56 protein-coding genes and 1 pseudogene (1 of these 57 running past the window's edge) are annotated in these 56,768 nt (G+C 58.1%); 54 read left to right on the top strand and 3 right to left on the bottom strand.

Annotated elements, in window-relative coordinates; genetic code table 11:
* The 4 genes from OKC40_RS10920 to OKC40_RS10905 form a co-directional block, all read left to right on the top strand.
* Positions 1–2,660: the 3' portion of a formate dehydrogenase subunit alpha gene (locus OKC40_RS10920; RefSeq protein ID WP_270795205.1), read on the top strand. 217 nt of this gene lie to the left of the window's left edge; the window shows 2,660 of its 2,877 coding nt (coding positions 218–2,877); its start codon lies off the left edge, out of view; its stop codon occupies positions 2,658–2,660.
* Positions 2,661–2,664: 4 nt separating this feature from the next.
* Entirely contained in the window at positions 2,665–3,324 is a 660-nt protein-coding gene (gene fdh3B, locus OKC40_RS10915; protein ID WP_182963486.1) for a formate dehydrogenase FDH3 subunit beta, read from the top strand.
* On the top strand, positions 3,321–4,289 hold the full coding sequence (locus OKC40_RS10910) for a formate dehydrogenase subunit gamma (RefSeq protein ID WP_270795204.1): 969 nt from the start codon (positions 3,321–3,323) through the stop codon (positions 4,287–4,289). The genes fdh3B and OKC40_RS10910 overlap by 4 nt, the downstream gene beginning before the upstream one ends.
* Before the next feature lie 159 nt (positions 4,290–4,448).
* Positions 4,449–4,859 (top strand): DNA breaking-rejoining protein, encoded by a 411-nt coding sequence (locus OKC40_RS10905; protein WP_270795203.1) that lies wholly within the window; start codon positions 4,449–4,451, stop codon positions 4,857–4,859.
* Between the two features lie 87 nt (positions 4,860–4,946).
* On the opposite strand, the gene OKC40_RS10900 is transcribed toward OKC40_RS10905, so the two are convergent.
* Complete coding sequence (locus OKC40_RS10900) at positions 4,947–5,711, bottom strand: substrate-binding periplasmic protein (RefSeq protein ID WP_234603617.1); 765 nt, start codon at positions 5,709–5,711, stop codon at positions 4,947–4,949.
* Between the two features lie 275 nt (positions 5,712–5,986).
* On the opposite strand from OKC40_RS10900, the gene OKC40_RS10895 reads away from it, so the two are divergent.
* The 6 genes from OKC40_RS10895 to OKC40_RS10870 all read left to right on the top strand — a co-directional run bounded on the left by OKC40_RS10895 (position 5,987) and on the right by OKC40_RS10870 (position 13,927).
* Positions 5,987–7,702, top strand: coding sequence for an NAD-dependent malic enzyme (locus OKC40_RS10895; protein ID WP_042060575.1), 1,716 nt, complete (start codon positions 5,987–5,989; stop codon positions 7,700–7,702).
* Between the two features lie 418 nt (positions 7,703–8,120).
* Positions 8,121–9,359, top strand: coding sequence for a uracil-xanthine permease family protein (locus tag OKC40_RS10890; protein WP_270795200.1), 1,239 nt, complete (start codon positions 8,121–8,123; stop codon positions 9,357–9,359).
* Between the two features lie 546 nt (positions 9,360–9,905).
* Positions 9,906–10,637 carry a substrate-binding periplasmic protein gene (locus tag OKC40_RS10885; protein WP_270795198.1) on the top strand — a complete coding sequence of 244 codons (732 nt, stop codon included), beginning with the start codon at positions 9,906–9,908 and terminating at the stop codon, positions 10,635–10,637.
* A 65-nt stretch (positions 10,638–10,702) separates the two neighbouring features.
* The gene (locus tag OKC40_RS10880; RefSeq protein WP_270795196.1) at positions 10,703–12,229 is read left to right on the top strand and encodes a methyl-accepting chemotaxis protein; all 1,527 of its coding nucleotides are present in this window, start codon (positions 10,703–10,705) and stop codon (positions 12,227–12,229) included.
* A 392-nt stretch (positions 12,230–12,621) separates the two neighbouring features.
* Complete coding sequence (locus tag OKC40_RS10875) at positions 12,622–13,413, top strand: winged helix-turn-helix domain-containing protein (protein WP_270795195.1); 792 nt, start codon at positions 12,622–12,624, stop codon at positions 13,411–13,413.
* A gap of 10 nt (positions 13,414–13,423) precedes the next feature.
* A complete protein-coding gene (locus OKC40_RS10870; protein ID WP_270795193.1) occupies positions 13,424–13,927 on the top strand; it encodes a hypothetical protein in 504 nt (167 codons plus the stop codon).
* 4 nt (positions 13,928–13,931) lie between these two features.
* On the opposite strand, the gene OKC40_RS10865 is transcribed toward OKC40_RS10870, so the two are convergent.
* A complete protein-coding gene (locus OKC40_RS10865) occupies positions 13,932–14,351 on the bottom strand; it encodes a GNAT family N-acetyltransferase (RefSeq protein WP_042060563.1) in 420 nt (139 codons plus the stop codon).
* 161 nt (positions 14,352–14,512) lie between these two features.
* Between OKC40_RS10865 and OKC40_RS10860 the strand changes: the two genes are divergently transcribed.
* Positions 14,513–15,013: an SRPBCC family protein gene (locus OKC40_RS10860; RefSeq protein ID WP_270795190.1), complete on the top strand. Its 501-nt coding sequence runs from the start codon at positions 14,513–14,515 to the stop codon at positions 15,011–15,013.
* A 206-nt stretch (positions 15,014–15,219) separates the two neighbouring features.
* Here the strand turns inward: OKC40_RS10860 and glk are convergent.
* A pseudogene (gene glk / locus OKC40_RS10855) lies at positions 15,220–16,191 on the bottom strand (glucokinase); the annotation flags it as partial.
* Positions 16,192–16,538: 347 nt separating this feature from the next.
* Here glk and OKC40_RS10850 point away from each other — a divergent pair.
* The 43 genes from OKC40_RS10850 to OKC40_RS10640 all read left to right on the top strand — a co-directional run bounded on the left by OKC40_RS10850 (position 16,539) and on the right by OKC40_RS10640 (position 56,464).
* The gene (locus tag OKC40_RS10850; protein ID WP_005334759.1) at positions 16,539–17,393 is read left to right on the top strand and encodes a MurR/RpiR family transcriptional regulator; all 855 of its coding nucleotides are present in this window, start codon (positions 16,539–16,541) and stop codon (positions 17,391–17,393) included.
* A gap of 163 nt (positions 17,394–17,556) precedes the next feature.
* Complete coding sequence (gene pyk / locus OKC40_RS10845; RefSeq protein ID WP_270795189.1) at positions 17,557–18,996, top strand: pyruvate kinase; 1,440 nt, start codon at positions 17,557–17,559, stop codon at positions 18,994–18,996.
* 213 nt (positions 18,997–19,209) lie between these two features.
* The gene (befA, locus tag OKC40_RS10840) at positions 19,210–19,986 is read left to right on the top strand and encodes a beta cell expansion factor BefA (protein WP_270795188.1); all 777 of its coding nucleotides are present in this window, start codon (positions 19,210–19,212) and stop codon (positions 19,984–19,986) included.
* A 148-nt stretch (positions 19,987–20,134) separates the two neighbouring features.
* The gene (locus OKC40_RS10835; RefSeq protein WP_270795187.1) at positions 20,135–20,524 is read left to right on the top strand and encodes a hypothetical protein; all 390 of its coding nucleotides are present in this window, start codon (positions 20,135–20,137) and stop codon (positions 20,522–20,524) included.
* A 125-nt stretch (positions 20,525–20,649) separates the two neighbouring features.
* Positions 20,650–20,967: a flagellar hook-basal body complex protein FliE gene (gene fliE, locus OKC40_RS10830; protein ID WP_270795186.1), complete on the top strand. Its 318-nt coding sequence runs from the start codon at positions 20,650–20,652 to the stop codon at positions 20,965–20,967.
* Positions 20,968–21,029: 62 nt separating this feature from the next.
* Positions 21,030–22,739 carry a flagellar basal-body MS-ring/collar protein FliF gene (gene fliF, locus OKC40_RS10825; protein ID WP_005334750.1) on the top strand — a complete coding sequence of 570 codons (1,710 nt, stop codon included), beginning with the start codon at positions 21,030–21,032 and terminating at the stop codon, positions 22,737–22,739.
* On the top strand, positions 22,732–23,793 hold the full coding sequence (gene fliG, locus OKC40_RS10820) for a flagellar motor switch protein FliG (RefSeq protein ID WP_005334749.1): 1,062 nt from the start codon (positions 22,732–22,734) through the stop codon (positions 23,791–23,793). The genes fliF and fliG overlap by 8 nt, the downstream gene beginning before the upstream one ends.
* Before the next feature lie 68 nt (positions 23,794–23,861).
* Positions 23,862–24,686 carry a flagellar assembly protein FliH gene (gene fliH, locus OKC40_RS10815; protein WP_270795185.1) on the top strand — a complete coding sequence of 275 codons (825 nt, stop codon included), beginning with the start codon at positions 23,862–23,864 and terminating at the stop codon, positions 24,684–24,686.
* 52 nt (positions 24,687–24,738) lie between these two features.
* Positions 24,739–26,070 (top strand): flagellar protein export ATPase FliI, encoded by a 1,332-nt coding sequence (gene fliI, locus OKC40_RS10810; protein ID WP_042060547.1) that lies wholly within the window; start codon positions 24,739–24,741, stop codon positions 26,068–26,070.
* A 27-nt stretch (positions 26,071–26,097) separates the two neighbouring features.
* Complete coding sequence (gene fliJ / locus OKC40_RS10805; RefSeq protein WP_270795183.1) at positions 26,098–26,538, top strand: flagellar export protein FliJ; 441 nt, start codon at positions 26,098–26,100, stop codon at positions 26,536–26,538.
* Positions 26,539–26,605: 67 nt separating this feature from the next.
* Complete coding sequence (locus OKC40_RS10800) at positions 26,606–28,540, top strand: flagellar hook-length control protein FliK (RefSeq protein WP_270795181.1); 1,935 nt, start codon at positions 26,606–26,608, stop codon at positions 28,538–28,540.
* A gap of 57 nt (positions 28,541–28,597) precedes the next feature.
* The gene (gene fliL, locus OKC40_RS10795; RefSeq protein WP_234663191.1) at positions 28,598–29,113 is read left to right on the top strand and encodes a flagellar basal body-associated protein FliL; all 516 of its coding nucleotides are present in this window, start codon (positions 28,598–28,600) and stop codon (positions 29,111–29,113) included.
* Between the two features lie 8 nt (positions 29,114–29,121).
* Positions 29,122–30,192 (top strand): flagellar motor switch protein FliM, encoded by a 1,071-nt coding sequence (gene fliM / locus OKC40_RS10790; protein ID WP_111807799.1) that lies wholly within the window; start codon positions 29,122–29,124, stop codon positions 30,190–30,192.
* A 49-nt stretch (positions 30,193–30,241) separates the two neighbouring features.
* On the top strand, positions 30,242–30,634 hold the full coding sequence (gene fliN / locus OKC40_RS10785) for a flagellar motor switch protein FliN (protein WP_042011648.1): 393 nt from the start codon (positions 30,242–30,244) through the stop codon (positions 30,632–30,634).
* Entirely contained in the window at positions 30,631–31,011 is a 381-nt protein-coding gene (gene fliO / locus OKC40_RS10780) for a flagellar biosynthetic protein FliO (RefSeq protein ID WP_197931083.1), read from the top strand. Before fliN ends, fliO begins: the two co-directional genes overlap by 4 nt.
* Positions 30,998–31,771, top strand: coding sequence for a flagellar type III secretion system pore protein FliP (gene fliP, locus OKC40_RS10775; RefSeq protein ID WP_270795178.1), 774 nt, complete (start codon positions 30,998–31,000; stop codon positions 31,769–31,771). The genes fliO and fliP overlap by 14 nt, the downstream gene beginning before the upstream one ends.
* A 25-nt stretch (positions 31,772–31,796) precedes the next feature.
* The gene (gene fliQ, locus OKC40_RS10770; protein ID WP_042011652.1) at positions 31,797–32,066 is read left to right on the top strand and encodes a flagellar biosynthesis protein FliQ; all 270 of its coding nucleotides are present in this window, start codon (positions 31,797–31,799) and stop codon (positions 32,064–32,066) included.
* A complete protein-coding gene (gene fliR / locus OKC40_RS10765; RefSeq protein WP_270795176.1) occupies positions 32,063–32,860 on the top strand; it encodes a flagellar biosynthetic protein FliR in 798 nt (265 codons plus the stop codon). Before fliQ ends, fliR begins: the two co-directional genes overlap by 4 nt.
* The gene (gene flhB / locus OKC40_RS10760; protein WP_270795175.1) at positions 32,853–33,983 is read left to right on the top strand and encodes a flagellar biosynthesis protein FlhB; all 1,131 of its coding nucleotides are present in this window, start codon (positions 32,853–32,855) and stop codon (positions 33,981–33,983) included. The genes fliR and flhB overlap by 8 nt, the downstream gene beginning before the upstream one ends.
* A gap of 107 nt (positions 33,984–34,090) precedes the next feature.
* Positions 34,091–36,193 carry a flagellar biosynthesis protein FlhA gene (gene flhA, locus OKC40_RS10755; RefSeq protein ID WP_270795174.1) on the top strand — a complete coding sequence of 701 codons (2,103 nt, stop codon included), beginning with the start codon at positions 34,091–34,093 and terminating at the stop codon, positions 36,191–36,193.
* A gap of 16 nt (positions 36,194–36,209) precedes the next feature.
* Positions 36,210–37,634, top strand: coding sequence for a flagellar biosynthesis protein FlhF (flhF, locus tag OKC40_RS10750; protein WP_075111979.1), 1,425 nt, complete (start codon positions 36,210–36,212; stop codon positions 37,632–37,634).
* Between the two features lies 1 nt (position 37,635).
* Complete coding sequence (locus OKC40_RS10745) at positions 37,636–38,511, top strand: MinD/ParA family protein (protein ID WP_042011658.1); 876 nt, start codon at positions 37,636–37,638, stop codon at positions 38,509–38,511.
* A complete protein-coding gene (locus OKC40_RS10740) occupies positions 38,504–39,223 on the top strand; it encodes an RNA polymerase sigma factor FliA (RefSeq protein WP_270795170.1) in 720 nt (239 codons plus the stop codon). Before OKC40_RS10745 ends, OKC40_RS10740 begins: the two co-directional genes overlap by 8 nt.
* 123 nt (positions 39,224–39,346) lie before the next feature.
* Positions 39,347–39,718 (top strand): chemotaxis response regulator CheY, encoded by a 372-nt coding sequence (gene cheY, locus OKC40_RS10735; RefSeq protein WP_005298814.1) that lies wholly within the window; start codon positions 39,347–39,349, stop codon positions 39,716–39,718.
* A 12-nt stretch (positions 39,719–39,730) separates the two neighbouring features.
* The gene (locus tag OKC40_RS10730) at positions 39,731–40,471 is read left to right on the top strand and encodes a protein phosphatase CheZ (protein ID WP_139408475.1); all 741 of its coding nucleotides are present in this window, start codon (positions 39,731–39,733) and stop codon (positions 40,469–40,471) included.
* Between the two features lie 11 nt (positions 40,472–40,482).
* Positions 40,483–42,678 carry a chemotaxis protein CheA gene (locus OKC40_RS10725; protein ID WP_270795168.1) on the top strand — a complete coding sequence of 732 codons (2,196 nt, stop codon included), beginning with the start codon at positions 40,483–40,485 and terminating at the stop codon, positions 42,676–42,678.
* 32 nt (positions 42,679–42,710) lie between these two features.
* Positions 42,711–43,826: a protein-glutamate methylesterase/protein-glutamine glutaminase gene (locus OKC40_RS10720; protein ID WP_270795167.1), complete on the top strand. Its 1,116-nt coding sequence runs from the start codon at positions 42,711–42,713 to the stop codon at positions 43,824–43,826.
* 2 nt (positions 43,827–43,828) lie between these two features.
* A complete protein-coding gene (locus OKC40_RS10715) occupies positions 43,829–44,566 on the top strand; it encodes a flagellar motor protein (protein ID WP_270795166.1) in 738 nt (245 codons plus the stop codon).
* A 2-nt stretch (positions 44,567–44,568) separates the two neighbouring features.
* Positions 44,569–45,489 carry a flagellar motor protein MotB gene (locus OKC40_RS10710; protein ID WP_042658717.1) on the top strand — a complete coding sequence of 307 codons (921 nt, stop codon included), beginning with the start codon at positions 44,569–44,571 and terminating at the stop codon, positions 45,487–45,489.
* 4 nt (positions 45,490–45,493) lie between these two features.
* Positions 45,494–46,288 carry a ParA family protein gene (locus OKC40_RS10705; RefSeq protein ID WP_042060512.1) on the top strand — a complete coding sequence of 265 codons (795 nt, stop codon included), beginning with the start codon at positions 45,494–45,496 and terminating at the stop codon, positions 46,286–46,288.
* Entirely contained in the window at positions 46,285–47,157 is an 873-nt protein-coding gene (locus OKC40_RS10700; protein WP_270795164.1) for a chemotaxis protein CheW, read from the top strand. Before OKC40_RS10705 ends, OKC40_RS10700 begins: the two co-directional genes overlap by 4 nt.
* Before the next feature lie 69 nt (positions 47,158–47,226).
* A complete protein-coding gene (locus OKC40_RS10695) occupies positions 47,227–47,715 on the top strand; it encodes a chemotaxis protein CheW (protein WP_005298836.1) in 489 nt (162 codons plus the stop codon).
* A gap of 28 nt (positions 47,716–47,743) precedes the next feature.
* Positions 47,744–48,121 (top strand): DUF2802 domain-containing protein, encoded by a 378-nt coding sequence (locus tag OKC40_RS10690; RefSeq protein WP_042011720.1) that lies wholly within the window; start codon positions 47,744–47,746, stop codon positions 48,119–48,121.
* 198 nt (positions 48,122–48,319) lie between these two features.
* Positions 48,320–48,964: a cytochrome c biogenesis heme-transporting ATPase CcmA gene (ccmA, locus tag OKC40_RS10685; protein ID WP_270795162.1), complete on the top strand. Its 645-nt coding sequence runs from the start codon at positions 48,320–48,322 to the stop codon at positions 48,962–48,964.
* A 4-nt stretch (positions 48,965–48,968) separates the two neighbouring features.
* Positions 48,969–49,637 (top strand): heme exporter protein CcmB, encoded by a 669-nt coding sequence (ccmB, locus tag OKC40_RS10680; RefSeq protein WP_005353658.1) that lies wholly within the window; start codon positions 48,969–48,971, stop codon positions 49,635–49,637.
* 170 nt (positions 49,638–49,807) lie between these two features.
* Complete coding sequence (locus OKC40_RS10675; protein ID WP_270795160.1) at positions 49,808–50,548, top strand: heme ABC transporter permease; 741 nt, start codon at positions 49,808–49,810, stop codon at positions 50,546–50,548.
* A 2-nt stretch (positions 50,549–50,550) separates the two neighbouring features.
* Positions 50,551–50,757 (top strand): heme exporter protein CcmD, encoded by a 207-nt coding sequence (gene ccmD / locus OKC40_RS10670; protein WP_042658720.1) that lies wholly within the window; start codon positions 50,551–50,553, stop codon positions 50,755–50,757.
* On the top strand, positions 50,754–51,245 hold the full coding sequence (gene ccmE / locus OKC40_RS10665) for a cytochrome c maturation protein CcmE (protein WP_270795158.1): 492 nt from the start codon (positions 50,754–50,756) through the stop codon (positions 51,243–51,245). The genes ccmD and ccmE overlap by 4 nt, the downstream gene beginning before the upstream one ends.
* Before the next feature lie 82 nt (positions 51,246–51,327).
* The gene (locus tag OKC40_RS10660) at positions 51,328–53,283 is read left to right on the top strand and encodes a heme lyase CcmF/NrfE family subunit (protein WP_270795156.1); all 1,956 of its coding nucleotides are present in this window, start codon (positions 51,328–51,330) and stop codon (positions 53,281–53,283) included.
* The gene (locus OKC40_RS10655) at positions 53,280–53,810 is read left to right on the top strand and encodes a DsbE family thiol:disulfide interchange protein (protein ID WP_197931066.1); all 531 of its coding nucleotides are present in this window, start codon (positions 53,280–53,282) and stop codon (positions 53,808–53,810) included. Before OKC40_RS10660 ends, OKC40_RS10655 begins: the two co-directional genes overlap by 4 nt.
* 11 nt (positions 53,811–53,821) lie before the next feature.
* Entirely contained in the window at positions 53,822–54,301 is a 480-nt protein-coding gene (locus OKC40_RS10650) for a cytochrome c-type biogenesis protein (RefSeq protein ID WP_017788562.1), read from the top strand.
* Complete coding sequence (ccmI, locus tag OKC40_RS10645; RefSeq protein ID WP_270795153.1) at positions 54,298–55,566, top strand: c-type cytochrome biogenesis protein CcmI; 1,269 nt, start codon at positions 54,298–54,300, stop codon at positions 55,564–55,566. Before OKC40_RS10650 ends, ccmI begins: the two co-directional genes overlap by 4 nt.
* Before the next feature lie 85 nt (positions 55,567–55,651).
* Positions 55,652–56,464, top strand: a complete 813-nt coding sequence (locus OKC40_RS10640) for an MlaA family lipoprotein (RefSeq protein WP_213392403.1) — start codon at positions 55,652–55,654, stop codon at positions 56,462–56,464.
* Positions 56,465–56,768 lie beyond the last annotated feature (304 nt).

Below are 56,768 nucleotides of genomic sequence, written 5' to 3'. Positions count from 1 at the left end.
GTTCCCACTGCTCGGTGGGTTGCGGCGTCTATGCCGAGGTGCAGAACGGCGTCTGGACCGGTCAGGAACCGGCCTTTGATCACCCCTTCAACCTTGGCGGTCATTGTGCCAAGGGGGCGGCCCTGCGCGAGCATGGCCACGGTGAGCGTCGCCTCAAGTACCCGATGAAGCTGGTGGGCGGCAAGTGGCAGCGCATCAGCTGGGATCAGGCCATCGAAGAGGTGGGCAACGAGGTGCTGCGCCTTCGCAAGGAGTCCGGCCCCGACAGCGTCTACTGGCTCGGCTCCGCCAAGCACTCCAACGAGCAGGCCTACCTGTTTCGCAAGATGGCGTCGCTTTGGGGCACCAACAACGTGGATCACCAGGCGCGGATCTGCCACTCCACCACGGTCGCTGGCGTCGCCAACACCTGGGGCTACGGCGCCATGACCAACAGCCTGAACGACATGCACAACAGCAAGTCGATCATGTTTATCGGCTCCAACCCGGCGGAGGCCCACCCGGTCGCCATGCAGCACATCCTGCTGGCGAAAGAGCGCAACGGCTGCAAGATTTTGGTGGTCGACCCGCGCCGCACCCGCACCGCCGCCAAGGCGGACATGTACCTCTCCCTGCGCCCGGGCACCGACGTCGCCTTTATCTGGGGCATGCTCTGGCACATCTTCAAGAACGGCTGGGAAGATAAAGAGTTCATCCGCACCCGCGTCTATGGCATGGACGAGGTGCAAAAAGAGGTGGCGCGCTGGACTCCGGCCGAAGTGGAGCGGGTGACCGGCCTCAACGAGCAGCAGGTCTATGGCGCCGCCAAGCTGCTGGCCGACAACCGCCCCGGCTGCGTGGTCTGGTGCATGGGGGGCACCCAGCACACCACCGGCAACAACAATACCCGCGCTTACTGCATCCTCGAACTGGCTCTCGGCAACGTGGGCAAGAGTGGGGCGGGCACCAACATCTTCCGCGGACACGATAACGTGCAGGGAGCCACCGACTTTGGCGTCACCTCCGATTCCCTGCCCGGTTACTACGGGTTGGAAGAGGGCTCCTGGAAGCACTGGGCCCGGGTGTGGAATGTGGATTACGAGTGGATCAAGGCACGTTTCGACAACAAGGCCTACAACGGCAAGTTGCCGATGAACAATAACGGCATTCCGGTCTCCCGCTGGGTGGATGGTGTGCTGGAGAACGCCGATCTGATCGAGCAGGGTTCCAACATCCGCGCCATGTTCTACTGGGGCCATGCGGTCAACTCCCAGACTCGCGGCCCGGAAATGAAGAAGGCGATGCAAAAGCTCGACATGATGGTGATTGTCGACCCGTATCCCACCGTCGCTGCCGTCATGAACGATCGTACCGACGGCGTCTACCTGCTGCCGGCCACCACCCAGTTCGAGACCTATGGTTCCGTCACCGCCACCAACCGCTCCATGCAGTGGCGCGATAAGGTGATTGAGCCTCTGTTCGAATCCAAGGTCGATCACGAGATCATGTATCTGCTAAGCAAGAAGCTTGGCTTTGCCGACCAGCTGTTCAAGCACATCAAGGTGGAGAATAACCAGCCGCTGTTGGAAGACATCACCCGCGAATACAACCGCGGCATGTGGAGTGTGGGTTACACCGGCCAGAGCCCGGAGCGGCTCAAGGCGCACCAGCAGAACTGGCACACCTTCCACAAGACCAACCTCAAGGCCGAGGGTGGCCCGGTCAGTGGCGAAGTGTACGGTCTGCCCTGGCCCTGCTGGGGCACCCCGGAGATGAAGCACCCAGGCAGCCACATCCTCTACGACACCAGCATTCCGGTCTCGCAAGGGGGCGGTGGTTTCCGCGCACGTTTCGGCATCGAGTATCAGGGCGTCTCGCTGCTCGCCGAAGACTCCTGGCCGAAAGGGAGTGAGGTGGAAGACGGCTATCCCGAGATCACTGCCGACCTGATGAAACAGCTTGGCTGGTGGGATGAGCTGACCGAGGCCGAGAAGAAAGAGGCCGAGGGCAAGAACTGGAAGACCGATCTCTCCGGCGGTATCCAGCGGGTCGCCATCAAGCACGGCTTCGTCCCCTACGGTAACGCCAAGGCGCGCTGCGTGGTGTGGACCTTCCCGGATCAGGTGCCCAAGCACCGCGAGCCGCTCTACACCCCGCGCCGCGACTTGCTGGCCGACTACGCCACCTGGCCTGATTCGAAGAGTCTGTGGCGCCTGCCGACCCAGTACGCCTCTGTGCAGGAGAAGGACGTCAGCAAGGAGTTCCCGATCATCCTCACCTCCGGCCGTCTGGTGGAGTATGAGGGAGGCGGCGACGAGACCCGCTCCAACCCCTGGCTCGCCGAGCTGCAGCAGGAGATGTTCGTCGAGATCAACCCGGCGGATGCCAACGATGTTGGCGTGCAAGATGGTCAGGATGTGTGGGTCGAGGGGCCGGAAGGGGGCCGGGTCAAGGTCAAGGCGCTGGTGACCCCGCGGGTCAAGCCGGGGCTCGCCTTTATGCCGTTCCACTTCGGCGGCCACTTCGAGGGCAAGGATCTGCGATCCAAATATCCGGAAGGGTCTGACCCTTATGTGCTGGGGGAGTCGGTCAACATAGTCACCACCTATGGTTATGACCCTGTCACCCAGATGCAGGAGACCAAGGTCACCCTGTGCCGTTTTCGCAAAGTAGGAGCCTGACCCCATGGCCAGAATGAAATTCATGTGTGACACCAAGCGCTGCATCGAGTGCAACGGCTGTGTGACGGCGTGCAAGAACGAGAACGACGATGCCCTCGAGTGGGGCATCCAGCGCCGCCGGGTGGTGACCCTCAACGACGGCCTGCCGGGGGAGACCTCCATCTCGGTCGCCTGCATGCACTGCACCGATGCCCCCTGCATGGCGGTCTGCCCGGCCGACTGCTTCTATCACACCGACGACGGCATAGTGCTGCACAACAAGGATCTCTGCATCGGTTGCGGCTACTGCCTGTTTGCCTGCCCGTTCGGGGCGCCCCAGTTCCCGAAAACCGCCGCCTTTGGCGATCGGGGCAAGATGGACAAGTGTACCTTCTGCGCCGGTGGCCCGGAAGAGGATCACAGCGAGGCGGAGCGCCAGAAGTACGGTGCCAACCGCATCGCCGAGGGCAAGCTGCCCATGTGTGCCGAGCTCTGCTCCACCAAGGCACTGCTGGCGGGTGATGCGCAGGTCATCTCCGACATCTTCCGCGAGCGGGTTGCCTATCGCGGTGCCCCTCATGCTGGTTGGGGGGCTGATGAACAGGCGCTCTATCGCGACGCCAGCAAACCTCACGATGGCAGAGGCAAGGGGCTCAAGCTTGGCAAGCAGGAGGATGGCCAATGAGACACTGGCTGACAGCGCTGCTGACGGCCTTGCTGCTGTTCAGCGCGCCCGGCTTCGCTGATGTGCAGAAAGAGGCAGTCGGCTTTGCCGGCGCCGATTACTGGCGGGCGGTTAAGGATGGGCAGGAGGGGTATACCACCTCCCGCTCACCGGAGCACGGGGTACTTATCTCGGTGCCGGGCCAGCTTTGGTTCGAGGTGAAGACCAAGTGGGTGTCGCCGCTCGGTGCCATCGCCATCTTCGGATCGCTTGCCATGTGCGGCCTGATGTACCTGGTGGTGGGGCAGACCAAGCTATCCAAACCCCGCACCGGGCGCAAGCTCAAGCGCTGGAGCAGGCTGGATCGGGCGCTGCACTGGACCACGGCAGCCATGTTCCTGACCCTTTCCGGGTCGGGGCTGGCCATCATCTATGGCAAGTACTTCATCAAGCCGGTAGTGAGCCTCGGGGTGTGGGAGAACTGGATCTGGTTTGCCAAGGTGTTCCACAACTACGTGGGGCCGCTCTTCTTCCTCTGCCTGATGGGGGTACTTATCAAGTGGTTCCGCCACAACATCGTCAACATGGTGGATGTGCGCTGGTTCATGAAGGCGGGTGGCATGCTGGGCCCCCACAAGGGCAGTCATCCCTCGGCGGGCTTCTCCAACGGAGGCGAGAAGGCCATTTTCTGGTTGCTGATCTGGTTTGGCGGCATCGTCGTGGCGACCGGGCTGTTCCTCGATTTCCCCATCTTCGGCCAGCTGCGCCGCCAGATGGAGTGGGCCAGCTTTATCCACATCGTCGGGGCCCTCATCCTCATCTGCGGCTTCATCTTCCATATCTATATGGGCCTGTTCCAGCTGGAAGGGGCGCTGGAGGGGATGGTGACCGGCGAGGTGGACGAGACCTGGGCCAAGGAGCACCACGACCTCTGGTATGAAGAGGTGAAGCACACCCTCGATGAGCCCAAGGCGGGTAAATCATGATGGTCGACAAAGAGTAAAGGGAAGGGGCGCTGCGGCGCCCCTTTTGATGGCGGGTCGATCGTGATGGCAAATTGATTGAGCGATGCCGCAAACGGCGATGGTTTTTTGGGCCACCTTGAGCAACAGTAACAGGGGTTCCATTCACACAAGGGATGACAAATGATGAGAAAAGCATGGCTGGCAGCGGTATGTGCATCTGCGCTCTTCGGTGGTATTGCGGGCGTGGCGCAGGCGGCTGACGGGATCAAGACCCAGCAGGTGCAGTTCAAGAAGGGGGAGTCCGGGGCAACCATCAACGGCACCATTCAGGGCAGCCAGACCCTCGATTACAAGCTGACGGCCAACAAGGGCCAGAGCATGGTGGTGATCCTGACCGGCAAGCCCTACTTCAATATTCTGCCGCCAGGCAGCACGGGGGAGGCGATCTTTATCGGCTCCACCGAAGGGAACAACTTTGAGGCGACCCTGCCAGCCAAGGGCACTTATATCATTCGGGTCTACCAGATGGGGGCGGCCGAGAGCAGCAAGGCCAAGACGCCGTTCAAGCTGGAGGTGGGCATCAGCGGTTAATGCCAGCAGCTGACAAGCATCACGACGGTGGCGGCCACAAAGAGCCGCCACCGTTGTTTTATCCCCTCAGTTTTTGCCTCGCCAAGGTCAATATTCGCCCCGGGCCAGCCGCTCGAAGTAGCTCTGATAACGCCCGCTGGCGATGGCCTGCTGCAACTGCTGATTGAACAGATCCCGCAGTTTGGCCGAATCCGGCATCTTGCGCGGGAACATCACGAAGCTGTCGTTGCGCAGAAAAGGGGTCTGGCTGTGGGTGATGAGCGCGGCGCTGGCGGGATCGAGCTGGCTCTGCAGTTCGGCCAGACCGACCCGCAGTTCTTGCGGATAGAGGTCGATCCGCCCGCGCAGCAGCTTGCCGAAGTTCTGTTTCACGTCGGTGACTTTCTGTTGGGTCACCTTGCCATCGGCCACCATCTTGTCCAGCTCGGGCCCGTAGCTGTAGGCGATATCGCCCCCCAACCGCATGCCGATGATCTGCTCAAGGCGCTCGGCCTGCAATTTCCGTGCTTTGAGGGAGAAGAAGACAAACTGCTCCTGCAACACCGCCTCGCTGAACAGAAAATCCTGTTCCCGATCCGGCTTGTACATCCAGACCGCGGTGGCGTCGTAGAGCTGGCTGTTGGCCGCCAGCGAATAGACCCGACCCCAGGGGGCGAAGTGGAACTTCACCTCATAGCCCGCCTCCTTGAACAGATCGCGGATGAGGTGGGCCACCGGCCCGTGCTGTTTCGACTGCTCCGCGACAAAGGGGGGCCACTCGCCGACGATGATGTTGAGCACCCGCCCCGGTGCGGCGAGAGCCGACTGGCAGGTCAGACACAACCACAGAGCAAGCAGCGGGATCAGGCGCATGGCAACAAGAAGGGGGCGCAGGCTGGCTGAGTCGAGGGCATCAGGGTCACTCCCGGCTGGAATGCGGTTAAGGGGGTTGGGTTGTCCGCAATGCTAACATGAGTCTCATTCCTTGCCGTGGATATTTGTCTCGCCGAGGGCGCCGGGCACCTATTTTGGCCGCAGGGTATGCCCACGCTCACAAAACCGATCGATTAAACGTCATATGATTGATTTCATTATGAGTCTTACTCTCCTGCCGAACGGCAATTTCACGTAAATCAAAGAGAATGACTATGGCTACCGGACAATATCTGCTGTGGAAAGATGCTCAGGGACAGGCTTTTCGCCCCGTTGCACTGACCGGCACCGATCTGCTCAACAATCGATACCTCAACAAGGGCACAGCCTTCACCGAACAGGAGCGGGCCGATTTCGATCTCGACGGCCTGTTGCCCCCTCAGGTGCAAACCTTTGAAGCCCAGCTCGAACGGGTTTATGAAGGGTTCAAGAGTGCTTGCAGCGACATCGAGAAGTACCAGAACCTGCGGGCGCTGCAGGATCGCAACGAAACCCTCTTCTACGCTCTGTTGTCGCGCCATGTGGAGGAGATGACTCCCTACATCTATACCCCGACCGTCGGCAAGGCGTGTCAGGAGTTCAGCCACCGCTTCCAGAAGCCGCGTGGTCTCTATATCACTCCCGACAACGTGGATGACATGGGGATCCAGGCCCGCCACTTCGATGCCAAATCGATCCGCATTATCGTTGTCACCGACAGCCAGGGCATTCTGGGGATCGGCGACCAGGGGGTCGGCGGCATGGGGATCCCCATCGGCAAGCTGGCGCTCTATACCCTGGGTGCCGGCATTCACCCCGCCTGCTGCATGCCCATCGCGCTGGATGTGGGCACCGACAACCAGAAACTGCTCGATGACCCCATGTATCTTGGCCGCCCGCACAAGCGCATTCGTGGCAAGGAATATGAAGATTTCATCGACAAGTTCGTGCAGGGGGTCAAGCGTCACTTCCCCAATGCCGTGCTGCAGTGGGAAGACTTCAGCAAATCCAACGCCTTCAACAATCTGGCTCGCTACCAGCAGGCGCTGCCGTCATTCAACGATGACATTCAGGGCACCGGCGCCGTGGTGCTGGCCGGTATCATCGGCGCGGTCAAGGTCAAGGGTGAGACCCTGGGCCAGCAGAACTATCTGGTCTATGGCGCCGGTGCAGGTGGGGTCGGTGTGGCAGATCAGATCTGCGCGGGGATGATCCGCGAGGGGATGGATCCGCAAGCTGCGCGGGATCGCATCTACATTCTGGATACTCAGGGGTTGGTGTGCGACAACCGTGAGGGGCTCGACGAATACAAACGCCGCTATGCCAAGCCAGGTCTGCTGCTGGCGGGCTGGGATACCGAGGTGGCGGGCAAGGCCAATCTGGCCGATGTGCTGCGCCACGTGCCCATCACTGTGCTGCTGGGGACCAGCGGCTCGGGTGGTGCCTTCAAGGAAGAGCATATCCAGTTGCTGCAAAAGCACTGCGAGCGCCCCATGGTGTTCCCGCTCTCCAACCCGACCGCCAACTGTGAAGCGCTGCCGGAGGATATCTATCGCTGGAGCAACGGCAAGGCTATCGTCGCCACCGGCAGCCCGTTCAAGGATGTCGCTTTTGAGGGCAAGGATTACCGTATCGGTCAGGGCAACAACGTCTTTATCTTCCCCGGTGTGGGGCTGGCGGCGATTGTTAGCCAGATCCGCGAGATCACCCCGGATATCTTCACCACCGCCGCCTTTGCGCTGGCCGAGTGCGTGAGCGAGGAGGATCTGGCACAGGGCTCTGTCTATCCGCGTATTCGCGAACTGCGCAGCATTTCGGTGCATGTGGCGACCGCGGTGCTGAAAGATATCGTGCGCCGGGATCCCTCCCATTCGCTGATCGGGCAGGATCTGCAGCAGCATATCCTCCACCACATGTGGGAGCCGGTTTACCTGCCCTATCGTCGGGTATAGGTCACGTACGGGTTTTACTAACATATTGATAGTTAAGGGGGATGGCATGGCCATCCCTCTTTTTTACCGCTGTGTTCCGGTTTTGGTTGCCAGAGCGGGTAGCCAGATAGTGAGTTTGTCAGCATCGGGGTCAAGTTCCCGTGGTTTTCTCCACTTGGCGTACAAAACATCACCCTGTTGAATTCAATCTCAATAAACCGGGCAGAAAAACGATTGGCGTTCGCCACAATAATGCGTAAAATCGCATACTCGATGCTTGTAGCAACGAATCCCGCCTAAAAAGCCAGTTTCATGCCATCCCCAAGCAGTAAAAGGTAACAAGTGACGCGTTTGTGTTCATTTTGTGCCTTGAAAAAGTCTTGTGATAACTGAAAAGTGATAAATATCCCCATCAGTTATCAAAAAATTAAGGACATCCATGTTTTCCTTAGTCAAGCAAAGTATCGCCGGGCTGCAAATCCTGTTTGTCGCCTTCGGTGCCATGGTTCTGGTGCCCCTGCTCACCGGATTGAATCCCTCCATGGCCCTGCTTGGCGCTGGTGTAGGCACCCTGTTGTTCCAGCTCTGCACCCGCCGTCAGGTCCCGATTTTCCTCGGTTCCAGCTTTGCCTTCATCGCCCCCATCATCTACGCCACCCAGACCTGGGGATTGCCGTCCACCATGTTTGGCCTGTTTGCCGCCGGTTTTATGTACTTCATCCTGGCCGCGCTGATTCGCGTGCGGGGCATGGGCTTTGTGCACAAATTGTTGCCGCCCGTGGTGATTGGCCCGGTGATCATGGTGATCGGCCTCTCCGTGGCGCAGGTTGCCTGCAACATGGCGATGGGCCGTGCCGGTGGTGAGCAGGTGGTGCCTGCGGGAACTGCGCTGACGCTGGCCGGTATCTCGCTGGCGGTCACCCTGATTGCAGCGGTGTTCTGCAAGGGCTGGATCAAGCTGATCCCCATCCTGTGCGGTGTGATTGCCGGTTATGTCTCTGCCGTGCTGATGGGCCAGGTGAACTTCGACGGCCTGATCAACACCCCCTGGTTGGCGCTGCCTCACTTCGAAACGCCGGAGATAAACTGGGCCGCCGCCCTGTTCATGCTGCCGGTAGCGATTGCCCCCTGTATCGAGCATATCGGTGGCGTGCTGGCCATCGGTGGGGTAACCGGGCAGGATTACACCAAGAACCCGGGCCTGCATCGTACGCTGGCCGGTGACGGCATTGGTGTCTGCTTCGCCGGTTTCATCGGTGGCCCACCCGTGACCACCTACGCCGAAGTGACCGGGGCCGTGATGATCACCCGCAACTTCAATCCGGTCACCATGACTTGGGCCGCCGTATTTGCCATCATTCTGGCCTTCTTCGGCAAGTTCAATGCGCTGCTCACCTCCATCCCGATGCCGGTGATGGGCGGTATCATGCTGCTGCTGTTCGGATCCATCGCCGCCATCGGTCTCAAGACGCTGGTGGAATCTAAGGTGGATCTGGGGCTGTCACGCAATATCGCCATCGTCGCCGTGACCCTGACCGTGGGTGTCGGGGCGCTGGAGATGAAGATTGGTGACTTCGCGCTGGCCGGTGTTGGTCTGGCCTCCGTTGCCGCCATCCTGCTCAACCTGATCCTGCCGGCACACTCCGAAGAGGGTGTGATGGACGCCGCCAAGGATTGAGTGTCGCCAGACGTTCATTGTTGATTTGGAGAAGGCCACCTCGCGGTGGCCTTCTGTTTTTCGGGCCTGTTTTCGGCTCGGCTGAGCCCATCAGGAAGGTAATCTGGAAGCAGATGAGGAGGTTAGCACTCTCATTTGACGTATCTCTTTTCGTGACCTTAGCTAAAGGACAGGTTTGGCTCTGAGGTCTCCTTGAGCTATATGGGAAAATGGATGTTGGCGTTTTCAATCATTTCTCTCCCAAACCCCTGTCATGGAACGATGCGCCCCTTCTCTGCCACGGCGCTGTTGCACGGCACCGGTTTTATCCGCCCCTGTCCACACGCTTTTCTCATGCTGCTCTGGCATGTTTTCCCCCTCGATGTGTTGTGAGCCTCTCCCGCCAGTGGTGTTTTATCGTGCGCTGGCCAAATCCGGATCTGTTTGCTGCTGCACATGGGTGGGCGGCGAGCCGTGAAAGCCGGCATGACCCCTGGGGGTCAGACGTGCACCGCCATCGGTAATGGCGGATGTTCAGGGATGAATGGCAAGCAAAGCGAGGTTGCAATGAACTATCAACTGCTGTGGAAAAGTGCAATTTTTTCAGTCTCTTCCATGATGGCGATGAGCGCGGTTCAGGCGGCGCCACTTAACATGATGACCGAGGATTACCCGCCTTTCAACATGCAGGGTGAGGGGGGCAAGATTGTCGGGCTGTCGACCGAGGTGGTCGAAGAGTTGTTCAAGCGTGCCGGGGTCGAATACAAGCTGACCCTGATGCCATGGAAACGGGCGTACGAAGATACCCTGGGTACCCCCAATACCGCCCTCTACTCCACGACCCGTACCCCGGAGCGGGAAGCGCTGTTCAAGTGGGTCGGGCCACTGGTCAATAACAACTGGGTCTTCTTCTCCAGTTCGACCGCCAATATCACCGTCTCTTCGCTGGACGATGCCAAGCAGTATTCGGTGGGGGGTTATAACGGCGATGCGGCGGCCGAGTATCTCAAGGCGCAGGGATTCACCAAGTTGCAGCTGGCGGCCAACGACACCGCCAACGTGAAGAAACTGGAGGCAGGCCGCATCGATCTCTGGGCTACCGGCCAGTATCTGGCCCCCTATCTGGCCAACAAGGAGAAAGTCGCCAGTCCCAAGCAGGTCTTCGTGTTCAAGGAAACCCAGATGAGTTTGGCGTTTAACAAGGATACGCCCGATGAGCTCATCACCAGGCTCAACGAGATCCTGGCCGCCATGAAGGCGGATGGCACCATCGACAAGATCAATGCCAAGTACCAGTAACAGTACCAATAGCAGGTGCCACGCAAGGGCACTGCGCCGGCTGTCGTAAAAACCGGGAGGAAGCCATGGATTGGAAAAGTCTGACGTTCAGGATTGCCGTGTTGACCTCCCTGTCGGTGAGTCTGCTGCTGGTATTGTTTGGTGCCTACAACTACAACGCCGCCAGAGCGGAGAGCTACAGCAAACAGAGTGCGCTGGTCGAACAGGCCATCGGCCGGCTGCAGCTCTCCCTGCCCGGCCCGCTGTGGAATTATGAATCGACCTTCATCGAGGCATCGCTCAAGTCCGAGCTGGCGGCCGACATCCTCAGCGCTTTACTGGTGGTCAACAAGGAGAAGCTGGTGGCCGGGTTTGCCCGTGACACGGCGGGCGCCATTGCCCCCGTGACGGCCATGCCTGCCGATATCTCTGCCTATGGGGGATATGATCTGGTCTATGACGACAGCGGCCAGAAAAACACCGTGGCCCGATTGCTGGTGCAAACCAGTGATGCCGCCATTCAGGCCCACTTGCGCCAGCAGTTGCTTACCACCGTCTGGCAGATCCTGGTGCTCGATCTCTGCATCATCGCGTTGCTGATGGTGCTGATTCACCGCAATGTGCTCAGGCCACTTCATCAGATGAATCAGGCGGTATTTGACTTGGCCAGAGGGGAGGGGGATCTGACCCGGCGACTCAAGATCAACCGTCAGGATGAGATGGGGACGCTGGCCACCAACATCAACCACTTTATTGCCAAGCTGCAGGATATGGTGGCGGAGATTAATGAGCTGTCCGCCGGAGTGCTGCAAAATGCCGAACGCTGCGACACGCTCTCGGCAGATACCCGTATTGGCAGTGACGCCCAGCAGTCCGAGCTGGATCAGGTCGCCACCGCCATTACCGAAATGAGTCAGGCGGTGCAGGAGGTGGCTGGCAACGCGGTGAAAACCTCCGGCGCCACCGATGAGGCCAATCACTATGTGGAGCAGGGTTACCATCTGGCGGGCCATGCCAATGAGGCGATTCATCAGCTGGTGGGCGAGGTGGAGAGGGTCGCTACGCTGATGCGTACCCTATCGACCGAGAGCAGCAGCATCGGCACCATCATAGAAGTGATCAACGGCATTGCCGAACAGACCAATTTGCTTGCCCTCAATGCCGCCATCGAGGCGGCCCGCGCGGGCGATCAGGGGCGCGGATTTGCGGTGGTGGCAGATGAGGTGCGCACCTTGTCAGGCCGTACCCGCCAGTCAACGGAAGAGATCAGTGCCAGCATCAAGCGGCTGCAGCAAGCGACCCAGAATGTCGGGGCCGGGATGCAGCAGAGCCAAGAGAAGGCCTCCCGGGCCGGTGCCGAGGCGGCAGATGTGCAGGCTTCGGTGGAGAAGATAAAAAATCAGGTCAGCCTGATCCGCGAGATGAACATGTATATCGCCCAGGCATCGGAAGAGCAGCACTCGGTGGCGGAGGCTGTCAGTCACAGCGTCAACCGCATTGCGACGCTCAACAGCGAGAGTGCGGCCAGAGTGGCACAGGTTGCCGAAGCCAGCAGCGATCTGCGCCAGTTGTCGGCCCAGCTCGACACCTTGCTCAAGCAGTTTCGGGTCTAGTCAGTCAACTTTGCCCCTTTGCCCCGCCGATGATGTCGTTGCATCCTGCGGGGCCGGTTCTCTTTATTGTGCGGAGCGGCGAGATGTTGTGAGGGACAGGGCCCCCTGTCCGGTCGTGGAGCTTTTAGCCATGCTCACGCCGCTGTTCCGTTGAGATTGGCATGGCTGCGACGCGTGGGCATCGCAGCATCATGCTCTACCCGATACGCAGTCCGACAACGCTGGACGCATATTTTCATTTTCCCCGCTCATGCCTGCCTGCATCTATTGTGCCGCTGATCTCGACCCTTTAGAATTTCGTTTAATTACAGCGAGTCCTGAGCCGCCATCTGGCTTTATCAGGTGTGGAATCCCATCTTCTTCATGATGAACGCAAATAACAGGTGGTTGGTATGACGGGGGTTGCGCCAGGCAATAACATATCAGCCTATCACTTCGGTGATTATGTCTTTGATGTCAAAAGGCGAGAGCTGATCTTCTGTGCCGACAAGGGCAACTTGCAAAGCGCTCGGGTGGTGCGTTTGTCATCGGCAGAGAGCCTCATTTTCAGCTATCTGCTCGATCACCATGACGAGGTGTGCGACAAGGATCTGTTGCTCGAAATCGGCTGGTTGGGTCGCCCCATCAGCCCCAACTCACTGAACGTGGCCATCGCCAATATTCGTCGCCACTTCACCTCATCCCCCCAGACGCTGGATATCAGAAGTACCCCGAAAAAAGGGTACTCCCTGCATCTTAACTGCAAGATGAAGAGCTATTACGGCAAGGCACTGCCAACAGAGAGTGAGCCCTTGCCCGAGCCGATGAGCGAGCCCACGCCTGCAGCGGCTGCGCAGCCACCGTCGACATCACCAAGCTCCGACCACGAGGTCATCAAAGAGCCTGCTGCTCCCCGTTCTTTTGGTGAGCGCGCCAAACTTGCCTTTCTCAGCGGTATCGGGCGGCCAATGCTGGCAAGGGGCCTGATATACGTCAATCTGCTACTGGCTGTGCTGGTGGCGTTTGTCGCCAGCTATCTCCATTTCGAGTGGCTCCATGTGCACTGCACCGACTCGCCGACCGGCGTTGTTTGCCAGATGGAGGCACGGAGCGATGTGCCACCAGTCAAACCGGCATCGCTGGTGCTGGTCTCCGGCCACCAAGTTCGCGTGCTTTCCTATAAAGAGCTCGAAAAAACGCTGTAAGGGATCTCTGATGAAACGAACGCTGAAAAATACCTTGCTGCTGTTGCCACTGCTTGTCGTGCTGCTGTTTGTGGTCGGGATGTTTATCAACAGTCTGGGCTGCCATTACGACCTGAAAATGTCGGCCAATGGAGTCAACTATCACGGGGTGTGCCGCTGGGGCAAAATCACCGTGATCGAAGAGGAGGAGGCGACCAGGGAGAAGTGGCGAGTGACCGGTTTTCAACTGACCTTCTTCAACCAGCTTGTTTACCTCATCGACAGTCGTACCCAACTGCACGAATCGGGTAACGATGACTCCTATCTCAATGAGTACAACCTGATCCAGTCGCAATATGCGCTGGTCAACTATGCCTGGGTGCCGCTGACTGAAAACAAGGTGGCGATCTTCCAGCGCGATCCGGTGCATGAGGTCGTGATTGCCCAGCGAGATGGCTGGTTCGATCTCTACCGCTGGTTCTTCCCCCCGGCACCGCTGGTGCCTGTTCAACCGCAAAGCGCAGGCGCGGGGTGACTTGCTAGTTTCTGAGCAGTTTGCACCAGGGGCCGGTGACCTCGCAGTGGCCGGTCTCGTCACTGTTTTGCCAGCCCAGTCGATGGTAGAAGGCTAATGCCGCCGTATTGCGGGTCGCCACCTTGAGCGAGCCGCGTGGCGAATCAGCGAGGCCCCGCTCAAGCAGGGCGCGCCCGATCCCCTGACCGTGCCAGTCGCTTGACACATAGAGGTGATGGACGAAGTGATCGGGCTGCCAGATGGCGATAAACCCGCAGATATTGCCCCCCTGTTCGGCTACCCACACCTGTTCACCTTTGGTCTGTTCCTCGAAATCCTCGAGCTGGAAGCGGGCGGGATCGACCCAGTGAAAGGTGTGGCGGCGGCTCTTTAAAAACAGCCGGGCCAGTTGGGGAATGTCTTGTTCTTCCATGAGCCGGATCATGATGACCTCCCGGGTCAAGTCACTGTTCGCTGAGGCAACCGCCTGGCGGCAGCTTAATCTGATGCAAATGACAAGGGTGTGATTAAGCTCTGTCCATTGTATTTGCCATGGGGCTATACTGCCGGAGTCCCATGTATGGATGGCTTGAGGATCGCTGATTTATGGACAATAAACAGATTGAAGGCAACATTTTTGTTCCGGCGCACATAGACGATGTCTGGCACGCCTGGACCACCGAGAGCGGTCTGCGCAGCTTTCTGGCTCCCGAATGTTTGATGGTGGCCGAACCGAATGGCCCTTTCGAGATCTACTTCAGGCCTGATGCTCCCTTGGGTGAGCGTGGCAGCGAAGGGTGCCGGGTCATGGCCGTCATGCCCTATGACCTGCTCAGTTTCAGCTGGAATTTCCCGCCCAGCCTGCCCCATATCCGCCAGCAAAAGACTCAGGTTTGCCTGCGTTTTGTGCCGGAAGGGCAGGGCACTCGCCTCTACTTCCTCCAGAGCGGTTGGGCCAATGATCCGGATTGGGATCAGGGTTATGCCTATTTTCGGGAAGAGTGGCTGGAGACCAGCCTGCCACGGTTGCAGTACCGTTTTACCCATGGCCCCATCGACTGGAATAACCCCCCCGACAAGACGCAGCTGAAGGCACTGGCCCAGTAATCCCGGATATCAGACGTAAAAAAAAACCGGCCAAAAGGCCGGTTGAAACAGTTCAGGCTTGTCAGGTGACAAACGTATCCAGCGGATGAGAGTCGCTTTCCACTCCTTGTGAAGCACAACACTCTTGGTTACGTGCGGCTACTTTATGCCATTCACACTGAATCGAGGCTGAACCATGGATCATCCCGCCTCGTTCCCCTCTTCAATCAGATAGTGATCCCCATCGACTGGCGCAAGTAAGCGCCCGCACCGAGCAGCCCCGGCCCTTCATGGGTGATCAGGAACACCGGGATCGCCTTGAGGTAGGACTTGAAGCGCCCCTTGTCTTCAAAGGCGACTCGGAAACCGGAACCGGTAAAGAACTCCTGGAAGCGCGGCACTATGCCACCTGCGATATAGACGCCGCCAAAGGTGCCCATATTGAGGGCCAGATTGCCGGCAAAGCGGCCCATCAGCACGCAGAACAGGCTCAGGGTGCGACGGCAATCGAGGCACTCCCCGGCCAGTGCGCGCTCGGTAATGTCTTTGGGGGCAAACGGTTCGGGCTCACGGCCATCGGATTTCACCAGCCCGCGATAGAGATTGACCAGACCCGGGCCGGAGAGGAAACGCTCGGCCGAGACATGACCCAGTTCGCCACGCATCACCTGCAGCACCGCATCTTCCTCTTCGCTGTTGGCGGCAAAATCCACATGACCCCCTTCACCCGGCAGACTCAGCCACTGCTCGCCCGCCTTGACCAGATGCGCGACCCCAAGGCCGGTGCCCGCGCCATAGATGGCGATGGGTTTGCCAGCCACCGGCGCCGCGCCACCCAGCTGAATTCGATCCGATTCAGCCAGTACCGGCACCGCCATCGAGACGGCGGTGAAGTCGTTGATCACCTGCAGGCGAGCCAGCCCGAGATTGCTCTGCATCTCGCTGATGGAGAACTCCCAGCTGTGGTTGGTCATGGCGACCCAGTCACCGTTGATGGGGCAGGCGATGGCGATGCAGGCTTCACCCACCGCTACCTTGTGTTCGTCCAGATAGAGACGTACCACGGCTTCAAGGCTGGGATGGGCCAGACCTGAGTAGGTCTTTGCCTGAGAGATAGTACCGGTGGCCAGCTCACACAGGGCCAGACGCGCATTGGTGCCGCCGACATCGCCGACCAGCGCATGGGTATGCTGCATAACAACTCCTTCGTTACAGGATGGGGACGACCGTGGTGTCCCGAGATTATTGTTGGATTATGACGGCCCATTCTATCCGAGCCGGGCCCCGCTCACCCGCCGGATCGATACAAACGTGCGCCTGCTCACAGTGTTGTTGCTTTGCAACATTTGTAAGCGCTTTCACGGCAAGGTGACGTTTTGTAACGAAAAGTACGAAATAATTAGAGATGAGTCATACTTTGTATGGCAGGCGTTAGTGGCCATAACCGCTTGTCTTGTATAGTCCTTAGCTTGATTGGAAACCTGCTTAGCCGTAGATTGAGTGCAAAGACACTGAAGCTAAATTACAAAAACGCCTGGTGGTGATGATGAATACCCTTGATAAAATTACGAACAACTTGGAAAGTTTCAGTAAATCAGAACGCAAGGTTGCCGAGGTGATCCTGGCGTCTCCCCAGACCGCTATCCACTCCAGCATCGCCGCCCTGGCCAAGATGGCCGACGTCAGTGAACCGACCGTCAACCGCTTTTGCCGCCGTCTCGATACCAAAGGCTTTCCCGATTTCAAACTTCATCTGGCCCAGAGCCTGGCCAATGGCACCCCTTACGTAAATCGTCATGTGGAAGCGGAAGATGGGCCGGATACCTATACCGCCAAGATTTTCGAATCCACCATGGCTTGTCTGGATGCCGCCAAAAACAGCCTGGATATCTCCGCTATCAACCGCTGCGTCGATATCCTGACCCAGTCCAAGAAGATCAGCTTCTTCGGCCTTGGTGCCTCCTCCGCCGTTGCCCGCGATGCCCAGAACAAATTCTTTCGCTTCAACATTCCGGTAGTGAGCTTTGACGATATCGTCATGATGCGCATGAGCTGCATCAACAGCAGCGAAGGGGATGTGGTGGTGCTCATCTCCCACACCGGCCGCACCAAGGCGTTGGTCGAGATCGCCGCGCTGGCCCGCGAGAACGACGCTACCGTGATCGGCATGACCGCCAAGGATTCCCCGCTGGCCCGCGAGTGCAATCTGGTGCTCTCCATGGATGTGCCGGAAGATACCGATGTCTATATGCCGATGGCATCCCGTATCGCCCAGCTGGCGCTGGTGGATGTGTTGGCGACCGGTTTTACCCTGCGCCGGGGGATGAAATTTCGCGAAAATCTGAAGAAAGTAAAAGAGGGATTGCGCGAATCCCGCTTCGAAACCCCGCACTCTTCCTGAACAGTCGGGGGCTCCGGCCCCCGACTGTCTATGCCACCCGCCTTGGTGTAGTATTGTAATTTAATAACAAAAACCACCCAGATGGTTTGTAAACGGGTGCATCGAGCCATGGGCTTGATGGGGCAGAATCTCAAGTCATATCAACTTCATATTGGAGTCTTTCATGCCTAGACGTACAAAGATTGTAACCACACTCGGTCCGGCTACCGACCGCGAAGGGATCCTCGAAGGGATCATCCGCGCCGGGGCCGACATGGTGCGGATGAACTTCTCTCACGGCACTGCTGAAGACCATATCCTGCGCGCCAATCAGGTGCGTGACATCGCTGCCAAGCTCGGTCGTCACGTCGCCATCATGGGGGATCTGCAAGGCCCGAAAATCCGTGTTTCCACTTTCAAGGATGGCAAAATTTATCTGGCCATCGGTGACAAGTTTATTCTCGACGCTGCACTCGGCAAGGGTGAAGGTTGTCAGGAGCAGGTCGGTATCGACTACAAGAGCCTGCCAGACGATGTGGTACAGGGCGACATCCTGCTGCTGGACGATGGCCGTGTGCAACTGAAGGTCGAGCAGGTTGAAGGCACCCGAATTCACACCACGGTGACCGTGGCCGGGCCGCTCTCCAACAACAAGGGCATCAACAAGAAAGGGGGCGGCCTCTCCGCTCCGGCCCTGACCGAGAAAGACAAGGAAGACATCAAGACTGCTGCCCGCATGAATGTGGACTATCTGGCTGTCTCCTTCCCGCGCTGTGGCGATGATCTGCGCTACGCCCGCGAGCTGGCCCGCGAAGCCGGTTCCAATGCCAAGATCGTGGCCAAGGTTGAGCGCGCCGAAACCGTCGCCACCGATGAGGCGATGGAAGACATCATCCTCGGTTCCGATGCTGTGATGGTCGCCCGTGGCGATCTGGGGGTCGAGATCGGTGACCCCGAGCTGGTTGGCGTACAGAAGAAGCTGATCCGCCACTCCCGTCGTCTCAACCGTGTGGTGATCACCGCGACCCAGATGATGGAGTCGATGATCAATGCGCCGCTGCCGACTCGTGCAGAGGTCATGGACGTGGCCAACGCCGTGCTGGATGGTACCGATGCGGTGATGCTCTCTGCCGAGACTGCTGCCGGTCAGTTCCCCATCGAGACCGTGACCTCCATGGCGAGCGTCTGTGTCGGTGCCGAGAAGCACCCGAGCCTGAACGTCTCCAACCACCGCATGAGCTACACCTTCACCTCGGTAGAAGAGGCTGTGGCCATGTCCACCATGTATGCGGCCAACCACCTGGAAGGGGTCAAGGCGATCGTGGCACTGACCGAATCCGGTACCACCCCGCTGCTGATGTCCCGTATCAGTTCCGGTCTACCGATCTTCGCCATGTCTCCCCACAACAAGACCCTGGCCTGGACCAATCTCTACCGTGGCGTCACTCCGGTGATGTTTGACGGTGACGAGGCCAAACCGGTCTACGAAGTGTGCCGCGACGCGCTGGCCGTGCTCAAGGAGAAGGGGCTGCTGCAAAGCGGTGACATGGTGCTGCTGACTCACGGTGACAAGATGGAAACCGTGGGTAGTACCAACACCTGCAAGGTGATGATGGTCGAATAAGCCCGTCCGGTTTTACTGTGCTTAACAAGGCTGCTCCTCTTTGATGAGCAGCCTTTTTGTTAACTGCTGTCGGGCTGTTGCGGGATAAACAGGACTCAATGATTGCTTAACCAGATTCCCCTTCCGATAATGCGGGAGTGATTTTCAGCGGGTAGCCTGTTGTAGGTGATCGCACCAGGTAACCCAGACACTCGACAATACGGGAGTGAAAAAATGAACAAGCGTAACTGGTTGCTGGCCTTGTCACTGAGTCTGGCCTTCTCACCCTGTTATGCCGACTGGGCCAAGCTCAAGGCCGCAGCGTCCGATCTCGGAGCGGCAGTGAGCGAGACCAGCAAGGAGGTGTGGCAGGATGTCAGCGATTTTTCCAAAAAGAGCTGGGCTTCCATCTCTGCATGGGGTGAAGAGGCGTTCAATACCGCCGGGGTCTGGACCGACAAGAGCATCGCGACCGGCAAGGAGTGGCTGAAGGCAGCCGACAAGGAGCTCAACGAGATGCTCAACCCCAAGACGGCGAAAGAGGCGAGGATCGCGCTCAATACCATGGCCGACATTGCGCTGATCCGGTTGTTCAACGAGCAGCCATCAGCCAAGTTGTTGTTTGACAAGGCTTATGGCTATGCAGTGTTCGATTCGCGCAAGTTCTCCCTGATGCTGCATACCAATCAGGGGGCCGGGGTGGCAGTCAATCGCAAAACCGGCAAGCACACCTATATGAAGATGTTTGGCGCAGGTCTGGCTGCAGGGATTGGTGGCAAGTTCTATCAGCAGGTGATCCTGTTTGAAGACAAGGCCAGATTCGATGCCTTCGTGACCCAGGGGTGGGAAGCTACCTCCGAAGTGGGTGTGGTGGCCGGCAAGGAGAGCGCCGAGCTGACCGCCAAATACAATGGCGGCATGGCCATCTACCAGATTGGCGAGAAGGGCCTGTTGTTTGATGCCAATATCTCCGGCTCCAAATACTGGATCGACAAGGATCTGACCCAGTAATTGATCGTGCTTTGAGCGATCGCAAATTTTTCTTTGTTCACAGTGAGTTGCTATCTGTTTAAACGCAGCAACTTGCAGTAAAAGAGGGCCACTGGCCCTCTTTTACGTGGGCGCCAGCAAGATTTATCAACTGAACAAGGAGAGTGGCATGGTACAAGCAACGGAACCGGGTGGGATGGCGATGAGCCCGAGTCGAGAGTGGGACAAGCAGAGTATCTATCTGCGTCTGCAGGATGGCATCCCCATGGCCTTCTGGGTCAAGGGGGAACAGGTCTTTCCCCTCGAACCCGGCCCGGCAGGATCGGAATACCGGGGGCATGTTGGCTGGGGGCAGGCCGATGAGGCGACGATGGCCCTGGCGCAGGCGATTGTCGCCAGGCTGGTGAAGGAGGGATTGATCTCGCCCGAACGGGCAGTGAGCCGTGCGGGTTACCTTCACGATGAAGTGCTGGTCAAACTACCCGCCGGAGAACATTACGATCTGCATCTTAGCTATCTGAGGCTGTTATTTGGTGAGGATGGCGTACCGCGCCCGTGAGTGATGCGGGTTCCTCATCAGAGCTCTGCGAATACCCTATTCCCCTGGCTTGAGAGTATTTTTCCTGATTGGCACTTTTATTGCTTTAAGCCAGTCAGCGTCAATGATTTGTCTGGGGATGGAAAATGGAAATTAGTGCAAGCAGCCTGATGCAAGAGATGCAGGCGCTCAAGATCGAAGCAGGCGCAACGCCGCTGGCACAACCCGGTCGTCAGGTAACCTCCGACTTTGGTCTGCTGCTGCAACAGGCGCTTGGCAACGTCAACGAGCTGCAAGGGGCCGCCAATGACCTGCGTACCCGTTTCGATATGGGCGACAAGTCGGTGGATCTGGCCGAGGTGATGATCGCGGGCCAAAAATCGTCCATCGCCTTTGAAGCCACGGTACATGTACGCAACAAGATGGTCGATGCCTACAAAACCATCATGAACATGCCGGTATAAGCGACGCCAATAAACCATGACGACTGAACATCATGAACATGTCAGCAATAAGGACATAAATCGTGGCTACTGACCAAAACGGCGATCTGCTGATAAACGATGAGGGCACCGCCGCCCTCGATGAAAATGAGCAGAAGAGTTCGGCGCTGGGCTTCCTGTCCAACACCGATGTGCTGCGGCAAATCACCCTGATCCTGGGGCTTGCCATCTGTCTGGCCATTGCGGTGTTTATCCTGCTGTGGGGCAAGGAGCCGGACATGCGTCCCCTCGGCACCTACACCACCCAGGAGCTGGTGAAGACTCTCGACTTCCTCGATCAGCAGAAGATCCCCTACGAGGTAGATGGCAAGAGCGTGCTGGTCAACGCCGAAAGCTACCCCACTATCCAACTGGCCCTGACCCGTGCCGGTCTTGCCAATGCCACCGATAGCAACATCGGTGGTGAAGATATCCTGCTGAAAGATTCCAGTTTCGGCGTCAGCCAGCGGATGGAGAGTGAACGTCTGAAGCTGAGCCGCGAGCGCCAGCTGGCGAGCGCCATCGAACAGTTCCAGAATGTGGCCAAGGCCCAGGTGCTGCTGGCTATCCCGAAAGACAACGTGTTTGCCCGCAACGAACGCAAACCCAGTGCCACCGTGGTGCTCAACCTGAAAGGGGCGGCGCTGGGGCAGGGGGAGGTGGACTCCATCGTCGATATGGTGGCCTCTGCGGTACACGGCCTTGAGCCGACCCGGGTGACCGTCACCGACCAGAATGGCCGCCTGCTCAACTCCGGCTCGCAAGACCCGATCTCGGCCCAGACTCGCAAAGAGTTTGCCATGCAGCAGAAGCAGGAGCTGGAGTACAAACAAAAAATTGACGCCATCCTGATCCCGGTGCTGGGGGCCGACAACTATACGGCGGAAGTGGATCTCTCCCTCGACTTCTCCCAGCAGGAGCAGACCCGCAAGACTTACAACCCGGACCTGCCTGCTGTGCGCTCCGAGATGACCATGGAAGAGAACAGCGCCAGCGGCAGCAACGGTGGTGTGCCTGGTGCACTCTCCAACCAGCCCCCTGCCGCCTCCAATATTCCCGAGGAGGCGACCGGTGGTGATGGTGCCAGCGCTGCCGCTTCTGGCCGTTCCCGCAAAGAGGCGACTCGCAACTTCGAGCTGGATACCACCGTCAGCCATACCCGTCGCCAGATGGGTGGCATTCGCCGCATGACCGTCTCGGTTGCCGTGGATTACAAAGCGGTACCCGGTGCCGACGGGGCCGTGACTCGTGAGGCGCGCACCCAGGCAGAACTCGATACATTGCGCCGTTTGCTGAGCGGTGGCCTTGGCTTTGATGTGACCCGCGGTGATACCCTTGAGGTGGTCGCGATTCCGTTCAATCGTCCAGAGCTGGATACCGTGGCCGAGGTGCCGCTCTACGATCAGCCCTGGTTCTGGCGTGCGGTGCGGATTGCCGCCTCGGTACTGGTGATCATCGTCTTGATCGTCACCGTGGTTCGCCCCATGCTCAAGCGACTGCTCTACCCGGATGCCAAACCGGAAGGGGAAGTGGATTTCGACAACCACACCGTACTGGGTGGCGACGACGAGTTGAGCCTGCTGTCAGCACAAGTCGAGAACGATCAGGTATTTGGTGTACGCGATGGCCAGCTGAAACTGCCGGATCTGCACCGTGACGAAGACTTGCTCAAGGCGGTGCGTGCGCTGGTAGCGAACGAGCCGGATCTGGCCGCTCAGGTCATTAAAGAATGGGTAACGAACAAAGATGCCTGAAGAAAAGAAGAGTCAAGTCACCGGCAATGACATCACTGACAGTCAGCGCCAGATCCTCGACCAGATGTCGGGGATGGAGATGGCTGCGGTGTTGATGCTGAGCCTCAATGAAGAGGATGCCGCCCAGATCTTCCGTCATCTCGAGCCCAAGCAGGTGCAGCGGCTCGGTATGTCGATGGCCTCCATGTCCGACTTCAGTCACGATCGGGTGGCGGCGGTGCACCGTCAATTCATCGACGATATCCAGAAGTACACCAACATCGGTATCGGCAGCGAAGACTTCGTGCGCAAGGCACTGGTGGCGGCCCTTGGCGAGGACAAGGCGAGCAACCTGGTGGACCAGATCATTCTCGGTTCCGGCGCCCGCGGCCTCGATTCGCTCAAGTGGATGGATGCCCGTCAGGTGGCCAGCATCATCCAGAACGAACACCCGCAGATCCAGACTATCGTGCTCTCCTATCTGGAGCCGGAGCAATCCGCCGAGATCCTGAGCCAGTTCCCGGAGCAGGTGCGTCTGGATCTGGTGATGCGTATTGCCAACCTCGAAGAGGTACAACCGGCGGCACTGCAAGAGTTGAACGACATCATGGAGAAACAGTTCGCCGGTGCCGCTGGTGCTCAGGCAGCCAAGATGGGCGGCCTGAAGGCTGCCGCCAACATCATGAACTATCTGGATACCAATATCGAAGGCCAGTTGATGGACTCCATCCGCGAGTCGGACGAAGAGATGAGCCAGCAGATCCAGGATTTGATGTTCGTGTTCGAAAACCTCATTGATGTGGACGATCGCGGCATCCAGACCATGCTGCGGGAAGTGCCGGGGGATCTGCTGCAACGCGCCCTCAAGGGCTCCGACGATCAGATGCGCGAGAAGATCTTCAAGAACATGTCCAAACGGGCGGCCGAAATGCTGGCGGACGATCTGGAGGCCATGGGGCCGATCCGGGTCTCCGAAGTGGAAGCGGCCCAGAAAGAGATCCTCTCCATCGCCCGTCGTCTGGCGGATGCTGGCGAAATCATGCTGGGTGCCGGTGGCGGCGAGGAGTTCCTCTAAGCCATGGCCCATAAACCGAATTGCGATGCCAAACCCGCATCAGGCAGTGGTGAGGAGCCGCGCAAAGCATGAACAACAAACTGCGTGGGTATGTGCGCCCCGAGGGCGATGATGCCCGGGTTGAGACCTGGGGCTGGCCCGAGATGGAGGTCGAGGTAGAGGCGGGAGCGCCTACCAATGCTCTTGGTCTGGCCCCTGACTGGTATCAGCAGGAAGAGGAGGTGGTGGAGCCGGAGCCCGAACAGGAGCCGGCCCCGAGCATCACCGCCGAAGAGCTTGACGCGATCCGTCAGGCCGCCTGGGAAGAGGGGATGGCCGAGGGGCGCGAGTCCGGTTATGCCAAAGGGATGGAAGAGGGCAAGCTGGAAGGCTTGCAACAGGGCCACTCTGCCGGTCTCGAACAGGGGCGCGAGGAGGGGCTGGCCATGGGCCGCGAGCTGGTGGAGCAGGAGATCGCCCACTGGCAGGGGCTCGCCGCCCGCCTTGCCAATCCGCTTAACGAGTTGGATCAGGCGGTGGAGCAGCAGTTGGTCTCGCTGGTGATGCAACTGGCCCGCGCGCTTATTCGTCACGAAGCGGAGACCTCCCCCCGCATTCTGCTGGAGGCGCTTAAAGAGGGGCTGGCCTTGCTGCCTGCCGCCGAACAGGGGGTGACTCTGATGTTGCATCCCGACGATATAGCGCGAATCGAACAGGCATTTGGCGCCGAAGAGTGCGCCAAGCGCCACTGGCGATTGCAAAGCGATCCCACCCTTTCCCCCGGCGATCTGCAACTGGCTACCGAGCTCTCCAGCATCGATCTGACCCTCTCCGGTCGCATCGATCAGTTGCTGCGCAACTTCTTGCGGGACAATGCGTCGCAGAAACCGGCTTCGCAGGACTCACGCCCATAACCGATGCCGGACGTTGCTGTCCGGCTGCACTTTTTAGCTTCCAGGAGGCCAGATGAGCGGCTCGCTACTGAACCGGTTGCAAGGGTACAAGGTACGCGACAGCGCCCCCAAACCACCGGTTGCCGGCAAATTGACCCGGGTGGTGGGGCTGACCCTCGAAGCCATCGGTTGCCGCGCCGCCATAGGTGCGCTCTGCCGGATCGATACCCAGGACGGCATGCTGGAAGCAGAAGTAGTGGGCTTCTCCGGCGATCGCCTGTTTCTGATGCCGAGCGAACAGCTCAAGGGGGTGATCCCCGGCGCCCGGGTGGTGCCCATCACCGAAGAGCACGGCATTCCGGTTGGCATGAACCTGCTTGGCCGGGTCATCGACGGCATCGGTCAGCCACTCGATGGCCTCGGCCCCATTCTCTCCTCCCAGACCGTGCAGTTTGCCCAGCATCGCATCAATCCGCTCTCTCGCCGTCCGATCCATCAGCCGATGGATGTGGGGGTTCGCGCCATCAACGCCGTGCTGACGGTCGGTCAGGGCCAGCGGATGGGGTTGTTTGCCGGTTCCGGTGTTGGTAAATCGGTGTTGCTGGGCATGATGACCCGCGGCTCGGTGGCGGATGTGGTGGTGGTCGGCCTCATCGGTGAACGGGGCCGGGAAGTGAAAGAGTTTATTGAAGATATTCTGGGAGAGGAGGGGCGTGCCCGCTCCGTGGTGGTGGCGGCTCCCGCCGATGCCTCGCCGCTGATGCGGCTCAAGGGGTGTGAAACGGCGCTGGCCATTGCCGAGTATTTTCGCGATCAGGGGCTTAATGTGCTGCTCTTGATGGATTCACTGACCCGTTACGCCCAGGCCCAGCGTGAAATCGCGCTGGCGGTGGGCGAGCCGCCAGCGACCAAGGGCTATCCACCGTCGGTATTTGCCAAATTACCGGCGCTGGTGGAGCGGGCGGGTAACGGCAGTGATGGTCAGGGCTCCATCACCGCTTTCTTCACCGTGCTGACCGAGGGGGATGACCTGCAAGACCCCATTGCCGATGCGGCGCGGGCGATCCTCGATGGCCATATCGTGCTGTCGCGCGAGCTGGCCGATGCGGGCCACTATCCAGCCATCGATATCGAGAAGTCCATCAGCCGGGTCATGCCCATGGTCACTTCGCCGGAACATATGGATCTGGCGCGCACTCTCAAGCAGTTCTACTCCCTCTATCAGCAGAACCGTGATCTCATCACCATCGGTGCCTACAGTCAGGGCTCCGATCCGCGCATCGACCGCGCCATCATTCAAAAACCCTATCTGGATCAGTTCTTGCAGCAGGGTATGCGTGAGGTCATTCACTACGATGATGGCCTGCAAGCCTTGCAGATGGTGGCGATGCCATTGATGCGCTGATGATGGACGGTAACAGAGAGGTCGACGATGAGTAGAGGACTGGTGTTGTTGGCCGAACGGTTGGTGGAGGCGGAGCAACAGTGTGCGCTGGCGCTGGTGAAGGCGCAGCAGGATCTCAAGCTGTTCATGGAACAGCAAAATGCCCTCAACCAGTACCGCCAGATCTATCACCAGCAGTGGACCGATCGCGGCCTGCAGGGGATCTCGCCCCAGCAAAACAGCCAGTATCACGCCTTTATCAACAAGCTCGAACAGGCGGCGACCCAGCAGTACGAAGGGGTGCTGCAGGTGCGTCAGGCGCTGGAGCTGCGCCGTGAAGAGTGGCTGGCGGCCCAGCAGCGGCGCAAGGCGGTAGAGCTGCTGCTGGAGAAGCAGGCGAGCCGCGAGCAGCAGAAAGCCCAGCGTCAGGAGCAGAAGATGCTGGATGAGTACGCCATGTTGCGGCGCTTTCATCAATCTGGCCTGTAACTTGCTTTGATCTGGACATTGTCGGCGGCCAACTCTTTGGGGGCCACCAGAATTCAGGGATCCCATCATGATGCAGACACTGTTGACACAAACGCCTTCGGCTCCGGCCAACGGGTTGGACAAAGCGCCTCTGAGCGGTTCCGTCGAGAGCAAAATCATCGATGGGGGGGCGGGCAGTGACAGCAAGGGGGATTTCGCTACCCTGATTGCCAAGGCTCAGAACTGCGAACAGGGCGCCGCCGAGGCCAGTCAGGGCGATAACAATGTCCGATCAGCCAAATCTTTGGCGACCGAGAGCGCCTCTCCCAACGAGGAGGCCAGCAAGGAGCAGGATCCTGACACCGACAGTAAGGTTGAAGAGGTTCCCGCCACCGACTTTCTGCTGCGTCTGCAAGACTCCCTCAAGCTCGATACCTCGCTAGTGACTCCCCAGCTGGCGGTGGCGGCCCAACAGAGCGCCACTGCGCTAGACGGCAATCCGTTGCCGCAAGAGGGTGAGCAGGAGGGCATTGCGCTTGATGAACGCGAGCTGGCCCCTGCCGCAGCCAGGATCGCCCGCCAGCTTGCCGCTCAGACCGAGGCGCAATCGCCGCTGGCCACGACCTCCCAATCGACTCCTGAAACCACCGTATCGCCCTCTGCGGCGCGAGTGGTGGTGCAGGGCGACGCATCCTCCGCCGTTCTCTCCCCCGCGGCCCTCTCCTCTGAGGGAGAGAAAGCCGCGACCACTGCGGATGAGCAGTCCGGGGAGAAAGCCTCTGCCAAGGGAGAAACCCCCGCGGATGGCAAGCACACCAAGCCCCTCACGGGGGCTGAGCGGATGGCCCAGCTGGCCAAGGTGCTGCCGGTCGATGAGTCGGCCAGTAGCACCAAACCCGCTGAGTCACTCGCAACAAAAGAAACGGACGACAGCAAATCCGACTCCGCTGCCAGCAGCGCCGTGACCAGCAAGGGACAGACGGCGCAAGCCGCGACTCAGGGGGCTGCGCTCAAGGCATTCAGTGAGGGGCTCAAGCAACCTGATGTGGGCACCGTAACCACTGCCACCACCGCAGAGGACAGTGGTGCGGCTGGCAAGGGGGCAGAAAAGAGTGCCGCCGAGGGAAGTCAGCAGCCAGCCACTACCACAGTAACCAATCAAGGTTCGGCTAACGTGACGACGGCGCAAAGTGCCGCAGCCCAGAGCAGCGTGACGTCAAATACCACGACTCAGACCGATAGCGCTGCCGCGCCCGTGATGGTGGCGCCGCAGCAGATGTTGGCGCAGGCCGAATCTCAGGGGCCGCAAGCGCCGCTGTCGAGCATTTCAGCCGGTATCAAGCAGATGGAAGTGACGGGCACCGACGAGGTGCGCAAAGCGGTGCAGCTGGAGGTGAAACCGAAGGCCGGTGAGGCGGAGAAGAGTCTTGTCACTACGACATCGAGCAGCGAGAGCAGCCAGAGCCAGACCGTACAGCATGGCCAGAACAGTCAGCCCCAACCCCAGGTGGCCGACAGCCGGGCGCCCGCCACCGAGGGCATGCTGCGCCGTGAACCGCAGAATTTACCCCATTTGAAGCTGGCCAGTCAGGAAGCGCCTGCCGAATTGCACCAGAAGGTCAACGTGATGCTGGCCGAAAAACTGCAACAGGCGGAAATTCAGCTCGACCCCCTCGGCCTTGGCAAGATGAAGATCCAGATCCAGATTGGGGCCGACAGCCAGGCCAACGTCCATTTCGTGGTACAACATGGACAGACCCGCGAGATGCTGGAGCAGGCGATGCCCCGGCTGCGTGACATGTTGGCAGGGCAGGGGATCCAGCTTGGCCAGACGCAGGTTCAACAGCAGTCGCAGCAACAGCAACAACAGGGTCAGCCTACCTTTAGCGGGCAGGGGCAGCAGGGTCAGAGTGGCGGTCAGTCACATGCCGGTAACGGGCTGGTTGAGGGTGAACCCACCACTGCCAACCTCAGTTTGCTGGTGGAATCGACAAACGGTTCCGGAATTGATTTCTATGCTTGATGCAATCCCGAGTAAGTTTATGATATCGAACAAGTTTGAGACTAGGGTGGACAAGGGATGGCTGACGATAACGAGTTGACGCTAAAAGACCCGGCTGCGGGCAAGAAAAAGAAGCTGATCATTATCATTGCCCTGGCGGTTATTTTGCTGGGCGGTGGCGGTGCTGGTGCCTTCCTGATGCTCTCCGGTTCGGAGAAACCGCCCGCTGAAACGGCGGAGGGTGCAGAGGGCAAGCCCAAGGTGGAAGCGCCTCAACCCTCCCTGTATGTGGGGATGCCACGACCCTTTGTCTTTAACGTCGCGGGTGCCCAGCGGGATCGACTGGTGCAGATCAAGATCCAGCTGATGGTGCGCGGTGCTGCCGATGAAACGCTGGCCAAACAGAATATCCCCCTGATTGAAGGTACCTTGCTGCGGGTATTCAGTGCAGCCAGTGCCGAACAGCTGATGACCTTCGAAGGTAAAGAGAAGCTGCGCAAGGATTCACTGGAAGAGTGCCGTCGGGTGCTCAAGGACCTGGTCTCTTCCCCCGTTATCGAACAAGTGCTGTTTACCGGCTTTGTGATGCAGTAGGTGGAAGCGTGAGCGATCTGTTAAGTCAGGACGAAATTGATGCCCTCTTGCACGGTGTCGATGATGTCGAAGAGGAAGAGATAGGCTCGGCGGGGGATCCCGGCGTTGCCCAGTTTGACTTCTCCTCCCAAGACCGCATCGTCCGTGGTCGCATGCCGACGCTGGAGCTGGTGAACGAACGTTTCGCCCGCCATATGCGGATCAGCCTGTTCAACATGATGCGTCGCACCGCCGAGGTCTCCATCAACGGCGTGCAGATGCTCAAGTTTGGCGAGTATGTCCATACCCTGTTTGTACCGACCAGTCTCAACATGGTGCGCTTCCGCCCGCTCAAGGGGACGGCGCTCATCACCATGGAGGCCCGGCTGGTCTTCATCCTGGTGGAGAACTTCTTCGGTGGCGATGGCCGTTATCACGCCAAGATTGAAGGGCGCGAGTTCACCCCGACCGAGCGGCGGATCATCCAGATGCTGCTCAAACTGGTGTTCGAGGATTACAAGGATGCCTGGGCGCCGGTGATGGACGTGGGCTTCGAGTATCTCGACTCCGAGGTGAACCCGGCGATGGCCAACATCGTCAGCCCGACCGAGGTGATCGTGGTCAGCTCGTTCCACATCGAGCTCGATGGCGGTGGCGGCGACTTCCACGTGGCGATGCCCTACTCCATGCTGGAGCCGATCCGCGAACTGCTGGATGCCGGTGTGCAGAGTGACAAGGGTGATACCGACGTGCGCTGGAGCAAGGCGCTGCGTGACGAGATCATGGACGTCAAGGTTGGTCTGCGCGCCAAGCTGCTGGAGACCGAACTTACCCTGCGTGAACTGATGGAGCTGCGACCCGGCGATATCATCCCGGTCGAGATGCCGGAAAATCTGCTGGTCTATGTGGAAGATTTGCCCACTTTCCATGCCAAGATGGGCCGCACCAAGGACAATGTGGCGCTCAAGATCACCGACAAGCTCAAGCGCCCGGAAGGGGTCAAGACAGAGATGCATCTGGTGACCCGCGGCGGGGTACGAATTGATGGCGAGGCCGAGCTGGAAGAGCTCGAGCGCAGCATAGAAGATCAACAGCGATAATCGACGGTTTATTGCGGTAAACGGTCACGAAGTAGCATAAGGAAACAAGATGAGCGGAACTGAGGAAGAGGATTTGATGGCTGATGCCTGGGCTGCGGCGCTGGAAGAACAGGTGATTGCTGAAGCCAAGCCAGCCCCGCTTGAGGAGCTGACCGACGATGCCCCCATCAGTGCCGAGGAGCGACGCAAGCTCGACACCATTCTCGATATCCCGGTCACCATTGCCATGGAAGTGGGCCGCAGCCAGATCAGCATTCGCAACCTGCTGCAGCTGAACCAGGGCTCGGTGGTAGAGCTGGATCGCGTTGCAGGCGAGCCGCTGGACGTATTGGTCAACGGTACCCTGATCGCTCACGGCGAGGTGGTGGTGGTGAACGACAAGTTCGGTATTCGTCTGACCGATGTTATCAGCCAGATTGAACGGATCAAGAAGCTCAAATGACGCGCCTTCTGTTGTTATTACTGCCTGTTCCGGCCTTTGCCGAGACAGTGGCATCCGCCAATGCGCCCACTCTGAGCTCCTGGTTGCTCTCCAGTCTGATGGTGATCGGCCTCATTCTGGTGCTGGGCTTTCTGCTCAAGAAGAGCAAGCTGGCGACCGCTATGGGGGGCGGCCAGATGCGGGTCATCGCCTCGTTGCCGGTGGGTTACAAAGAGAAGCTGCTGGTGGTCAAGGTAGGGGAACAGCAGTTGCTGGTCGGCGTAACGCCGCAGCAGGTCAACTTCCTCTATCGACTGGAACAGCCGCTGGATGAAAATCAGCCGCAGGCGTTTTCACAGCAGCTTGGCAAATTGATGGGCAAGCATGAAAAAAGCTAACGGCTTATTGCTGAAAACAGGGCTGCTGGTCGGCCTGCTGATCCCCCTGTTCTGCTCTTGGCCCGCGCTGGCACAGGATGCCATGTCGGCGGTGACCGTCAAGACCATGGGGGATGGCTCTCAGGAATACAGCCTGACCCTGCAAGTGCTGGCGCTGATGACAGCGCTCTCCTTCTTGCCGGCCATGGTGATCATGATGACCTCGTTTACCCGCATCATAGTGGTGCTGGGTATCTTGCGTCAGGCGATCGGTCTGCAACAGAGCCCCTCCAACCAGGTGTTGATCGGCATCGCCCTGTTCATGTCGTTCTTCATCATGTCGCCAGTGCTGGATCGCATCAATGATGAGGCGCTGCAGCCCTATCTTGCCGAGACCATTCAGGCAAAAGAGGCGCTGGAGCGGGCCGAGTTGCCCATCCACCAGTTCATGTTGGCTCAGACCCGGATCAAGGATCTCAATACCTTTATGGAGATCGCCAACGTGCAGGTGGAGAAACCGGCCGATGTGCCGTTGCGGGTGTTGATCCCGGCCTTTGTCACCAGCGAGCTGAAAACCGCCTTCCAGATTGGCTTTATGCTGTTCTTGCCGTTCTTGGTCATCGATCTGGTGGTCGCCAGTATCCTGATGGCGATGGGGATGATGATGCTCTCGCCGATGATCGTCTCGCTGCCCTTCAAGCTGATGCTGTTTGTGATGGTGGATGGCTGGAACCTTATTCTGGGGTCGCTGGCCAACAGTTTCGGACTGGGTGCCGGTTAGCCGGTCGAGCGCAAGGAGCCCGAACATGAGTCCTGAAACCTTTGTCGACGTCTTTCGTGAGGCGCTCTGGCTGGTGACCATCATGGTGTGCGCCGTGATCCTGCCCAGCCTGATGATTGGCTTGGTCGTTGCCATCTTTCAGGCTGCGACCTCCATCAACGAACAGACCCTGAGCTTTCTGCCCCGTCTCATCGTGACGCTATTTGCGCTGGGGGCGGGCGCTCACTGGGGCTTGCAGAGTCTGATGGACTTCTTCGTGCTGATGGTGAACCAAATCCCCGAGGTGGTGGGATGACCTACACAACCGCTCTGATCATGGAGTGGTTGTCTTCGATCCTCTGGCCACTGGCGCGGGTGAGCAGTCTGCTGATGGTGATGGCGGTGTTTGGCAGCCGCCTCGCCCCTGCGCGGGTACGGATGGGGCTGGCTTTGGCCATCACCTTTCTGATCGCCCCGTTGCTTCCGAAAATGCCCCCTATCGAGCTCTTCTCTGCCGGCAGTTTTCTGGTATTGGGCCAGCAGCTACTGATCGGTATTGCCCTTGGTCTGATGACCCAGTTTCTGATGGAGAGCTTCGTGATGGCCGGTCAGGTCATCGCCATGCAAACCAGCCTCGGCTTTGCCACCTTGGTGGATCCGATGAATGGCCAGTCGGCCCCCGTGGTGGGTCAATTCTATCTGATGCTGGCGACCCTGGTGTTTCTGGCGCTGGACGGCCATCTGGTGATGCTGCGGCTGGTGATCCTCAGCTTTGAAACCTTGCCGGTGTCGGACGCTGGACTCACTTTACCGGCCATCCGTACCCTGATCGGTTTTCTCGGAGTGATGTATCAGGCCTCACTGGTGATGGCCCTTTCTGCCATCGTCGCCCTGCTGCTGATCAACTTCGCTTTTGGCGTCATGACCCGGGCGGCGCCGCAGCTCAACATTTTCAGTATCGGTTTTGCGGTCAGCATGATGTCGGGTCTGCTGATCCTCTGGCTCACTATCGGCGGGTTCCTCGGCCACTTCGACATGATGTGGGAGCGGGTGCAGGAGGTCAGCTGCGAGCTGATCAACACCCAGTGCTTCGGGGGCGCTCATGGCTGATACCGACCAGGAACGTACCGAACAACCCACGGGCAAACGACTGCAACAGGCCCGTGAAAAAGGGCAGATTGCACGTTCAAAAGAGTTGGGAACCGCCAGCGTTTTGCTCTCGGCGGTATTTGGCCTACTGATGCTCAAGGGCTCGCTGGCGACCGCCATGATCAAGGTCGTCACCATGGGCTTTACCCTGGACAGGGAACAGGCTTTCGATCCCAATGCCATGATCGCCATGGTGCCGGCGCTGCTGGGGGAACTGGTGCTTCCGCTGGGGCTATTGTTCGCGCTGGTGGCAATTGCCGCTTTTATCGGCAACACCCTGATGGGGGGGATGAACTTCTCCACTGAAGCCATGATGCCCAAGATGAGCAAGTTGAGTCCGCTCAGTGGCCTCAAGCGGATGTTCGGGGTGCAGTCGCTGATCGAGCTGGTCAAATCCATCGCCAAGGTGGTGTTCATCACCCTGTTTGCCTGGTGGATGTTATCCAGCCAGTTCAATCACCTGCTCAACCTCTCCATGGAGGGATTTCCCGGCGGCATTATCGATGCGCTGGAGCTGTTTCTCTGGATGTTGATCATTCTTTGCTGCTCCCTGCTTCCCATCGTGGCCATCGATGTGCCGTTCCAGCAGTGGAACCACATGCGTCAGCTCAAGATGACCAAGCAGGAGGTGAAGGACGAGTTCAGGGACAGCGAAGGCAAGCCCGAGGTAAAAGGCAAGATCCGCCAGTTGCAGATGCAGATGGCGATGCGCCGGATGATGGGCGATGTGCCCAAGGCCGATGTGGTGATCACCAACCCGACCCACTACTCGGTGGCGCTCAAGTATGATGCGAGCAAACCCGGTGCCGCGCCCAAGGTCGTGGCCAAGGGTACCGATGAAATTGCAATGAAGATCAGGGAGATAGCCAGAGAGTACGAGATCCCGATCATGCCGTCACCGGCTTTGACCCGGGCTATCTTCCACTCAACCGAGCTGGGCCACGAGATCCCGGAAGGGCTGTTTGCGGCGGTTGCCCAGGTGCTCGCCTATGTTTTCCAGCTCAAGAAATTCCGCCGTGGTCAGGGGCGTCGTCCCCAGCCGCTGGCCAAGGATCTCCCCATCCCGACCGAATATCGCAAATGACAAAGTTCTGACGTAGTCAAAATAAATCCATTGTATTTCAATATCTTGTATTGTTGGCTTGATGTTTGCTTTAATCTGGCACCAGCAGGTTGAAATTGAGAAGCGCGATGGAATTCAAGGCAGTATTGGGCCAGTTCAAAGAGTACCGGGGAGTATTGGGCAAAGGCCTTGGTACCCCTCTGCTGGTATTGGCTGCGCTCGGCATGGTGGTGTTGCCCATCCCGCCGTTGATGCTGGATGTGCTCTTCTCCTTCAACATTGCCCTCTCCATCGTGATACTGCTGGTGGCCGTCTATACCCGGCGTCCCCTAGAATTTGCTGCCTTCCCGACCGTATTGCTGCTCGCTACCTTGCTGCGGTTGGCGTTGAACGTCGCCTCGACCCGGGTGGTGTTGCTGGAAGGTCATAATGGTACTGCCGCTGCGGGCCATGTGATCGAGGCGTTCGGCAACGTGGTGATCGGCGGCAACTATGCGGTCGGCATCATCGTCTTTACCATCCTGATGATCATCAACTTTGTGGTGATCACCAAGGGTGCCGGGCGGATCGCGGAAGTGAGTGCCCGTTTTACCCTTGATGCGATGCCGGGCAAACAGATGGCTATCGATGCTGATTTGAACGCCGGTCTCATCAATCAGGAAGATGCGAAGAAGCGTCGCCAGGATGTGACCCAGGAAGCCGACTTCTACGGCTCCATGGACGGTGCTTCAAAGTTTGTCAAAGGGGATGCCATCGCGGGCATCATGATCCTCTTTATCAACATCATCGGTGGCTTCATCATCGGGATGATGCAGCACCAGCTGACCTTCAGCGAGTCTGCCGAGATCTATACCCTGCTGGCCATCGGTGACGGTCTGGTGGCGCAGATCCCCTCCCTGCTGCTCTCCATCGCCGCCGCTATCATAGTGACCCGTCAGAATACCGATCAGGACATGGGGACTGCGGTACTGGGTCAGTTGTTTGACAATCCCAAGGCGCTGATCATCTCTGCCGGCATTCTGCTGATGATGGGACTGGTGCCGGGGATGCCGCATTTTGCCTTCTTGAGTTTGGGGGCTCTCTCGGCTGCCGGAGCCTGGTGGCTGCTGCGCCGCGAGAAACTGGCGGCCGCCAAAGCGGCCAAGGGCGAGCTGCTGCCAGCCACTGCCGAACAGCCTCATGAGCAGAAAGAGCTGAGTTGGGACGATGTGATGCCGGTGGATATCATCGGGCTTGAAGTAGGCTATCAGCTGATCCCGCTGGTGGATCGCAATCAGGGTGGTGAACTGCTCAACCGGATCAAAGGGGTACGCAAGAAACTATCGCAAGAGCTGGGCTTTCTGGTCCCGGCCGTGCACATTCGCGACAATCTGGATCTGGCGCCAAACCAATATCGCATCACCTTGATGGGTGTCAGTACCGGCGAGGCCAATGTCTACCATGATAAAGAGATGGCCATCAATCCGGGGCAGGTATTTGGCCAGATCCAGGGGATAGCCACCCGGGATCCCGCCTTCGGGCTGGAAGCGGTCTGGGTTGCCAAGGAGATGGTCTCTCAGGCACAGACGCTGGGTTATACGGTGGTGGATACCGCGACCGTGGTGGCTACCCATCTGAGCCAGATCCTGACCAACCATGCTGCTCTGTTGCTGGGTCATGACGAGGTACAACAGCTGCTGGACATGATTGGCAAACATCAGAGCAAGCTGGTCGAAGGGCTGGTGCCGGAAGTGATCAGCATGGGTAACCTTGTGAAGGTATTGCAGAATTTGCTCAATGAAGGCGTGCCAATCCGCGATATGCGCACTATCCTGCAGACCCTGGTTGAATACGCGCCGCGTAGTCCGGACCCGGACGTGCTCACAGCCGCTTGCCGGATTGCCCTGCGTCGCCTGATTGTGCAGGAGATTGCAGGCCCGGATCCCGAGCTGCCGGTGATTACCTTGGCGCCGGAATTGGAACGTATATTGCATCAATCCCTGCAGGCAGGTGGCGGTGATGGTGCCGGTATTGAACCGGGTCTGGCAGAGCGGATGCAGCGTTCGCTGGTGGAAGCCACACAGCGGCAAGAGTTGGAAGGTCAACCTGCCGTGCTGCTGACATCGGGGATCTTGCGCAATACCCTGGCCAAGTTTGTGAAGAATGCCATTCCTGGATTGCGCGTTCTGTCTTATCAGGAAGTGCCCGACGACAAGCAAATTCGCATCGTCAGTGCGGTGGGGCAGAACTAGTTAGCGGAGACGACGGGTGAAGATTAAGCGGTTTTTTGCCAAGGACATGCGAACGGCTCTGGCCGAGGTCAAGGAGACTCTCGGGCCTGACGCCGTCATCATGTCCAACAAAAAAGTCACCGGAGGGGTAGAGATAGTCGCCGCAGTCGATTATCAATCCCAGGTTCCGGGGCCCAAAGATGCGCCGGTTCGCCGTCAGCTGAACGATGAGAGCGTCAATATTTCGTCTGCCGCACGGCAGATGATCCGTCCCGAGCCGACACCGGCGAAGGAGCAGAACGAACATTATGCCGATACCCTGGCTGCCTTGCTGGCGCGCCAGCAGAAGCTCAAGCCGGGCAGTGCGGCGCCAATGGGCAACACCCAATCGGCCGGTCTGGCTGCTGCCAATGCCGCGCCCAGAACCTTGGCCGAACAGGGGCAGTGGGGCGCAGCCCCGGAACCTGCCAAGCCCAAGGCCCGGGTTGCCTCCGGCCAGCGTGCTCCTCAACCTGCCCAGCGGGATCAGGAGATGGAGGGGATGCGCAAGGAGATGGCCAGCATCCGCAAATTGCTGGAGCACCAGATCTCCGGTCTGATGTGGCAAGAGGTGGAGCGCCGCGAACCGATGCGGGCCCTGCTGATCAAAGAGCTCAAGAAGTTGGGCTTTGACGATGCGTTTGCCGATCAACTGGCGGGACTGATCCCCGAAGATATGTCCATCCATCAGGCGATGGCCCAGTTGGCCGAAGTGCTGACGGCCCAGCTCAAGATCAGCGAAGACGAGATTTTGCGTCAGGGCGGCGCGGTTGCGCTGCTTGGTCCGACCGGGGTGGGCAAAACCACTACCATCGCCAAGCTGGCGGCCCGTTTCGCCATGAAGTATGGCGCCGAGCAGGTGGCGCTGATCACCACCGACAACTATCGGATCGGTGCCCATGAACAACTGCAGACCTATGGCCGCATTATGGGGTGCCCGGTACGCCAGGTGCGTGATGCCGAAGAGTTGGCCAATGCGCTTTATCAGTTCCGCCATCGTCGGCTGGTACTTATCGATACGGCCGGGGTTGGCCAGCGGGATATCCGTTTGACCGAGCAGCTCGATACCCTGGTCAAGAATGCCAAGGTGCGGATCCGCAGCTATCTGGTGATGTCGGCAACCTCCCAGCGTCGGGTAATGCAGGAGGCGGTGGACCATTTCCGGCGTATTCCATTAAGCGGCTGCATACTTACCAAATTGGATGAAAGTCTGAATCTGGGCGAAGTGATTAACGTGTGTATCCAGAATGCCTTGCCCATCAGCTATATCACTGACGGACAAAGGGTTCCGGAAGATATTCAGGTTGCCAATGCGGCGCAGCTCGTCGGAGCGGCCATGGGCTCGCTGGAGCGAGAAACAGATGAGCCCTATTTCTGGGGCGCAGGCTTTGGCGAGGCCGAAGATTCGGAGTTTTATGAGTAACATGTATATGGATCAGGCGAGTGGTCTGCGCAAAATGCGTCAAAACAATCGAGTAAAAGTAATCGCCGTGTCCGGTGGCAAAGGTGGCGTGGGCAAAACCAACGTGACCCTGAACGTGGCCGGAGCCATGGCAGCCCAAGGTAAGCGGGTGATGGTACTGGATGCCGACCTGGGTCTGGCGAACGTCGACGTTATGCTGGGGCTGCGGGTTCATCGCAACCTCTCTCACGTGCTGGCTGGTGAATGCACCATCGACGACATCATCGTCGAGGGTCCCTACGGCATGATGATTGTGCCTGCTACCTCGGGCACCCAGTCGATGGTCGAGCTTTCGCCGGTGCAGCATGCCGAGCTTATCCGCGCCTTCAGCGAGATGAAGACCCAGGTCGACATTCTGATGGTGGATACGGCGGCGGGTATCTCCGACATGGTGCTGAGTTTCACCCGTGCCGCTCAGGACATCATGGTGGTGGTCTGTGACGAGCCAACCTCCATTACAGATGCTTACGCACTCATCAAGATCCTCTCCAAGGATCACGGCGTGTTCCGCTTCAAGGTGGTGGCCAATATGGTGCGCAGCCTGCGCGAAGGGCAGGAGCTCTTTGCCAAGCTGACCCGGGTCACGGATCGTTTCCTCGATACCTCGCTGGAACTGGTTGCCTGTGTACCTTATGACACCAATCTGCGTGCAGCCGTGCGCAAGCAAAAATTGATTGTCGAGGCGTTTCCCAAGTCGCCGGCCGCGCTGGCGTTCCGGGCCCTTGCCAACAAGGCGGCGAGCTGGCCGGTTCCCAACCAGCCAGGCGGCCATCTGGAGTTTTTCCTGGAAAATTTGTTGCAGAAACCGGCCACAACACAGGAAGGTTCCCGTGAATAAAGCCCAAGCGTACTTGCGTCATCAGGATTCCTACGTGCTGGTGGAGCGTCACGCTCCCCTGGTCAAGCGGATTGCCCAGCATTTGTTGGCTCGCCTGCCCAGCAGTGTCTTGCTGGATGACCTGATCCAGGCAGGTATGATTGGGCTGCTTGAAGCCTCCCGTAACTTTGACGGCAGCAAGGGGGCCAGTTTCGAGACGTATGCCGGGATCCGTATCCGTGGCGCCATGCTGGATGAGATCCGGCGTGGTGACTGGGTGCCCCGCTCCGTGCATCGCAACAGCCGGGCTATCGCAGAAGCGATCGAGAATGTTGAACAGACCCACGGGCGTGACGCGCGAGATACCGAGGTCGCCGCTCAGATGGGCGTCTCCATCACCGACTACCACGTTATGTTGCAGGATGTCTCTTGCGGCAAAATTATCGGCATCGAGGATTTGGGTGTCAGCGAGGATGTCATCGGTAATCCCGATGATGCCCCTTCAGGCTCCGGATTCGATGAATTGGCTGCCGAGCGATTTCAAATTCAATTATCTGAGCAAATTGGTCGTTTACCAGAGAGAGAAGCTTTGGTTCTCTCTCTTTACTACGATGAAGAGCTGAATTTGCGCGAAATTGGCGAGGTTTTGAATGTGAGCGAGTCGCGTGTGAGCCAGATCCATAGTCAGGCGATGCACAGATTACGCGCTCGTTTGAGAGATTGGCATCTATAAGTGTTTGTACTGGCTACACTGAGATGAAACTCTAAGGCATAATTCGCACGACACAACCCGTTTTTAGCATCATGTAAGTGAGCCACTCTAGTGGCTATTTAGGAGGGAATTTTGGACAAGAACATGAAAATCCTCATTGTTGACGATTTTTCAACGATGCGCCGGATTATCAAGAACTTGCTGCGCGACTTGGGATTTAACAATACCCATGAGGCGGATGACGGCAATACAGCGCTGCCGATGCTGAAAAATGGTGATTTTCAGTTTGTGGTTACCGACTGGAACATGCCTGGCATGCAAGGTATCGACCTGCTTAAAGCTATTCGCGTCGATGACAAGCTCAAGCATCTGCCGGTACTGATGGTAACGGCTGAAGCCAAGCGTGAGCAGATCATTGAAGCGGCTCAAGCTGGCGTCAACGGTTACATCGTCAAGCCTTTCACCGCAGCAACACTTAAAGAAAAACTCGATAAAATTTTCGAACGAATTGGCTAAGGAGCTGCTGGGATGATGGCCAAAACGAGAGCAATGATTTCGCTCGACCAGGCAAGGATGCTTGTAGCTCATCTGGAGCAGGGCGAATTTGAACTGGCCGATGAACTGCTTGCCGAAGTATGTGCCCCTAACGCAGCAGATCTGTTTGAAAAAGTAGGTCAGCTGACTCGGCAACTGCATAATTCACTGCAAGAATTTCGTCTTGACCCGCGCATTCCTGATTTGGCCACTCATGACATTCCCGATGCACGGGAGCGATTGAGCTACGTTATCGATATGACCGACAAGGCGGCCAATCGCACCATGGATGCAGTGGAAGCCAGTTTGCCGATAGCGGATCGCCTGAATGACAATATCCAGCTGGTGATGCCGAACTGGAATGCGCTGATGTCCCGTGACATGAGTGTGGGGCAATTTAAATCGCTGTGTCACCAACTTGATGATTTTATTAAGGCTTCAGAGTTAGACGCCGATAAATTACGACAGCTGCTGACAGAAATCCTGATGGCGCAAGATTTTCAGGATTTGACAGGCCAGATGATCCGCAAGGTCATCAAGCTTGTTCAGGAAGTTGAAACAAAATTAATAGAAATGCTGACCATGTTTGGTGAGGCATCTGCTGAGCATTCAACCCGTACTCTTCCTGTTAACGGGATTGAAGCAGAAGGCCCCATCATGAACCCGGAGGCTCGCGCCGATGTGGTTAATGGTCAGGATGATGTGGACGATCTGCTGTCTAGCCTGGGATTTTAATGGAGTGACGCATGGCCTTCGAAGTTGATGAAGACATACTGCAAGACTTTCTGGTCGAAGCATCCGAAATATTGGAACAGTTGTCTGAACAACTGGTCGACTTGGAAAAGCGGCCCGATGACAAGAACCTGTTGAATGCCATCTTTCGTGGTTTCCATACCGTGAAAGGGGGGGCCGGCTTCCTGTCGCTCGGTGAACTGGTTGATGTGTGTCACGGTGCGGAAAACGTGTTCGACATCTTGCGCAATGGCAAGCGAACCGTGACAGCAGAGCTGATGGATGTGATCCTGCAAGCGCTGGATGCCATCAATGTCATGTTCACCCAGGTTCAAAATCGCGAAGCGCCTAGCCCTGCGTCGGATGATTTGCTTCATGACCTCCATGAGCTGTGCAAGCCTGAAGGTGAAGAGCAGTTGCGTACTGCTACCAGCTCTGCTGGTGCTGCCGAGCCGGAACCGGTTGCGCCGATCGTCGAGGTTGCCCCCGAAATTGTCGAGCCTGTCATCATCAGCAATGAACCGGCACCTGTCAATGGTGGTGGATCGATCGACGAGATTTCTGCGGATGAATTCGAGCGTCTGCTGGATGAACTTCATGGCGTGGGTGGTACACCCACCAAAACGACAACAGCCCCTCCTGTTATTGGCGGCTCTGGTGATATTACCGATGATGAGTTTGAGGCCTTGCTGGATCAGCTGCATGGTCAGGGCCAGCACATGGGGGCGCCAGAGGTTAACCCATTGAAGTCCGTGCAAAAAGAGGTGGACGAGCTTATCGATGATGATGAGTTTGAGCGTCTGCTTGATGAATTGCATGGTCGTGGCCAGGGGCCGCAGAGTACGATGGCACCTGCCGCACCTGCCGCACCTGCCGCACCTGCCGCACCTGCCGCACCTGCCGCGGTGACTCCGCCCAAACCGGCAGCCCCTGTAGCGCAACCTGCACCAGCAGCACCGGCAAAACCCGCAGAAGCAGCCAAGGCACCCGCTCCCGCAGTTAAGGCCGCACCCGCGCCAGCTGAAAGCAGTGCGGTACAGAGCGATACCACCGTTCGGGTGGATACCAAGACCCTTGATGTCATCATGAATATGGTGGGTGAGCTGGTACTGGTACGTAACCGCTTGGTTAGCCTTGGTATTGCCAGCAATGATGAAGAGATGTCAAAGGCGGTTGCCAATCTGGATGTGGTAACTGCTGACCTGCAAGGTGCGGTGATGAAAACCCGCATGCAGCCCATCAAGAAAGTGTTTGGTCGTTTCCCTCGCGTGGTGCGTGACCTGGCCAGGACCCTAAAGAAAGATATTGAGCTGGTGATGGTGGGGGAGGAGACCGATCTTGATAAAAACCTGGTGGAGGCGCTTGCCGATCCTTTGGTCCACCTTGTTCGTAACTCCTGCGATCACGGGGTAGAAATGCCGGATGTGCGGGAGAAAGCGGGCAAACCGCGGCAAGGGACGATTACCCTTAGCGCCTCCCAGCAAGGTGACCATATCCTGCTTTGCATCGAGGACGATGGCGCAGGGATGGACCCGGAGAAGCTCAAGTCCATCGCAATCAGTCGCGGTGTTCTGGATGCAGATACTGCCGCTCGCATGAGCGACAACGATGCCTATAACCTGATCTTTGCCCCGGGCTTTTCAACCAAAGCCGAAATCTCGGATATCTCAGGTCGTGGCGTCGGGATGGACGTGGTTAAAACCAGCATTGTCAGTCTTAATGGCTCGGTGCACATCGACTCCACCTGGGGGAAAGGTACTCGTCTCGAAATCAAGGTTCCGTTGACGCTGGCGATCCTGCCGACCCTGATGGTGGAAGTGGGTGAGCAGACCTTCGCATTGCCCCTTGGTTGCGTGAACGAGATTTTCCATCTGGATCTGAAAAAGGCCAACATGGTTGATGGCCAGCTCACCATCATTGTGCGCGAGAAGGCGATACCGCTCTTCTATCTGCACAAATGGTTGATCCGTGGTTCAAACAAGCGTTCTCGTCAGGACACCGGGCATGTGGTGATCGTGCAGATTGGCACTCAGCAAATCGGGTTTGTGGTAGACAGCCTGATTGGTCAGGAAGAGGTGGTGATCAAGCCACTCGATAACCTGCTGCAAGGTACGCCGGGGATGGCCGGAGCGACGATTACCAGCGATGGCGGGATTGCTCTTATTTTGGATGTGCCGAGTCTGCTCAAAGCATATGCGCGTAGACATTAATAGCTCAGGCCCAAGGAGTTAGAAAAATAACAATGGCAGTCAAGGTATTAGTTGTCGACGATTCGAGCTTCTTTCGCCGTCGGGTGAGTGAAATCATCAATCAGGATCCCATGCTGACGGTGATCGACACGGCCCAGAATGGACGTGAAGCGGTGGACAAGGCGATGTCGCTGCGCCCTGATGTGATCACCATGGACATCGAGATGCCCGTGATGGATGGCATCAGTGCGGTGCGCGAGATCATGGCCAAGTGTCCGACTCCCATTCTGATGTTCTCCTCCCTGACCCATGAAGGGGCCAAGGCGACGCTGGATGCACTGGACGCCGGTGCCCTCGACTTTTTGCCCAAGAAGTTTGAGGACATTGCCAGAGACAAGGACGAAGCGGTCAGATTGTTGCAACAGCGGGTGAAGGAGATCTCCCGCAAGCGCTTCCTGATGACACCTGCAGCCCGCCCCAAAGCACCTGAACCGGTTGCTCGTGCGCCACTGGGCAATACTGCGCCCAGAGCGCCTGAGCGTCAGTCGGACCTGCAACGCACTGTGCCAAGTGCCTCATTCAAGCGCAGTGGCAAGACTTATCAGTTGGTGGCGATAGGTACTTCTACCGGTGGGCCGGTTGCGCTGCAAAATGTGCTGACCAAGTTGCCGGGGGATTTTCCCCATCCCATCCTGCTTATCCAGCATATGCCTGCCACCTTCACCGCCGCATTTGCCGCCCGTCTCAATGGCTTGTGCCAGATTAGCGTCAAGGAGGCCGAGGATGGCGATGTGCTCAAACCGGGCCATGCCTATCTGGCGCCTGGTGGCAAACAGATGCTGCTGGAAGGGCGTGGTGCAGGTGCTCGCATCCGTATTATTGATGGCAACGACAAGGTGAACTACAAGCCTTGCGTAGATATTACCTTCGCCTCGGCGGCCAAAACCTATGCCGACAAGGTGTTGGCGATTGTGTTGACCGGTATGGGTGCCGATGGCCGTGATGGTGCCAGGCTGCTGAAAGAGCAAGGCTCTACCATCTGGGCTCAGGATGAAGCTTCCTGCGTGGTATATGGGATGCCCCAAGCGGTTGCCAAGGCAGGGATTGCCAGCGAATCACTTCCTCTGGACAAGGTGGCCCAGCGCATTCTGGTTGAGTTGGGGCGCTAATCATGGGCTTGCTCGGTCTGCTCCTGGCATTGGGGGCTATTGCTATTGCCCAGCTGTGGCATGGCGGCTCCCTGTTGACGCTGGTGGACGGGCCTGCTTTTCTGATCGTGCTGGGCGGTACTGTCGGTGCCGTTACATTGCAGACTCCTGCCAAGTACATTCTGCTGGCGTTGCGCCAGCTGTTATGGATTTTTACCCCTCCCAGGCAAGATCTCTCGATTCAGGCTGAACGGTTGCAGTCGTGGGCCGTCTTTGCACGCCAGCAAGGGCTGCTTGCCCTTGAAAATCAGGCTGAGCAGGAGGAGGACAACTTTACCCGCCAAGGGCTTGGCATGATTGTCGATGGGGTATCCACAGAGGATATCCGTATGCTGCTGGAAGCGGACATCGATATCGAGCAGGAGCGCAATGAACATGCCGCCAGGGTCTTTGAAGCCATGGGGGGATACAGTCCGACCATCGGCATCATCGGTGCCGTGCTGGGCCTTATCCAGGCCATGTTTCATCTCGAAGATCCGTCAGCGCTGGGGGCGGGTATCGCAGTCGCATTTGTGGCAACCATCTATGGAGTGGGTTTTGCCAACCTCATTTATCTGCCGATCGCCAACCGGTTGCGTGCATTTCACTATCATTACGCACTCTTTCAGGAGATGACCCTGGAAGGGCTACTGGCCATCGCCCATGGTGAAAATGGTGTGCAGGTTGAGCGTCGGCTCAGGGCCTATTTGAAAGGAGAGTAGCCATGCGCAAGCGCTATCGGTTGCACTTGCAGGGTCGCGAGCATCTTGACCGTTGGCTGGTCTCCTATGCCGATTATATGACGCTGATCTTTGCTCTGTTCGTGGTGCTCTACTCCGTTGCGCTGGTGAACAAGGACAAATACCGCGCAGTAATTGATGGCATGAGTCAGGCGTTCAGTGTCATGCAGCCCGGGAGTCACGGTTTGCTGGAGGGGCAGGGTAATTCCCTGCTGGACAATGCGGTCTCTGCATCCCCCTCGTTGCTGGAAAGCCCTGCATCCCCCTCTCCTTCACTTGCTCCCATTTCTGGTGTGCCAGTGCTGCAAGATGGCACGACACTTGCGAAACTCGATATGCAGTTGCAACAGAGCATGGGCTCGCTGGTGGATGCCGGTATCGTCAAACTGACGCAAGATGAGAACTGGCTGACCGTTGAACTCAGCTCCGGGTTGTTGTTTGGCAGCGGCAGCGCCTTTATGGGACCAAATGCAGCACCGGTCATTAATACTCTTTCAAGTATTCTCAAACCGGTCGATAACTATGTAAGAGTTCGGGGTTATACCGATAACCAGCAGATAAATAATGAAATTTATCGTTCTAACTGGGCGCTTTCTGCCGCTCGGGCCGAGGCGGTACTCAATGGTTTGATCGCCGATGGTATTGCGCCCCAGCGTCTGGCGTTCGAGGCATATGGCGAGTTTTCCCCCTTTGCTGACAACGGCAGCGAGCAGGGCAGACTGCAGAATCGCAAGGTTGTGGTCGCTATCTCCAAATTTGCCTGGGTGCCGCCGGCGCCTGTGGTTGCAACGCCCACTGTGGTTGCCGAGCCGGTTCCTGCGGTACAGCAAGCGGTGGATGCAGGAGAGATAAAGGTGATCACCTTGCCCGGTGGTGGCATACGTATAACAACAAGGCAGGATTGATACAGTGATTGTTTGGACGGTTGCCAACCAGAAAGGTGGAGTGGGTAAAACCACCACAGTGGTCTCGCTTGCCGGGATCCTGGCCCAGCGTGGCCAGCGGGTGCTGTTGATTGACACCGATCCCCATGCCTCGCTGACTGCATATCTTGATTTTGATTCCGATCGCCTGGATGGCACGCTCTATGAGCTGTTTCAGGCTGTCAAACCGACCGCCGAGCTTGTCAATAAACTGACGCTCAGAACCAAGTTTGAAAATATCCATTTGCTGCCTGCCTCAATTACCCTTGCGACCCTTGATCGGGTGATGGGCAATCGTGAGGGAATGGGATTGGTACTGAAGCGGGCACTGCTGCGCATTCAGGATCAATATGATTACGTGCTGATCGATTGCCCGCCGGTGCTTGGGGTGATGATGGTCAACGCGCTGGCTGCCTGCGATCGCATTCTGGTGCCTGTCCAGACCGAGTTTCTGGCCCTCAAGGGGTTGGAGCGGATGATGAAAACATTCGAGATCATGCAGCGTTCCAAGCGTGACAAGTTTCGTTATACCGTGATCCCGACCATGTTCGACAAGCGCACCCGTGCCTCTCTGATGACCTTGAAATCGATCAAGGATCAATACGGTGATTCGGTGTGGAATGCGGTGATCCCGATTGATACCAAGTTTCGGGATGCCAGCTTGCTGCATATCCCCCCGTCTATCTATTCTCCCGGGAGTCGCGGAACCTATGCATACGAAACGCTGCTCAACCATCTTGATGCCCTTGAGCGGCAACGGGTTCATGAGGTGACGCCATGAGAGATACCATTCAAGTCCGGGCAATGGATGACTATTTCCACTCCCTGCTGCTCGATGAGCCGCTGGTGCTGGATGAGGTAGAAGAGGTTCAATCTGCCCCCGTTCTGCAGTTGCAACGTCAGCCCCAGAGCGTCCCCGACGTGGTGGCTGCACCTTATCTCGAAAGCGATCCACGGCTTGCCCAGCTCGGTGAGTTGCTGGCTCAGGTAGGACAAGTCCAGTTCGAGAATGACGCCTTCACCCAGGAAGTGACACTCACCGCACCGCTGGAGATTGTCGCGGAAGAGTCACTGTTGCCGGTTGAGCCGGAATGGCCGGCTGAAGTACTGGCTCCCGAGGTTGCAGAGCCTCATACCACTATCCTGACCGAGACGGCGCTGGAGGTTGCTCCGGTAGAGGCCAGTGCACCCGTCGCTTGGGATAATATCGATACCGGCAAAGAGTTTCAGGCCCTCTTTTTTGAAGTCGCGGGCGTGACGTTTGCGGTGCCGTTGACCGAGCTTGGCGGGATTCACCAGTTGGGCGAGATCACCTCCCTGTTTGGCCAGCCTGGCTGGTACAAGGGGATCATGACCTCCCGCGAGCAGAAGATGAATGTGGTCGATACGGCCCAGTGGGTCATGCCAGGTCAGCATCTCGAGATGGATGATTACAAGTATCTGATTATGCTGGGTGAATCCCCTTGGGGACTGGCGTGTCATCACCTGAAAGGGACCGAATTGTTACACCGTGATCAGGTGAAGTGGCGTCATCAGGAGGGCAAGCGTCCCTGGTTGGCTGGCATGGTCAAAGAAAAAATGTGTGCCCTGTTACATGTTCGCGAACTGCTCCTGTTGCTGGAGCGTGGGGTGAACATAGAAGGTCGCTGATAACTTCTGCAATCGAGCTGTTTTATTGCTAGTTTTAGCAGTAGACGTTTTCATAAAAGGAATAAAAACATGACAGAAAAGCGCAATATTGCACAGAATCTGGCCGAAGATGAAGTGCTGCAATGGGTAACCTTCCAACTGGAAAACGAAACCTACGGCATCAATGTGATGCAGGTTCAGGAGGTGTTGCGCTACACCGAAATTGCGCCGGTGCCGGGTGCGCCTGAGTACGTGCTGGGGATCATCAACCTGCGCGGCAATGTGGTGACTGTCATCGATACCCGTTCCCGTTTTGGTCTGCCCTCCGGTGATGTGAGTGAAAACTCCCGCATTGTGATCATCGAGGCCGAGAAGCAGGTGATCGGCATCATGGTCGACAGCGTGGCAGAAGTGGTTTACCTGCGTTCTTCCGAAATCGATGCAGCACCAGCGGTCGGCACTGAAGAGAGCGCCAAGTTTATTCAGGGGGTGAGCAACCGTGATGGTCAACTGCTGATCCTGGTTGACTTGAACAAGCTGCTCTCTGATGAAGAGTGGGAAGATATCGGTTCCCTCTGATAAGTAAGGTGATGTTTTGATAATCGAGATGGTTGCCTTGGGGTTGTCCCTGATTGCCTTGGTGTTTGCCTCTTATATCTGGTTCAAGAGCAAGCGCAGCAAGCAGGAGTCCGAGGCCAGTGTGGCAACGCTGCAAGGTCAGCTGGAAAGCTTGCGCAAGCAGATGATGGAGCTGCATACCGGTGCCATTGGCATGGGGCAGCGTCTGCAGTCGGTTGAAGGGGCGATGCAGCAGGTCAATGATCGCCAGCAAGAGCTGACCCTGCAGGATCCCGAGCGCAGGCTCTACAGCCGAGCGGCCAAGATGGTCGAACTGGGCGCCGATCTTGATGAAGTCATGAGTGAGTGCGAGTTGCCAAAGGCAGAGGCCGAGCTCTTGATATCGTTGCGAAAAGGTCGCTCTTGATGATTCAGGAAGGCAACTGCCTTCCTGAATTTTATGGCGTGCAGCCGCTTGTCCCCCAGCTGCGGTGAACGGGTCGTTTCTACCGCATTTTCTTTGTGATCCCGGTCGCCAGTCAGTTCAATTGTTGCATCTTTGAAAAGACGTATCCCAATACTGTGTTAAGATGCAGACCGCTTCATTTTCTCTGAAAAAATCCCCATGCTGCTTCAAGTTAACAATCTGAGCTGCGTGCGCGAAGATCGCACTCTGTTTGAACACCTCTCTTTCTCTGTTGCGCCCGGCGATCTGGTACAAATTGAAGGGCCCAACGGTGTCGGCAAGACCAGTCTGTTGCGGTTGTTGACCGGGCTGTCGCAGCCGTTTGCCGGTGAGGTGTGCTGGAATGGGGAGAATATTCGTCACTGTCGTGATGAGTATCATGCCAATCTGCTCTATCTCGGTCATCAGCCTGGTGTCAAAGCGGCGCTGACCCCTTTTGAAAACCTGAAGTTCTACAAGCAGTTGCATCACCCGCAGCAAACAGAGACTGACTTGTGGCAGATATTGGCCCGGGTAGGGCTGGCCGGTTTTGAAGAGAACCCGACCGGGCAACTCTCTGCCGGTCAGCAACGTCGTGTGGCCCTGGCCAGACTCTGGCTGTCACAGAAACCGGCGCTCTGGATCCTCGACGAGCCCTTTACGGCCATCGACAAGCAGGGGGTCAAGGTGCTCGAGCAGCTCTTTCTGGCCCACGCCGAGCGGGGCGGCATGGTGATCCTCACCACCCATCAGGATCTGACCCTGATGCAGGGACGGCTGAAGAGTATCTCGTTGACCCCCTTCGCCTCGACATTGCAGGAGTAACGCCATGTTGCGCGCTGTTATGCACCTTATTCATCGTGAACTGCTGATGGCCCTGCGCCAGCGTTCCGATATTCTCAATCCGCTCTGGTTTTTCCTCATTGTCATCACACTGTTTCCGCTAGGGATTGGCCCGGAGCCCAAGCTGCTGGCCCGTATTGCCCCGGGGATTATTTGGGTGGCGGCGCTATTGGCGGCCATGCTGTCACTGGAGCGGCTGTTTCGCGACGACTTTGCCGATGGCGCGCTGGAGCAGATGATGCTGATGCCGCACCCGCTGGGCTTGCTGGCGCTGGCGAAAGTGGTCGCTCACTGGTTGCTGACCGGCTTGCCGCTGCTGCTGATCTCTCCCTTGCTGGCGATTTTGCTGTCGCTGGATATGAACACCTATCTGGCCGTCGTCGCGACGCTGGCACTTGGCACTCCTGTATTGAGCCTGCTCGGCGCGGTCGGGGTCGCGTTGACGGTGGGGCTGCGCAAAGGCGGGGTATTGCTCAGTCTGCTGATCCTGCCGCTCTATATTCCGGTACTGATTTTTGCCACCTCCGCCATTGATGCGGCGGGGATGAGCTTGCCCTATGGCGGGCAGCTTGCCATTCTGGCCGCCATGCTGGTGGGCGCTTTGACGCTGACGCCGCTGGCTGTGTCGGCGGCATTGCGGGTCAGCCTCAACTGATGGCTGTTTGCTGAACCGGATTTGGCTCCGAACGGAGTCTTTTTGCAAAAAATAATGTTGCGATGGATCAAGGAGAGCGCCGCTTATTGCTTTCGGGGTATTTGATGCTGCCCCGTGGTCGGTATGGTAGGCCTCGCCAAACGATTAATAACAAAAAGGTTTTGTGAGCTATGTGGAAATGGTTGCACCCTTATGCCAAACCGGAGCAGGCCTATCAGCTGGCAGGCACCTTGTTGCCCTGGTTTGCGGTGATTAGTCTGCTCTCGTTTGTGATCGGTACTGTCTGGGGCCTCGCGTTTGCGCCAGCGGATTACCAGCAGGGAGATTCGTTCCGGATCATCTATATCCACGTGCCTTCCGCCATTCTCTCCATGGGGGCCTACTCCACCATGGCGGTGGCCGCCTTTATCGGCCTGGTGTGGCAACTGCGGATGGCGGACATGACGGTTGCAGCCATTGCGCCGGTTGGCGCCGTCTTTACCTTTATCGCCCTCTTTACCGGTGCTGCCTGGGGCAAGCCGATGTGGGGAACCTGGTGGGTGTGGGATGCGCGGCTCACCTCCGAGCTGATCCTGCTGTTTCTCTACCTCGGCGTGATTGCCCTCTACAACGCCTTCAGCGACAAGGTGGTTGCTGGCCGTGCCGCTGGCATTCTGGCGCTGGTGGGGGTGATCAACCTGCCCATCATTCACTACTCGGTGGAGTGGTGGAACACCCTGCATCAGGGGGCTACCATCACCAAATTTGACAAACCGTCCATTTCACCCGAGATGCTCTGGCCGCTGCTGATCATGATCCTGGCGTTTGCCGCGTTTCTCGGGGCCCTGACCCTGATGCGTTTTCGCAATGAACTCCTGATGCGGGAGTGGCACCGTCCCTGGGTCAAAGAAATTGCAGAGCAGGAGAAGTAAGCATGCACTTTGCCTCTTTCAGTGATTTTATGGCGATGGGCGGTTACGCCTTCTATGTCTGGCTCTCATTTGGTCTGACGCTGGTGTGTCTGGTCGGCATCATCATTTCTACCCGCATGAAAACCCGCAGCCTGCTCGGCGAGTTGCGCAGCAAACAGGCGCGTGAGGCCCGTCGCAAGGCGGCCCGGCAGATGGAGAACACCCTATGAACCCGAGACGCAAAAAACGCCTCACCATCATTCTGGCCATCACCCTGGGTCTGGCGACCGTCAGCGGGTTGGTGCTCTACGCCCTCAGTCAGAATATCGACCTCTTCTATACCCCGAGCGAGCTGGTGGAGGGGAAGGGGCCGGACAAGATCAAGCCGGAAGAGGGGCAGCGCCTGCGCATCGGAGGATTGGTGGTGCCGGGATCAGTGCAGCGGGATACCCAGAGCCTCAAGGTGGCCTTCAAGCTGGTGGATAACGGCGGTCATCTGGTGACGGTCGAGTTTGACGGCATCCTGCCGGACTTGTTCCGTGAAGGGCAGGGGATTGTTGCCCAGGGCACCCTCAAGGATGCCACGACCGTAGAGGCGTTCGAGGTGCTGGCCAAGCACGATGAGAACTACATGCCGCCGGAAGTGGCCGATGCCACCAACGGCATGCACTTCAAGCCGGAGTACTCCGAGGCGCAGTTGAAGGGAGCCAAGCAGTGATCCCTGTGGTGGTTGCCTTTTTCGCTTTGCCTGCCGTGCGTGATGCGGCTGTTGTCACCGTTCAATTGAAAGGAATGCCTTCATGATCCCGGAATTAGGTCAGTTTGCGCTGATCCTGGCCTTTGCCACCGCCCTGCTGCTGGGCAGCTACCCGCTGCTTGGCGCCAGTTGGGGGCGCCTTGGCATGATGTCGGCGGCTCGTCCGCTCGCCTATGCCCAGTTCTTGCTTCTGCTGTTGTCGTTTCTCTGCCTGACCTGGGCTTTTATCGACAACGACTTCACCGTGCAGTATGTGGCCACTAACTCCAACAGCCTGCTGCCGCTGGCCTATCGTATCTCGGCGGTGTGGGGCGCCCACGAAGGTTCACTGCTGCTGTGGGTACTGACCCTAGGTGGCTGGACTGCGGCGGTGGCCATGTTCAGCCGCCGTCTGCCGCTCGATGCGGTGGCGCGGGTACTCGGCGTGCTGGGGCTGATCTCGGTCGGCTTCACCGCGTTCGTGCTGTTCACCTCCGATCCCTTCACCCGCACCTTGCCCTATTTTCCGGTCGATGGCCGTGACCTCAATCCGCTGCTGCAGGATCCGGGTCTCATCTTCCATCCGCCGATGCTCTACATGGGTTACGTGGGCTTCTCGGTGGCGTTTGCCTTTGCCATTGCCTCGCTGATGACCGGTCGTCTCGATGCGACCTGGGCCCGCTGGTCGCGCCCCTGGACCATGGCGGCATGGGTATTCCTGACCCTCGGCATCGTACTCGGCTCCTGGTGGGCCTATTACGAGCTCGGCTGGGGCGGCTGGTGGTTCTGGGATCCGGTAGAAAATGCCTCCTTCATGCCCTGGTTGGCGGGGACCGCTCTGCTGCACTCGCTGGCGGTGAGTGAGAAGCGCGCCACCTTCAAGGCGTGGACCGTGCTACTGGCCCTCTCTGCCTTCTCGTTGAGCCTGCTCGGTACCTTCCTGGTGCGCTCCGGCGTGCTGGTGTCGGTCCATGCGTTTGCCTCCGATCCGACCCGCGGTCTGTTTATTCTCGGCTTCCTGCTGGCAGTGATCGGCTCATCCTTGCTGCTGTTTGCCTTTAAAGGCTCGCAGGTGAAGAGTCACGGCAAACACGAGCTGTGGAGCCGCGAGACCCTGCTGCTTTGCAACAACATCATGCTGGTGGCGGGTCTGCTGACCGTGCTGCTCGGTACCTTGCTGCCGCTGGTGCACAAGGAGCTGGGGCTGGGGAGCATCTCTATTGGCACTCCCTTCTTCAACCACATCTATAGCTGGTTGATCATCCCGTTTGCCCTGCTGCTGGGGATTGGCCCGCTGTTTCGCTGGCGCCGCCAAGAGCTGGGCGAGCTCAAGAGCAAGGTCGTGATTGCGCTGATCCTGAGTCTGGCTGCAGCCTTGCTGTTGCCGCTGGCCTTTGCCGAAACCTTCAAGCCGTGGGCGGCGGTAGGGATTGGGCTGGGTGCCTGGATCATCGTCACCAGCGTGCAGGAGACCTGGGCGCGAGCGACCCACAAGCACAGCTTTGCGGTCGGTGTGCGCAAGCTTGGCAACAGTCACTGGGCCATGATCCTTGGCCATGTGGGGCTGGCAGTCAGCATCATAGGTATCGCTTGCACCCAGAACTACAGCATCGAGAAGGATCTGCGGATGCAGGCAGGTGATCGGGTGCACTTTGCCGATTACGAGTTCGTCTTTGCCGGGATCAAAGAGAAGAACGGTCCCAACTATGATGGCTTCAAGGGTGTGCTGGAAGTGCACAAGAATGGCAAGCAGGTCGCCCTGCTCAAGCCCGAGAAGCGGATGTACAAGGTGACCCGGATGCCGATGACCGAAGCGGCTATCGATGCCGGCATCACCCGCGATCTCTATGCAGCGCTGGGGGAACAGCTCGACAACGGGGCCTGGGCGGTGCGGATCTACTACAAGCCGTTCGTGCGCTGGATCTGGTTCGGCGGCGTCTTTATGGCCATCGGTGGCGTGCTGGCGATGCTCGACAAGCGTTACCGTTTCGGCCGTCGTGAGGAGGAGGCCAAGGCATGAACAAAAAGACCTGGTTGTTTTTAATCCCCTTTATCGTCTTTTTGCTGGGGGCGGTGTTCCTGTTCAAGGGGCTCTACTCCGATCCCACCAAACTCGAATCTGTGATGGTGGGTAAAGAGGTGCCGGTGTTCACTCTGCAGGACATTTACGATCTGAACAAACAGCACGATCGCACCATCCTGACCGGTCGCCCCATGCTGCTCAACGTCTGGGCCACCTGGTGCCCTACCTGCTATGGCGAGCACACCTACCTCAAACAGCTGGCGGGGCAGGGCATTCCCATTATCGGCATGAACTACAAGGATGAGCGCGACAAGGCGATCAAGTGGCTGGCGGAGCTGGGCAACCCCTATCAGGTCAACCTCTATGATCCGGACGGCATGCTGGGGCTGGATCTCGGGGTATATGGCGCGCCGGAGACCTTCTTTATCGACAGCAAGGGGATCATCCGCTATCGCCACGTGGGGGATATCAACCCCGAGAACTGGGCGTCGACCCTCAAACCCATCTTTGATGCCATGAAGTGAGGGGAGTCCTGATGAGAGTATTTATTGCTTCCCTGCTGCTGTTGCTGGGATGGGTGGTACAAGCGCCGGCCATGGCCGCTATCGATGTCTACACCTTCGACAACGACAATCAGGAGCAGGTCTTTCGCGAACTGACCAAGGAGCTGCGCTGCCCCAAGTGTCAGAACCAGGATATCGCCGACTCCAATGCGGGGCTGGCCAAGGACTTGCGCGACAAGACCTACCAGATGGTGCGCGAGGGCAAGGATAAAGAGGAGATCGTGGATTACATGGTGGCCCGCTACGGCAACTTTATCCTCTATAACCCGCCCCTGATGGCCTCCACCCTGATCCTCTGGCTCGGCCCGCTGCTGGTGATCCTGATCGGTGGCGCCGTGGTCGTGATGCGCAGCCGCCGGCCCCCTGCGGTGAAAAAACAACTGGATAACGCTCTGAGCGAGGAGGAGCAGCGCCGACTGGCCGAGCTGCTCAAAGAGGAAGAGAAACAATGACCGCTTTTTGGATAGTGATTGCGGGCTTGCTGGTGCTGGTGAGTCTGGCGCTCGTCGTGCCGTTGTGGCGTGGTGAAGGCAAACAGAGCATCAGTCGCTCGGCGCTCAACAAACAGCTCTATCGCCAGCGGCTGCTGGAGATTGGCGAAGAGCGCGAGCAGGGGGTCTTGGCCGAGGAGTCCGATTCGCTGGTCGAGCTGCAACGAAGCCTCTTGGATGATATTCCCGATGTGGAGCAGACCGCCCGCAGCGGCAAGAGTCTGATCTGGATCCCGGGTGTCCTGGTGCTGGTGGTGGTGAGTCTGGGGCTCTATTACAAGCTGGGCTCCTGGCAAGAGGTGAGTCGCTGGCAAGATGCCAGCAGCCGTCTTGGCGAGCTGAGCAACCGCATTCTGGTGGAGCGCGACGCCCAGGTGACCGAGCAGGATCTGCTGGACTTCACGTTGGCACTGCGTACCCGCCTCAAGGATGAACCGAACGACTACCGCGGCTGGTTGCTGCTGGGACGTTTGGCGCTGGATGGCAATGATCCCGAGATGGCCAGCGAGGCGCTGGAGCGGGCCTACACGCTTGCTCCCCAGAAATCGCTGGTGGCGGTGCCCTACGCGCAGGCGCTGATGATGACGGGGGATGAGGCGCAAGCGGATGCCCTGTTGCAGGCGGCTATCGCTCAGGATCCGGACAATATCGAAGCGCGCTCCGTCTACGCTTTTATGGCGCTGCAAAAAGAGGACTTCCAGACCGCGCTGGCTCGCTGGCAGGCGATGTTGCCCCTGATGGAGAAAGGTACCCCCCGTTACGTGATGGTCGAGCGCTCCATGGAGTATGCCCGTGTACAGCTCAAGCAGCGCGGCATCGAGGTGACGAATTCAGGCGCAGCCAAAGCGGGCGCAGTTGAGGGACAACCGCTCGCGGTGAAGGAGGGGGAATTCCCCATCCATATCACGTTGGCGGCGGGCATTCAGCTGCCGGAAGATGCCCATCTCTTTGTCTTTGCCGTGGTGCCCAACGGGCCGCCCATGCCTATCGCCGTGAAGCGTATCGCAGGGCCAACCCTGCCTGTTACCCTGTCACTCGGGGATGGCGATGCCATGATGGAAGGCAGCAAGCTGGCGGCCTATCCGGAGCTGCAGTTCAAGGCGCGTCTCTCGCGCGGTGGCAATGTGATGAACAAGGAAGGAGCCTTCGAAGGAGTATCCGTGCCGGTCAAAACGGCCGAGATCCCTGCTGCTCCGATTGACATCCGCATCGATCACGCCCTCTAATATGGCTTTGGATAACCCGGCCCCTGGATGGGGGCCGGGTTATCTATACTTCTGATAAATCAAAATAAAACGTCAGGACAATCATATGTATCTTCGTTCAGGGGCCATACTGGCAGCCCTCTTGCTGGCTGGCTGTGCCGGTGGCCCGCCCAAGCCTGGCCCAGAGAGCCTGGATCTCAATCCCGGCATGAATAATCCGGGGGCCACCAGTACGGCGGCCGATCCGCGCGACCCCTTCCAGGGGGCCAACCGGGCCATGTGGGCGGTCAACTATGATGTGCTGGAGCCCTATGTGGCACGTCCTGTGGTACATGCTTATGCCCGTTACATTCCGCTGGGGGTGAAGGATGGCATTGCCAACTTTGTTGCCAACTTTGATGAACCGAGCAGTATGGTGAACCATCTGATCACCGGTGATTTGAAAGGGGCAGGCACCAACCTAGGGCGCTTTACCCTCAACACCACGGTCGGTCTGCTGGGTATCTTCGATGTGGCCAAACATGCTGGCCTCGATCGCAACAAGCTGGAGATGGATACCGTACTGGGCAGGGCCGATATCGGTGACGGTGCCTACATCATGGTGCCTGTTTACGGCCCGACCACCACCCGTGAGCTGGTTGGCGATGCGATTGACAGCTTCTACTTTCCCTATGCCTTGTTGACCTTCCCTATGAAGGTCGCACACTGGGCGCTGGATGGACTGGGTACTCGCGCCAAGCTGATCGATCAGGAGCGGATCATCGACAACTCCCTCGACCCCTATGCGCTGACCAAGGACTTTTATCTGCAGTACAGCCAGGGCAAGGTGACGGGCAAGCAGACCGAGCTGAAAGCGTCTCAGCAAGAGCAGGCCGACGATGCCAATCTGGATGAATATATGGACGAGTTGGACCAGTAAGCGGCTATCCCGATATGTGACAAGGCGCCTGCGGGCGCCTTTTTCATTTCTGCTGTCATTAGAGATAAAAAAACGCCCCGCAGTGCGCAATGCTGCTCAGATAAGCACATTTTTGACTGATTATTCATAAATGCGACTTGAGTTGGGGGAGCAAGGCTGTTTCCAGTCGATCTTCCTTCAGCCTTATCCAGCGTGGCTTGCAATAGAAAGAGGGAGGCATCATGCCTTAATGCCGATCAGTTAAGGATCCATTGACCGATCCTGCTGATGTGTAAAAATCCGACACCTGTTGATTTGGTTTCGG

The sequence above is a fragment of the Aeromonas sp. QDB11 genome, assembly GCF_027705265.1.
GTDB lineage: Bacteria > Pseudomonadota > Gammaproteobacteria > Enterobacterales > Aeromonadaceae > Aeromonas > Aeromonas allosaccharophila.
This window is presented reverse-complemented; position numbering and strand designations above follow the sequence as displayed.

Bases quoted from the DNA above. Each gene is read 5' to 3' on its own strand.
- fdh3B (WP_182963486.1), top strand. From the start codon at position 2,665: ATGGCCAGAATGAAATTCATGTGTGACACCAAGCGCTGCATCGAGTGC.
- OKC40_RS10910 (WP_270795204.1), top strand. From the start codon at position 3,321: ATGAGACACTGGCTGACAGCGCTGCTGACGGCCTTGCTGCTGTTCAGC.
- OKC40_RS10905 (WP_270795203.1), top strand. From the start codon at position 4,449: ATGATGAGAAAAGCATGGCTGGCAGCGGTATGTGCATCTGCGCTCTTC.
- OKC40_RS10900 (WP_234603617.1), bottom strand. From the start codon at position 5,711: ATGCGCCTGATCCCGCTGCTTGCTCTGTGGTTGTGTCTGACCTGCCAG.
- OKC40_RS10895 (WP_042060575.1), top strand. From the start codon at position 5,987: ATGGCTACCGGACAATATCTGCTGTGGAAAGATGCTCAGGGACAGGCT.
- OKC40_RS10890 (WP_270795200.1), top strand. From the start codon at position 8,121: ATGTTTTCCTTAGTCAAGCAAAGTATCGCCGGGCTGCAAATCCTGTTT.
- OKC40_RS10885 (WP_270795198.1), top strand. From the start codon at position 9,906: ATGAACTATCAACTGCTGTGGAAAAGTGCAATTTTTTCAGTCTCTTCC.
- OKC40_RS10880 (WP_270795196.1), top strand. From the start codon at position 10,703: ATGGATTGGAAAAGTCTGACGTTCAGGATTGCCGTGTTGACCTCCCTG.
- OKC40_RS10875 (WP_270795195.1), top strand. From the start codon at position 12,622: ATGACGGGGGTTGCGCCAGGCAATAACATATCAGCCTATCACTTCGGT.
- OKC40_RS10870 (WP_270795193.1), top strand. From the start codon at position 13,424: ATGAAACGAACGCTGAAAAATACCTTGCTGCTGTTGCCACTGCTTGTC.
- OKC40_RS10865 (WP_042060563.1), bottom strand. From the start codon at position 14,351: ATGATCCGGCTCATGGAAGAACAAGACATTCCCCAACTGGCCCGGCTG.
- OKC40_RS10860 (WP_270795190.1), top strand. From the start codon at position 14,513: ATGGACAATAAACAGATTGAAGGCAACATTTTTGTTCCGGCGCACATA.
- OKC40_RS10850 (WP_005334759.1), top strand. From the start codon at position 16,539: ATGAATACCCTTGATAAAATTACGAACAACTTGGAAAGTTTCAGTAAA.
- pyk (WP_270795189.1), top strand. From the start codon at position 17,557: ATGCCTAGACGTACAAAGATTGTAACCACACTCGGTCCGGCTACCGAC.
- befA (WP_270795188.1), top strand. From the start codon at position 19,210: ATGAACAAGCGTAACTGGTTGCTGGCCTTGTCACTGAGTCTGGCCTTC.
- OKC40_RS10835 (WP_270795187.1), top strand. From the start codon at position 20,135: ATGGTACAAGCAACGGAACCGGGTGGGATGGCGATGAGCCCGAGTCGA.
- fliE (WP_270795186.1), top strand. From the start codon at position 20,650: ATGGAAATTAGTGCAAGCAGCCTGATGCAAGAGATGCAGGCGCTCAAG.
- fliG (WP_005334749.1), top strand. From the start codon at position 22,732: ATGCCTGAAGAAAAGAAGAGTCAAGTCACCGGCAATGACATCACTGAC.
- fliH (WP_270795185.1), top strand. From the start codon at position 23,862: ATGAACAACAAACTGCGTGGGTATGTGCGCCCCGAGGGCGATGATGCC.
- fliI (WP_042060547.1), top strand. From the start codon at position 24,739: ATGAGCGGCTCGCTACTGAACCGGTTGCAAGGGTACAAGGTACGCGAC.
- fliJ (WP_270795183.1), top strand. From the start codon at position 26,098: ATGAGTAGAGGACTGGTGTTGTTGGCCGAACGGTTGGTGGAGGCGGAG.
- OKC40_RS10800 (WP_270795181.1), top strand. From the start codon at position 26,606: ATGATGCAGACACTGTTGACACAAACGCCTTCGGCTCCGGCCAACGGG.
- fliL (WP_234663191.1), top strand. From the start codon at position 28,598: ATGGCTGACGATAACGAGTTGACGCTAAAAGACCCGGCTGCGGGCAAG.
- fliN (WP_042011648.1), top strand. From the start codon at position 30,242: ATGAGCGGAACTGAGGAAGAGGATTTGATGGCTGATGCCTGGGCTGCG.
- fliO (WP_197931083.1), top strand. From the start codon at position 30,631: ATGACGCGCCTTCTGTTGTTATTACTGCCTGTTCCGGCCTTTGCCGAG.
- fliP (WP_270795178.1), top strand. From the start codon at position 30,998: ATGAAAAAAGCTAACGGCTTATTGCTGAAAACAGGGCTGCTGGTCGGC.
- fliQ (WP_042011652.1), top strand. From the start codon at position 31,797: ATGAGTCCTGAAACCTTTGTCGACGTCTTTCGTGAGGCGCTCTGGCTG.
- fliR (WP_270795176.1), top strand. From the start codon at position 32,063: ATGACCTACACAACCGCTCTGATCATGGAGTGGTTGTCTTCGATCCTC.
- flhB (WP_270795175.1), top strand. From the start codon at position 32,853: ATGGCTGATACCGACCAGGAACGTACCGAACAACCCACGGGCAAACGA.
- flhA (WP_270795174.1), top strand. From the start codon at position 34,091: ATGGAATTCAAGGCAGTATTGGGCCAGTTCAAAGAGTACCGGGGAGTA.
- OKC40_RS10745 (WP_042011658.1), top strand. From the start codon at position 37,636: ATGTATATGGATCAGGCGAGTGGTCTGCGCAAAATGCGTCAAAACAAT.
- cheY (WP_005298814.1), top strand. From the start codon at position 39,347: ATGAAAATCCTCATTGTTGACGATTTTTCAACGATGCGCCGGATTATC.
- OKC40_RS10730 (WP_139408475.1), top strand. From the start codon at position 39,731: ATGATGGCCAAAACGAGAGCAATGATTTCGCTCGACCAGGCAAGGATG.
- OKC40_RS10725 (WP_270795168.1), top strand. From the start codon at position 40,483: ATGGCCTTCGAAGTTGATGAAGACATACTGCAAGACTTTCTGGTCGAA.
- OKC40_RS10720 (WP_270795167.1), top strand. From the start codon at position 42,711: ATGGCAGTCAAGGTATTAGTTGTCGACGATTCGAGCTTCTTTCGCCGT.
- OKC40_RS10715 (WP_270795166.1), top strand. From the start codon at position 43,829: ATGGGCTTGCTCGGTCTGCTCCTGGCATTGGGGGCTATTGCTATTGCC.
- OKC40_RS10710 (WP_042658717.1), top strand. From the start codon at position 44,569: ATGCGCAAGCGCTATCGGTTGCACTTGCAGGGTCGCGAGCATCTTGAC.
- OKC40_RS10700 (WP_270795164.1), top strand. From the start codon at position 46,285: ATGAGAGATACCATTCAAGTCCGGGCAATGGATGACTATTTCCACTCC.
- OKC40_RS10695 (WP_005298836.1), top strand. From the start codon at position 47,227: ATGACAGAAAAGCGCAATATTGCACAGAATCTGGCCGAAGATGAAGTG.
- OKC40_RS10690 (WP_042011720.1), top strand. From the start codon at position 47,744: ATGGTTGCCTTGGGGTTGTCCCTGATTGCCTTGGTGTTTGCCTCTTAT.
- ccmA (WP_270795162.1), top strand. From the start codon at position 48,320: ATGCTGCTTCAAGTTAACAATCTGAGCTGCGTGCGCGAAGATCGCACT.
- ccmB (WP_005353658.1), top strand. From the start codon at position 48,969: ATGTTGCGCGCTGTTATGCACCTTATTCATCGTGAACTGCTGATGGCC.
- OKC40_RS10675 (WP_270795160.1), top strand. From the start codon at position 49,808: ATGTGGAAATGGTTGCACCCTTATGCCAAACCGGAGCAGGCCTATCAG.
- ccmD (WP_042658720.1), top strand. From the start codon at position 50,551: ATGCACTTTGCCTCTTTCAGTGATTTTATGGCGATGGGCGGTTACGCC.
- ccmE (WP_270795158.1), top strand. From the start codon at position 50,754: ATGAACCCGAGACGCAAAAAACGCCTCACCATCATTCTGGCCATCACC.
- OKC40_RS10660 (WP_270795156.1), top strand. From the start codon at position 51,328: ATGATCCCGGAATTAGGTCAGTTTGCGCTGATCCTGGCCTTTGCCACC.
- OKC40_RS10655 (WP_197931066.1), top strand. From the start codon at position 53,280: ATGAACAAAAAGACCTGGTTGTTTTTAATCCCCTTTATCGTCTTTTTG.
- OKC40_RS10650 (WP_017788562.1), top strand. From the start codon at position 53,822: ATGAGAGTATTTATTGCTTCCCTGCTGCTGTTGCTGGGATGGGTGGTA.
- ccmI (WP_270795153.1), top strand. From the start codon at position 54,298: ATGACCGCTTTTTGGATAGTGATTGCGGGCTTGCTGGTGCTGGTGAGT.
- OKC40_RS10640 (WP_213392403.1), top strand. From the start codon at position 55,652: ATGTATCTTCGTTCAGGGGCCATACTGGCAGCCCTCTTGCTGGCTGGC.